The organism is Zoogloea sp. 1C4 (genome assembly GCF_009469605.1).
In the GTDB taxonomy this organism is placed as follows: Bacteria; Pseudomonadota; Gammaproteobacteria; order Burkholderiales; family Rhodocyclaceae; genus Zoogloea; species Zoogloea oryzae.
In genome coordinates this window covers 168,472-224,571 of sequence record NZ_SSXU01000006.1, presented here as the reverse complement: position 1 = coordinate 224,571, position 56,100 = coordinate 168,472, and the positions used below count along the sequence as shown (strand labels likewise).

Genomic DNA, 56,100 nt, shown 5'->3' with positions numbered 1-56,100 from the left:
CTCGATCAGGACAATTTTCTTGACGGCAGCCATCGGGGAGCGAGCGGGGATGCGACCTGTTAAAATACGCGATTTTACGCGTCCCACCCGGCCCGCGCCAAGGCGGCGCCATCCACGAGCCTATCGCCATGAGCATCATCGACAACCGCAAGGCCTTCCACGATTACTTCATCGAGGATAAATACGAAGCCGGCCTCGTGCTGGAAGGCTGGGAGGTGAAGGGTATCCGCGCCGGGCGCGCCAACATCAAGGAAAGCTACGTGGTGATCCGCGGGGCGGAAATCTTCATCGTGGGCATGCACATCACGCCCCTCGAATCCGCCTCCACCCACATCCACCCCGACCCGACCCGCACCCGCAAGCTGCTGCTCCACGCCGAGGAGATCGCCAAGCTGATCGGCAAGGTGGAGCGCGCCGGCTACGCGCTGGTGCCCCTCGACCTGCACTACACCAAGGGCCGCGTGAAGGTGAGCGTGGGCCTCGCCAAGGGCAAGAAGCAGTACGACAAGCGCGAATCCGAGAAGGAACGCGACTGGGAGCGGGAAAAGGCACGCCTGATCCGCGCCAAGGTCTGACCTGCGCCGCCCGGCCGGGCCGGCAGCCAGGCTAGGCAGCGAGTTCCGCCCGCGCCCACTCCACATCCAGCCGGGCCTGGGCATCCAGAGGCTGGCAGGCTGCGGCCTCGGCGAAGAGGGCGTGAGCCCGCCCCAGGCTGGCAGCCCCACCCGCAAGCATCTGCGCCCGGGCGTATTCCACCAAGGTGGTCGGCGACCGCGGATTGAGCGCGCGGGCCGCCTCGAAGTGTTCGATGGCGGTTTCCTTCTTCACGCCGTAGGTCAGCGCGGCCACCATCGCCCCCACCTTGTCGATGACTTCGGTGCAGTAGATGCCAAGCCCGGCGTGAGCATCGGCGTGACCGGGCTCAAGCTGCAGGGCCCGCTGCAGGGATTCCCGCGATTTGCCGCCCAGCCCCCGCGCCAGGCTGCGCACCAGCGGCACGTGCTGGCAGTAGCGGCCGATGGCAAGCCCATTCAGGAACCACGCGTTGGCCCAGTTGGGCGCCAGCTCCACCAGCACCGAACAGGCATCGACGGTATCCCGCAGGATGGCCGCGCGGCGCATTTCGTCTTCTTCAAGATGGGTGGCGTAGACGATCGCCGCCCTGGCGGCGACCACCGTGCCCACCGGGCCGGCCGCCTCACCGCGGTCGACGGCCTCGGCAAAGTCGCCCGCGTGATAGGCCCGCCAGGCTTCTTCGACGTCGCGCGCGGCGGCCGCCAGATCAGGCACCCGCGCGCCCAGCGCCGGGTTGGCACGAACCAGGCGCCCCAGGGCGGCAACGTCGGGATAGGGCTCGGCGTCGCCCGCATGAAGGCGCGCCCAGTTGGTGGCGAGGGCATCGCCGCCGTAGCGGTAGATGCGGTCGCCAAAAGGAAAACGCTTCCAGCCGCAGCGCGTGCCGGCCGAAGCAACCGCGTCCGGAACGAAGCTCGTCCGCCCGCGCACACGGCGCAGGGTCGTACTCCAGTCAAACGTCAGATGCATCTGCTGTCCTCTCCCGCCGGGTTCTTGTCGATTTTTTCTGCGAAGGGTATCACCCTCCGGAAAGACAAGCATTCCGCAATGCGGCAAAACCGCGTCAGCCCAGCGCCGCCCGATCCATGAAACCGGCGAGCTGGAAATCCAGCTCGGTGAGCCCACCGGCGTCGTGGGTGGTGAGCACGACCTCGACGCGGTTGTAGGTGTTGCGCCACTCGGGATGGTGGTCGATCTTCTCGGCCATCAGCGCAACCCGGGTCATCCAGCCGAAGGCGGCGTTGAAATCGGCAAACCGGTAGCTGCGGGTGATGGCCTCGCGGCCGGGCACCAACTGCCAGCCGTCGAGGGTGGCCAAGCGTACCGCCTGCTCTGCGGGGTCGAGTTTTTGAGGGCGCATGGAACCTCCGGTCATCATCAGCGCAGCGAGAAGTCGGTCCGGCTGACCTTGGCCTTCGGCTGCTTGCCGTCGTCGCCTTCACGGCCAGCCAGCACGAAGATGCGTTCGGCCGGCACCTGGCCCTTCGCCACCAGCCAGTTCTTCACGTTCTGGGCGCGCCGCTGGGCGAGCAGGCGGACGTCCTCGTCGGCCACGGTGGTGTTGGTGATGATCAGCTTCTCCATCTCGGCCACCGGCAGATCCTTGGTGAGCCCCACCATGTTGCGCGGCTTGGGAAACTTCTCGTCCTTGTAGACCCGCGTGAGCAGCGCCGGGTATTCCTCCGGCGACACCCGCACGCGGCCGTCCTCGCCCGCCGACTCACCCGACTTGGCCATGTCCTTCACCTTGAGCGCCTCGACCTTGCCCACCAGCATCGCCCGACGCAGGCCGTCCCGGTCGGCAATGGGATCGACCCGGCCGGCGATGTCGAGCTTGAGGCCCGGCTTCTCGTTCATCACCTTGGCGATCGACTGCAGCTTGGCGTCGGCGCCCTCCGGCAGGCGACCGAAGCCGGGATCGAAATCCAGCCAGGCGAGCTCCTCGGCGTTGCCGCCGAACATCGACCCGAGCAGCGCAAAGGGCGAGGTGACGGCCTTGGTGACGAGATTGACGATGACCTTGACGACGATCGCGCCGACGCTGAACTGGGGATCATCCAGCGAACCGCCGATGGGCAGATCCAGGTCGATCTCGCCGCGGCTGTTCTTGAGCAGCGACACCGCCAGCAGCACCGGCAGCTTGAGGGCGCTCGGGCTTTCCACCTTGTCGCCGAAGGTCAGCTGATCCAGGAAGACCTGATTGGTGGCGGTCAGCTTGCGGTCGACAATCTTGTAGTTGAGATTGGCCGACAGCTTGCCCTTCTCGATGCCGTAGCCCACGTACTTGGCGGCGTAGGTGGACACGCTGGAGAGCTCGAAATCCTTCACCGACGCGCGGATGTCCAGCGCCTTGTCCTGCCGGAAGGGGTTGAACCGGCCGATCACCTCGACCGGCGCCGAATCATCCACCCGGCCCCGCAGATCCAGCTCGGCGATCACGTCGGGGTTGGATGACAGATTCACCAGCTTCCCGCCCATTCCGGTGAGGTTGGCGTCGTAATTGGGCTTGATGAATCGGTCGCTGTAGGCGATGTTGCCGCCCTGCAGGGTAATGCGCTTGATCGAGATCGGGATCGGCGCCTCAGGAGGGGGTGCAGTCGTCGCCACCGCGACACCCGGGGCCGGCGCGGTGGGCGGCGCCTTGCCGTTGGCCTTTGCCGCGTCGTTGGCGGCCTTTTCCTCTTCGGCCCGCTGGGCGGTGATTTCCCGCAGGTTGAGGCCGCCCTGGGCGTTGAGGATCAGCCGGGTGTAGAAGTCGGTCAGGGCGATGTCGTCGATATTCACCGCCAGCGGCGACAGACGGACGTCCACCCCGCCAAAGTACAGCGAGCGCCACTTGAGGAAATCGGCGGCGTTGAGCTTGTCCACCGACGCGAAATCGCCGATGGTCAGGTTGCCCTTGAAGCCCCCCTTAACGGCACCGCCCGGCGGCAGCTCGAAAGCCAGCTTGCCCCGGGACGTCACGCTGCCGCGGGTGATGGCAATCTTCACCTTTTCAGTCACGTAGGGCTGGAGCATCGCCAGATCCACCGCCTTCAGGTCGAGATCCAGATTGCCCGCCAGCGGCGTCAGCCCCACCGTGCCGCCGACGCCCACCTTGCCGCGCTTGTTGATCGCCGCCTGCAGGTTGAGCTTCGCCTTGCTGCCCTTGGCCGTCGAAAGCCCGTCGATCTTCAGGGACATGGGCTCGGCGTTGAGCACGACGGACGGCGTGAGGGTGCGGTCTTCAACGCGCACGCCCCAGTCGTCCAGCGCAACACGCTTCACCTCCACCAGCCAGTCGGGCCCGGCCTTGGCGGCGGGCGCAGGCTTGGCGACAGGCTTCCGCGCGGCCGCCGGGGCTGCCGGGGCTGCGCCCGCGAGCTTCTGGGCGTTGAAATCACCGTTCTTGTCGCGCACCAGCGCCACCCGCGTGGCCTTGCTGCTCACCTCGCCCACCGTCACCTTGCGGGCGGCGAGATCCACGTCGGCATCGCGCACGTCGAGGGCGCCGAGCTTCAGCAGCGGTGCCTTCTCGCCCTTGAGCTGCACGCCCACGCCCTTCAGGACCAGGGATTCGGCCTTGAGCTTGACCTTCGGCTCGCCGCCGGCTTCCTGCACCACGTCATAGGCGATCTTGCCGTCGAACTTGCCGGACACCACATCCCCGCCCGGCAGCGCCGCGGCGATATACGGCTTGGGACTCACCAGATCGAAGCCGGCGAGTTCCAGCGTGCCCTCGGCCTTGAGCGGCGACAGGGCGACGCTGCCCTTGTTCTCGAGGGTTTCACCGGAAGGCGTCGCAAAGCCGAACTCCAGCGCCGCCGGCTCGCCGCCCGCCAACTGGAACTTGCGCAGCGACACGTGGATGTCCTGCAAGGTCTTGCTGAACGTGCCGGCGGGCAACGCATCCGAAAAATCCAGCCTGCCGCCGGTGAGCTTGAACTCGCCCAGGCTCAGCCCAAACGGCTTGGCCGGCTTGCTGTCGGCCGGCGTTGGCACCGGCTCAGCCGGCTTGGCGCTGGGTTTGGGAACGAGCGACAAAAGGCTGATGCGCCCTTCCCGATCGCGTCCGACCACGAACTCCGGCTTGTCGATGGCCACCGTACCCAGGGCCAGCTCGCCCGCCAGGGGCGCCAGTTTGTCGATGCCGATCTTCACCGACGGCAGCTTGATCGCCGGCCGGCCGTCGGCGTGCTGGACTTCCACCGCGTCAAGGCCAACGCCGCCCTTCACCGTCACGCTCGGCGCGGCGCCGGCGGGCTGGGCGAAGGAGAGCTGGAGATCCGACGACAGCCGGACCGACGGCAGCCGGAAGGGCTTGTCGATCGGCACGTAGGCCAGGTAGCGGGTCAGGTCGAAGCTGTCGAACTTGAGATCGACCACCGATTCGCGGGTGGCAGAGAACGGCCGCGCCTTGCCGTGCACCTCGAAGGGCGTGCCGTTGATCTTCATCGCCAGCAGCGGCTCGACGAAGGTTTCCACCTGGGACGGCAGATTGGAGACGAAGGGCACGCCCAGCTCGAGATCGGCAATCTCGTGCTTCTGGCGCACTGGCCGGTCGTCAATGTCGATGCGGCCCTTCTCGATGCGGATGTTGTGCACCGAGAACAGGCTCTTCGAGCCGTCGTCCGGCTTGTTGAGGATCTCGTCGATCACGTCGGACCAGTTGAGGCGCGTGCCTTCCAGCCGCACCACATTCACCGCGGGCTCGACGAGCTTCACCTCCTGCACCACGATGCCGCCCCGGAACAGCGATTCGGCTTCGACGTTGGCGTACAGCGACGTGAAGCTCACCGCCGTCGCCCCGCCATCGGGCTCCAGCATCTTGAAGCCGCGCACCTCGGCCGACAGGGCATAAGGGTTGATCGAGATGCCCTCAATCGTCACCTTGCGGTGCAGCTGCTCGGAGAGCTTCTCCTCGGCGATCGACTTGACCAGCGGGGGCGCCACCAGAAAGCCGGCCACGCCGACCACCGCCACGATCCCCGCGCCCCACAGCGCCCACTTGAGCGGCCGCCACGCGGCCCTGGGTTGCTGCTCCATATCGGCTTCCTTTTTGTTCTGCCCGTCGCCGCGCCCCAACCCGGTGCGCGCGTTCATTTATCGTCCAAGCCTAGCAGGCCGAAGCGAACCTGAGAATGGCATCGTGCGCCCAGTTTGCGCCAGGACAAGGGGCGGACTATCCTGCGGGCCCGTTCCAGCCCCATCGTCACCATGAACCGCCCTCACCAGCCCGTCCACTTTGACGTCATCGTGATCGGCGCCGGCGCCGCCGGCATGATGTGCGCCGCCGAAGCCGGCCAGCGCGGACGCCGCGTGCTCATCATCGACCACGCCACCAAGCTGGCCGAGAAGATCCGCATCTCGGGCGGCGGCCGCTGCAACTTCACCAATCTGGACGTGAGCGTCGCCAACTACCTGTCGCGCAATCCCCAGTTCTGCCGCTCGGCCCTGGCGCGCTTCACACCGGGGCATTTTCTCGAGCGCATCCAGCGCCACGGCATCGCCTGGCATGAGCGCGACCACGGCCAGCTGTTCTGCGACGACTCCGCCCAGGACATCATCGACATGCTGCGTGCCGGCTGCGAGGACGGCCACGTGGAATGGGCCATGCCCTGCGAGATCAGGCACATCGAGACAGGCCCCGACGAGACGGCGCGTTTCGCCCTCGACACCAGCCACGGGCGCTTCACCTGCGCCAGCCTGGTGGTCGCCACCGGCGGGCTGTCGATCCCAAAGATCGGCGCCTCGCCCTTCGGTTACAAGATCGCCGAACAGTTCGGGCTACCCATCGTGCCGCCCAAGCCGGCCCTGGTGCCCCTCACCCTGGGGCCGGACGAGCTGGCGATCTACAAGGAGCTCGCCGGCATGGCCTTCGACGCGGTGGCCGAGTGCGGCGAGGGGCGCTTCCGCGAGAACCTGCTGTTCACCCACCGCGGCCTCTCCGGCCCGGTGATCCTGCAGGTGTCGTCCTACTGGCAGAGCCGCGACTACGACGCCGCGCCGGGCGCCACCGAAGGCGGCAGCCGGATCGCCGTCAATCTGTTCCCGGCGGAAGACGTGCGCGCCTGGCTCACCGAGCGCGCCCGGGGCAAGACGCTCCTCGGCAACCTGCTCTCCGACCGCCTGCCCAAGCGCTTCGCCCACGCCTGGTGCGACCAGCGTGGCTGGAACAAGCCGATCAACCAGTTCAATGGCAAGGAGCTCGACGCCATCGCCGCCGCGCTCGAGGGCTGGACGATCACCCCCGGCGGCACCCTCGGCTACGCCAAGGCCGAAGTCACCGTGGGCGGCGTGGATACGCGGGTACTGTCGTCCAAGACGATGGAAGCACGCGCGGTGCCAGGGCTGTACTTCATCGGCGAGGTGATGGACGTCACCGGCCACCTGGGCGGCTACAACTTCCAGTGGGCCTGGGCGAGCGGCTACGCGGCGGGTCAGGCGGTGTGAGGCGCGGCGGATTGTTGCTAGATCAGCAACAATAAATGCCAAACTGTTGCTGATTTCGATCGGACGCCCCAGCCGCAGCCGCAAAAAACAAGGCCCGCACTTGGCGGGCCTTGTTCATCCTGCGCGGAGATCGCTTACTTGTTGGCAGCAGCGATGCCGTCGAGGATTTCCTGCTTGGCATCTTCAACGCTGCCCCAGCCGGTCACCTTGACCCACTTGCCCGGCTCGAGATCCTTGTAGTGCTCGAAGAAGTGCTGGGTCTGCTTCAGCAGCAGCTCAGGCAGGTCGTCGAGGGTCTTCACGTTGTCGTACAGCGGGGTCAGCTTGGAGACCGGAACGGCCACGACCTTGGCGTCAACGCCGCCTTCGTCTTCCATCTTCAGCACGCCGACCGGACGGGCGCGGATCACGACGCCCGGCTGCAGCGGGTAGGGCGCCACGACCAGCACGTCCACCGGGTCGCCGTCGCCGGCAACGGTGTGGGGGATGTAGCCGTAGTTGATCGGGTAACGCAGGGTGGTGCCCATGAAGCGATCGACGAAGACGGCGCCGCTGTCCTTGTCCACTTCAAACTTGATCGGATCGCCCTGAGCGGAGATCTCGATGATCACGTTGACGTCGTTCGGAACGTCCTTGCCGGACTTGACTTGATCGAAACCCATCTTTTTCAGCCTCCCTTGATATGTGAAAACAGCCCGCGATTATAAGTGACTCCGATGAAATCAGGTCGCATCGAAACCGGCATCTTCGATCGCCGATTTGAGCGCCGCTGGCGTGACCCTGGCCGGATCGAAATCCACCTTCGCCTCGCCCGCCTCCAGCGACACCGCCACCCCGGCCACGCCGTCCAGCGCCGACAGCGCGCCGGTCACGTTCTTCACGCAACCCTGGCAACTCATGCCACCCACCTTGATCGTCACGTTTTCCATCTGGTTTCCTTTCAGTTGCGCCCGGCGCGCCAGCGCCTGAGCAGAAGCGAATTGCTGACCACCGACACCGAACTCATCGCCATCGCCGCCCCGGCGATCACCGGATTGAGCAGCCCCAGCGCCGCCGCCGGGATGCCCAGCACGTTGTAGATGAAGGCAAAGAACAGATTCTGGCGGATCTTGCCCAGCGTGGCACGGGACAGCGAGATCGCGTCGGCCACGCTGTTAAGGTCGTTGCGCACCAGGGTCAGGTCGGCCGCCTCGATGGCCACATCCGAACCCGCGCCGATGGCGAACGACACATCCGCCGCGGCCAGCGCCGGCGCGTCGTTGATGCCGTCGCCGACCATGCCCACCAGCCCGTCACCGCGCAGCGCCTCGACCGCTGCCGCCTTGTCGCCCGGCAGCACCTGGGCACGGAAATCCGTGATGCCCGCCTCAGCCGCGATGCGCGCCGCCGCCGCCGGATGATCGCCGGTCAGCATCACCACCCGCACGCCCATCGCCTGGAGCCGCGCCACCGCCGCCTTCGAGGTGGCACGCAGCGGATCAGCGATGCCCAGCGCGCCCACGGCGCGGCCATCCACCGCCACGCAAACCGGCGTGAGCGCTGCGGTCAGGAGCGGATCGAGCACCTCGGCCGGCAGCGCCGCGCCACGTTCGGCGAGGAAATCCGGCGAACCGACCGCCACCTCGCGGCCATCCACGCGGCCGATGACGCCCTTGCCGCCCACCGCCTGCACCGCCTCGGCCGGCGTCCACGCCAGCCCGTCGCCCCGCGCCGCAGCCACCACCGCCTGAGCCAGCGGGTGATGGCTGGTTTCCTCCAGGCTCGCCGCCAGCGCCAGCATGTCGGCGCGACTGGCGCCCGGCGCCACGCGCACGTCCAGCACCGCCGGCCGGCCTTCGGTGAGGGTGCCGGTCTTGTCCACCACCAGCGTGCGAATCTTCTCGGCGAGCTCCAGCGCCTCGGCATTGCGCACCAGAATGCCCGCCCGGGCGCCCTGCCCTGTACCCACCATCACCGCCGTCGGCGTGGCAAGGCCCAGCGCGCAGGGGCACGCGATCACCAGCACCGCGACGCCATTGACCAGCGCCGGCGCCAGCTCGCCGCCGATCCACCACCAGGCGAGGAAGGTGGCGAAAGCAATCGCCACCACCGTCGGCACGAACACCGCCGCGATGCGGTCCGCCAGCCGCTGCACCGCCGGCTTGCCGCCCTGGGCCTGCTCCACCAGCCGCACGATCCCCGCCAGCAGCGTCTCGGCGCCCACGCCCACGGCGCGGCAGCGCATCACGCCGGCGCCATTCACGGTGGCGGCGAAAACCCTGTCGCCCGGCGCCTTGGCCACCGGCACGCTCTCGCCGGTGAGCATCGCCTCGTCGGCCGACGATTCGCCCGACAGCACCTCGCCATCCACCGGCACCGAATCCCCCGGACGCAGCACGAAGACCATCCCGGCCACCACCTGCGCCACCGGCAGTTCGACGATCTGCCCGTCCCGCTCGATGCGGGCGGTGGGCGGCTGCAGGCGTAAGAGCGCCTCGACCGCCGCCGAGGTGCGCGCCCGGGCGCGGGCCTCCAGCAGCTTGCCCAGCAGCACCAGGGTGATGATGCTGGCCGACGCCTCGAAGTAGACGTGCAGATCGTGGCGATCCAGCACCACCACCGCCACGCTGAAGAAGTAGGCGACGCTGGTGCCCAGCGCCACCAGCACGTCCATGTTGGCTCCGCCGCCCAGCAGCGACGACCACGCGCCCTTGTAAAAACGCTTGCCGATCCAGAACTGCACCGGCGTCGCCAGCAGCAGCTGCGCCCAGCGCGGCAGCCATTCGTCGTGATGCATCGAACCGCTGGCGCCCGCGCCGAGCATCCCGATCATCTGCACAAGGAAAGGCAGCGACAGGAGCGCGGAAATCCAGAACAGCCGCAGCTCGGCATGAAACTCGGCCGCCTTGCGGGCCCGGTCCGCCTCCCGGTCACGGCCGGCGATCGGCGTGGCGCTGAAGCCGGCCTTGGCGATGGCGCCGACGATGGCCGCCGGATCGGTGAGCCCCGGGGTGAAGCGCACCCGGGCCGTCTCGGCGGCGAAATTGACGCTACCCTCCACGCCCGGCAGGCGACCCACCACCTTCTCGATCCGCGCCGCACAGGCCGCGCAGCTCATGCCGCCAATGCCGAGCTCAAGCACCTGCGGGGCCACGTCGAACCCAGCCTTGCGGATCGCGCCGAGGATGTCGGCGGCCGGGGTGCCGTCGGGTGTGGCGGTGATGCGGGCTTTCTCGGTAGCGAAATTGACCTTCGCGTCGACGCCTGGCAGGCGGTTGAGCACCTTCTCGAGGCGCACCGCGCAGGCGGCGCAGCTCATGCCGGACACAGGCAGGTCGTAGCGCACGTCAGCCGGCTCGCTCATCCTGCGTACTCCAATGTTGGGTCAGAAATGGCACACCACGCCATTCCACAGCTTGCTGCCCAGCGACGGCGTGGTCACCAGACCATAGACGCCGAAGGCCAGCACCACCAGTCCAGACCCCGTGCGCACCGCCTGGTTCCGCACCACGTCGCGCAGGCGCTTCAGAACCAGCCCCGCCAGCAGCAGATTGGGCAGCGTACCGAGGCCAAAGGCCAGCATCAGCGCCGCGCCGCGCTCGGCCGAGCCGGTGACGAGGGCCGTCGCCAGCACGCTGTACACCAGCCCGCAGGGCAGAAAGCCCCACAGCGCCCCCAGCGGAAACGCCTGGGCCACCGAACGCGCTGGCAGAAAGCGCCGGGTGAGCGGCTGGATGCGGTTCCACAGGCGCTGGCCGAGCTTCTCGACCCCCGCCAGGGCGCGGGTGAAGCCGGTGAGGTAAAGCCCCAGCGCCACCAGCATCAGGTTGGCCGCCACGTACAGGGCGAGCTGGATCGGCAGGATGTCGTTGAACAGCATGCCCACCGTGCCGATGGCGCCCATCGCCGCGCCCGCCAGGGTGTAGCTGCCGATACGGCCAAGGTTATAGGCCAGATGCAGCGGCCATTCACGGCGCTTCTGGCCGGGCATCTGGATCGTCTGCACGGTGAGCGCGCTGACGATGCCGCCACACATGGCCACGCAGTGGGTGCCGCCGAGAAGGCCGATCAGGAAGACTGCGAAGTAACCGGTTTCCGGCATGGTTTCAACCCTGCAAATGAAAAGCGCCCCGCGAAGTCACGGGGCGCATAGTTTAGTCCTGACGATCCGGAGCAACCAGACGGCGGATCAGATCACCTTGGAGTAGCGGGTCCGCTCCCGGTCGGAGCGCAGGAACTTGTCGAACACCATCGCGATGGCCCGCACCAGCATGCGGCCGGCCGGCATCACGCTGATCCACTGGTCGTCGATCTTCAGGAGGCCGCCCTTCTCCATCTCGCGCAGGTCGGCGAGCTCGGCGGCGAAGTACTTCTTGAAGTCGATGAGGTGGGCGATCTCGATGGATTCGATGGACAGCTCGAAGTGGCACATCAGCGCCTGGATGATCGCCCGGCGCAGCAGGTCGTCCGGGGTCAGCTCGATGCCGCGCAGCACCGGCAGGCGGCCGGTGTCGAGGATGTCGTAGTACTCGTCGAGCGTCTTCACGTTCTGGGCGTACGTCGGCCCGACCTTGCCGATGGCGGAGACGCCGAAGGCCAGCAGGTCGCACTCGGCGTAGGTCGAGTAGCCCTGGAAGTTGCGGTGCAGGCGGCCCTGACGCTGGGCAGTGGTGAGCTCGTCGGTCGGCTTGGCGAAGTGGTCCATGCCGATGTACACGTAGCCGGCCTCGGTGAGGCGGCGGATGGCCAGTTGCAGGATCTGCAGCTTGGTCTCGCCCGACGGCAGCTGCGCATCGACGATGCGGCGCTGGGGCTTGAAGAGGCTCGGCAGGTGCGCGTAGTTGTAGATCGACAGGCGATCCGGCGACAGGGCCAGGATCTGCTCAAGCGTACGGTTGAAGCTGATCACGTTCTGCTTGGGCAGACCGTAGATCAGGTCGACGCTCACCGACTTGAAGCCGTGGGCGCGGGCCGCGTCGATCACCAGCTTGGTCTCTTCCTCGCTCTGGACGCGATTGACGGCCTTCTGCACATCCGGGTTGAAATCCTGGATGCCGACGCTCATGCGGTTGAAGCCCAGCTCGGCCAGCAGCGCGACGGTGGCTTCATCGACCTTGCGGGGGTCGACCTCGATGGAGTATTCGCCGTCCGGTACCAGCGTGAAGTGCTTCTTCACGATGCCCATCAGCTGGCGCAGCTCGTCGTGGGACAGGAAGGTGGGCGTGCCGCCGCCCAGGTGAAGCTGCAGGACTTCCCGCGGGCCCTGCAGGCAGGCGACCTGAAGATCGACCTCCTTCTCGAGGTACTCCAGGTACTTGGCCGAGCGCCCGTGATCCTTTGTGATGATTTTGTTGCAGGCGCAGTAGTAGCAGATCGTATTGCAGAACGGGATGTGGAAGTATAATGAGAGCGGTTTGCCAATCCCGCCGATCGACCTCTTGCCGAGCCAGTCGCACAGCGCGTCGGAGTTGAAGGCCTCGACGAAGCGGTCTGCGGTTGGATACGAAGTGTAACGAGGGCCATTCACATCAAACTTGCGAATGAGCTCGGGGTCGAAAATCAGATCTTTTTGAGTCGCGTTCATGGGCGTGCTTCTATTAATTCCGCGAAACGATCGCAGAATCATCCTGTAATCGTATTGATGTGGATCAAAGGGCTCCAAAGGTTGGTAAATCCTCTCAAGTCCAGGTGGTAAGCGTACAGATGAATTCTGCGATTCCAGCAACAATTATCGAGATCAAGACGGCCTGTTCCCAGTGTAATCTGCGCGAGCTGTGCCTGCCGTTCGGGCTCGACCCGCGGGAAATCAACCAGCTCGACGAGCTCGTCGGCAGCCGTCGCAAGATCAAGCGTCAGCAGCATCTCTACCGCTCCGGGGAATCCTTCGAGGCGATCTACGCGATCCGCGCCGGCTCGTTCAAGACCGATGTCATTCTGGAGGACGGCCGCGATCAGGTCACCGGTTTCCAGATGACCGGCGAAGTCCTGGGGCTGGACGGCATCAGTACCGAACACCACTCGTGCAACGCCATCGCGCTCGAAGACAGCGAGGTGTGCGTGATCCCCTTCAGCCGGCTCGAAGAGCTGTCGCGCCAGGTGGAGAGCCTGCAGCACCAGTTCCACAAGATCATGAGCCGCGAGATCGTGCGCGACCACGGCGTGATGATGCTGCTCGGCTCGATGCGCGCCGAGGAACGCCTCGCCGCCTTCCTGCTCAACCTGTCCCAACGCTTCACCGCGCGGGGTTTCTCGCCGTCCGAGTTCCATCTGCGCATGACCCGCGACGAGATCGGCTCCTACCTGGGCCTGAAGCTCGAAACCGTCTCCCGCGCCTTCTCCCGCTTCCAGGAAGAAGGCCTGGTGGCAGTCCAGCAGAAGCACATCCGCATCCTCGACACCCCGGGACTCAAGCGGTTGCTGAACCACCACACCATCTGATCAGACAAGCGCGAGCCAGCCCGCCGGGTTCTTGGTGAGCGCCACTGAAACAATGTACGAGAACACGACCGCCGCCGCGGCGAGCGCCGTCACGCGCACGCCGAGCGGCCGCGTCAGCCGCAGGGCCACGGCACCGAACCCGATGTAGGCCAGGAGGCCCAGCACCTTGGCGGTCAGCCAGCCATCCACGAAGGGGTACTGCCCGGCCATCCACGCCAAGGCGATGGCGCTGGCGAGCAGGCACGAGTCGATCACATGGGGCAGACGCCGGGTAAGCCGGGCCGCGAGCAGCGGCGAGCCGGTGATCGACCACCAGCCCCGCAAAAGAAAACCCGCGCCGCTCAGCACGACGCAGGTGATGTGGAAATGCTTCATGAGCAGGTACATGTCGCCTCGGATCGGGTTACGCCTTGACGACATTTTCGGGCATCTGCCCCGCCCCGTCCTTGCGGGGCCTCAACTTCAGCCGCGCAGGACGCCCACTTCAAGCGCCGCAAACCAGTTGATGAAGCGCTGCACGTCGGCACCCTGGTAGATCGAGCCGTGCTGGGGCACCAGCATGTCGATCTCCAGCCGCGAGACACGCTCGCACCAGTCGCGCTTGGCCCGGTCGGAGCCCATCCAGCGCTTGTGAAAGGCTTCCGCGTGGCGGATGTGGCGGGAGAAATCCTCCACGTACAGCCCGCCCTGGTCGGGCGGCAGCAGCGCCGCTCCGATGTCGCCGGAGAACAGGATCTTGGCCTTCGGGTCGTACAGGTTGAAGTTGCCCGACGAGTGCAGATAATGGGCCGGCACGGCCTGCAGTTCGAGGCTGCCGAGCTTGATGGTCATGCCCGGATCGGGAATCGGCACGAAGGTGGTGTCCTCGCCGCCAAAGTGCGGCAGGAAGGACTGCCACAACCAGCTGGTGTAGCACTTGAGATCGGGCTTGAACTCCAGCCACAGGGCCAGGGACGAGATGATGTCCGGGTCCTGGTGGGAGGCGAACAGGCCGGCCAGCTTGGTAGGGTCGCACTCGGCCGACAGGGCCGAGAAGACCGCCGGAAAGATCTCGATGCCGCCCGGGTCGCACAGCAGCGCCTCCTCGCCATCGACGATCACGTATTCGTTGGTGTCGATGATGTAGCCCGGCTTGGTCGCGTCGCGCGCGATCGCCAGCCAGCGGTGGTCGTCTTCCTGGAAGATACAGTGAGCCTGCTTCATGGGTTCCTAGTCCTTTACGAGCCGTTCCTTGCCGAGCACTTCGAGGGATCGCTTGATCTGCGCGATCACCTCCGCGAAATCCGTCGAGACCTGCATCAGCGCCGGGCTGAACCCGCCGCCGTAAGCCGCCTCGATCTTGGCCGAGCGGGCCAGCACGCCGCCCAGTTCGACCAGTTGCTGGGTCTCCTCGACCGCCGCGCGCAGGCGCAGGTCGAGGGCGCGCAGCTTGACCTGCTGGGCCGACAGGCGCGCCATCCCGCGCTTGCGGGCCTCGCGCACGCCGGGAACCTCGCCGGCGAGGCGGATCGCCTCGGCGAGGATCCGCGAGTTGCGCTGCTGCTGGACGACGCCGGTGACGCTGCCCACCGAGCCGGAGGTCATGTCGCGCAGCGAGGCCATGTGTCGGGTGAGATCCTGGGCGAAGCGGCGCAGCTCGTTGGAGAGCACGCCGAAGCCCAGCGCGGCGTTGCCCGCGCGCTTGGCCAGGAAGATGGCGTTGAGGGCCATCAGGTTGATCCGGAAGGCCGTCGCGACGATGGCCTTGATTTCTTCGTTGACCCGCACGATGCCGGCAAGCTCGCCGGAGCGGTGGTTGGTCAGTTTGAGGTTTCGTTCGGGCGCATTCATTCGGGGCTCTCGGTGACGGACCGCATGGGTGGGACGCATCGATCGGAGCGGTCGCCGCCCTCGATCCCATCGGGATGAGCCGGCCGGCTGCCGCGGGGAGATTAACGGCGTGATGCCGTCAAGCTTGAGCCTCCCCGCAGCACCCTCAGGAAGCCGCCGGGCGCTTCGGCGGGAGCAGGAAATCCCGCGGCCGGGTGCGCAGGCGATGCCACAGACGGCGGCGCAGCTCGCGCAGGTCGGACTTGGGCAGATCGTAGGCGCGCACGGCGGTCATCAGCGACAGGGCGAAGCTCACCCCGAGGTTGAGCACGAACATCACCCCGACGCCCGCCACCGCCAGCGTGAGCAGCCCGGTGCCGACCCACTTCATCTCAAGGGACGAGGTGGCGAGGCTGAGGATGCCGGAGTTGAGCGTCACGTGACGCACATCCAGCGGCAGGCCGAAGAACTTGCCGAGCACCGGCGTCATCCCCAGCATCAGCCCGAGGGAGATGTTGGTCGCCCAGCCCGACATGTTGCGCGACACGATGCCGGCGAGCCGCATCATGCGCAGCCGCCCGAAGCGGTTGCCCAGCCGGTGCTCGGCGATGGCCTGGGGCAGCCGGTGATACACCGCCCAGTTATCCACCCAGCCACCCACCAGCGCCGCGAGGTACAGGATCACCCCGGTGAGCGCCGCGTAGAACACCGTGCCGCTATCGACCGGGCTGAGGGAATGGAAGACGTAGCGGGCCTCCTCGGTGGTGAGGAAGGCGTGACCGGTGGCAAAGCGCCACGCCGCATCGAAGGCGTAGGCGCCGCAGGCCACCACCACCACGTTGGCGATGGTCGCCGCCAGCTGCGAATGGCAGATCGACGCCGCGTAATCGACGATCACGTCGAGCCGCTCGTTACCCTTGCGGTCACGGATGATGGCCGCGAAGGCGGCGGCGGTCATCGCCGGCTGCTTGGTGGCGAGGATCAGCCCGAGCGCCTGGAGGATCAGGAAACTCACCGCGTAGTTGATGCCGGAGCCCAGCCCTTCCAGGAACAGCGCCAGCCCGGCGCCGGCGACGGTCATCTTCATCGCCGCGGTGCCCACCGTCAGCAGCCCGCCGCCGGCAGCGGCTACCCAGATATGGCGGTAGTCCTCGTTGTTTTCAGCGATGTAATGCTCGCCGGTCTTGCCCGCGCGGTCGACGATGCGCCGCTGCAGGCGCTGGAGGTTGGCCCGCACCAGATGGCGCAGGCTGGCGCTCTCGTGGGCCGCGTAGGCCAGTTGCTGGAGCAGCAACAGGACAGGCCCGGGCGAGCCGGGGTCGGCGGCCATCACCCCGACGATGGTCTCCATCCGCGTGAGGCAGCGGTCGAGCACGTCCAGCCCATACACGATATCCACGCTGATGCCCTCGGATTCGAGGCGCGTGGAGATCAGGTGCATCTCGTCCCGGCAGGCGGCCAGATCGAGCTGCCAGGCCTCGACGAGCTGCATCGACACACGCCCCTGCTCCCAGGCGCAGAGCAGGTTCTCGCCGCTGTCGGCGAGCCGTCGGAAGGGCGAGCGGGCCACCGGCCGATGCTCGCCCCGGGCCCGCAGCTTGAGGGACAGGCCCTGCCCCTGCACCCGGGCCAGGAGCAGCCGGAAACCATCGGCCATCGCGCCCTTCAGCGCCGTGCTCATCCCCGGATCGTCAGCCGGGAACAGCAGATCCACGGCCCGCTGGAAGGTGGACGGCTGCAGGCCACGGATGAGGGTCAGATCCTTGTTGCGCCGGAAACTGCGGCTCATCAGGTGCGAAAGGTCGTGGTCGTCCCGGGGCGAGGGAATGAGCTTCGCAGTGAAGCGGTCGCCGAACTCCGACAGAAAGCCCCGGTCGCTGGGAATCCCCACCTCGCCGAACAGGTTGGCCCCATCGGTCTCGTCGAGGATGCAGCGGATCGCCCGGCGCACCGCGGCGGCCAGGTCGGGGTGGGCGGCGAGCACGTCCATCAGCACCGCGAAACGCTGGGTGGCCGAGCCATGCACGTCGGCCGAGTCGATGTACACATCGCTCCACAGGGCACCGCCGGCCAGCCAGGCGGTCAGTTCCCGCCAGGCGTCGAGCCGATCGGGCAGGTCGGCGGCGGCCACCAGCGCGGCAAGGCGCGCAGCAAGCCTGGGAAGATCACGCTGCCCCTGGCGCTGCTCGGGGAGGACGGAGTGGATTGACGCCAGCAGAGTATCGCGGGTGAAGGCCTCGGCAAGCGCCGCGTCGAGGGTAAAAGTGTTTGGCATAGGGCAAGTATGACCCGAGACGGCACTTTTTGGTTCGTCTTCCTGCAAGGCGCGGCGCTTCCACCCCGCAGCGCGCCCTGCCGGTTTACCATCGCCCCATGCTTCCGATCCTGTTCCAGGACGACCACGTGGTCGCCATCCACAAGCCGGCCGGGCTGCTCGTCCATCGCAGCGAGCTCGACCGCCACGAAACCCGCTTTGCCGTGCAATTGCTGCGCGACCAGCTCGGCCGCCACGTGCATCCAGCCCACCGTCTTGACCGGGGCACCTCGGGCGTGCTGGTGTTCGCCCTCGACCGGGACACCGCCCGCCAGCTCGGCGGCCAGTTCGAACGCCAGGAAGTCGCCAAGACCTACCTCGCCGTCGTGCGCGGCCATCCGCCCGAAGCCGGTCGCATCGACCACGCCCTCACCCGTCGCCGGGACGACGCCGAGTGGGTGGGCGACGAGGCCTCCGAAGCCGCCCAGCCCGCCGTCACCGATTTCCGCCGCCTCGCCACCTGCGAGCTGCCCTTCGCCGTGGACCGCTACCCCACCAGCCGCTACGCGCTGGTCGAGCTCACGCCGCACACCGGCCGCAAGCACCAGATCCGGCGCCACCTAAAACACCTGTCCCACCCCATCATCGGCGACGCCACCTTCGGCAAGGGCCGCCACAACCGCTTCTTCCAGCAGCAGTTTGGCTGCCACCGGATGCTCCTCGCCTGCGTGCGGATGCAGTTCGTCCATCCGCTCAGCGGTGAGCCGCTCGATGTGGTCGCCCCGCCAGACGGCGACTTCGCCGCGCTGCTAGACGCCCTCGGGTGGGCAAACGCCCTACCGCCTGGGCTTCGCCCATCGAGGCTAGCCGTCAGCAGCGCGCCTTGCTGAACGCCGGCGCCTCCACCCGCCGCGTCAACACCTTGCGACATCACGGTGCTTTCACCTGTAACCGAGGCCGGCTAAGATTGACGGTCTTTTGCCCGGCTCACCGATGAAGCTCCCCGACCGTTCCGACCTGTCACGCCTGTCCCTGGCGCGCGCTGCGCGTCTTGGCCCCCTGCTGGCGTGGGGCGTTGCCCTTGCCATTACGGCGTGGGTGGCGGTCGACCTCTTCTGGCGCTTCACCGCGCCGCGCCCGCCGGCGCTTCCCGTCGCCACCGAAGCCGATCCGCTGCGAGCCGCCCAGGCCATCGCCAGCCGGCACCTGCTCGGCAAGGGCGCAGCGCCCGGCGCCCCGGCCGCCGTGGTCGCCGCGCCTGGCCGCTACACCGTCCAGGCCGTCGTCACCGGCGCCGCCGGCCGCCCCGGCTGGGCCGTGATCGCCATCGACGGCGGCCCCCAGCTGGGTTTTGTCGAAGGCCAGGAAATCCGCCCCGGCGTCACCCTCGCCCGGGTCGCCGGCGACGGCGTCGAGCTCACAGTGGGCGGCGCCCGCCAACGGGTCGCCCTCGCCGAACGCGGCGCGCCCACGGCCGCCCCCGGCACCCCCGGCGATCCGTCCATGCCGCCTGCCCTCCCGCTCCCCAATCAGCCCCAGCCCGTCGTGACCCTGCCATCCGCGCGGATGCACACCGAGGTCAACGCCGTCGACGCCAGCCAGCAACCGTCCCAGGCCGGCTTCCCATCGAATCTCCAGGCCCAGCCCTTTCCGAGCCCGAACGACCAATGAAACCTGCCCGCCGCAGCCCGGGATCTGCCCGCCATCCTCTTGCCCGCACGCTCGCCTTCAGCTGCGCCCTGGCCTTTACCGCCGGCATCGCCCTGCCGCCCGCAGCCGCCCTCGCCGCCGAGACTGAAACCCGCGGCAGCAACACCGATCCCGTCTCGCTCAACTTCGTGAATGCGGACATCGGCGCGGTGATCCAGGCCATCTCCAAGATCTCCGGGCGCAACTTCATCGTCGATCCGCGGGTCAAGGGCACCCTCAACATCGTCACCGCCCGCCCGGTGCAGCGCCAGCTCACCTACTCGATCCTGCTGTCGGCGCTGCGCCTGCAGGGCTACACCGCGATCGAAGGCCAGGGCGTCACCAAGATCGTCCCCGAAGCCGACGCCAAGCTCCACGCCGTGCCGGTGGGCAAGGGCCAGGGCGCCGGTGGCGGCGACCGCCTGACCACCCAGGTGTTCAGCCTCAAGCACGAATCCGCGGCCCAGCTGGTGCCGATCATCCGGCCCCTGGTGTCGCCCAACAACACCGTCACCGCCTACCCGGGCAACAACTCGCTGGTGGTCACCGACTACGCCGAGAACATCGGCCGGATCGCCCAGATCATCGAATCCATCGACGTGCCACAAACCGGCCTGCGGGTGATGACGCTCCAGCACGCCTCGGCCCTTGATCTCGCCCAGACCATCAACCGCCTGATGAACGACACCGGCGCCGCAGGCGTGGCCGGCGCAGTCGGCGGCGTGGCGGGCGACGCCAGCCAGCGCGTCTCGGTGACGGGCGACCCGCGCACCAACAGCCTGCTGGTCCGCTCCGACAACCCGTCCAAGCTCAACGCCGTGCGCCAGCTGGTGGCCAACCTCGACCAGCCCGGAGCCAGCGGCAACATCCACGTGGTCTACCTGAAGAACGCCGAAGCCACCAAGGTCGCCCAGACCCTGCGCGCCGTGGTCACCGGCGAAGGCGGCGGCAGCGGCAGCTCGGGCGCTGGCCAGAGCACCTTCGGCGGCACCAACAGCAACACCAGCACCGGCTCGAACTTCGGCAGCAGCAACACCACCGGCAGCCAGAACAGCACCACCGGCTTCGGCAACACGCCGTCGTTCAGCAACAACAGCACCAACACCAGCGCCACCGGCAACGGCTTCATCCAGGCCGACCCGATGAGCAACGCGCTGATCATCACCGCCCCCGAAGCCATCTACAACAACCTGCGCAAGGTCATCGACCAGCTCGACCGGCGCCGCGCCCAGGTCTATGTCGAGGCGCTGATCACCGAAGTCAGCACCGAGAAGGCCGCCGAGATCGGCATCCAGTGGCAGGCCGGCAAGGTGGGCGGCACCACCGCCTTCGGCGGCACCAGCTTCAATACCAGCGGCAACAACATCCTCAACCTGGCGGCCACCCTCGCCAGCAGTAGCTCCACCACGCTGCCGGGCAACGGCCTCAACCTGCTGCTGGGCGGCGGCACGGTGTCGGTGGGCGGGCGCGAGATCGCCAACCTCAACATGCTGGCCCGCTTCCTCGAATCGGACACCAAGGCCAACATCCTGTCCACGCCCAACCTGGTCACCCTCGACAACGAAGAGGCCAAGATCGTCGTGGGCCGCAACGTACCCTTCGTCACCGGCACCTACACCACCACCTCCACCGGCGCCAGCAACCCCTTCACCACCGTCGAACGCAAGGACGTGGGCCTCACCCTGAAGGTCAAGCCGCAGATCTCCGAAGGCGGCACCGTGCGCCTGCAGATCTACCAGGAAGCCTCGGCGGTCATCGAATCCACCGCCACCAGCACCACCGGCCCGTCCACCACCAAGCGCTCCATCGAATCCACCGTGCTGGTGGACGACGGCGCGGTGATCGCCCTCGGCGGCCTGGTCGAGGACGCCTACTCCGGCGGCGTCGAGAAGGTGCCCGTGCTGGGCGACATCCCCTACCTGGGCCAGTTCTTCCGCTACGACTCGCGCAAGCGCGGCAAGACCAACCTGATCGTCTTCCTGCGCCCGGTGATCCTGCGCGACGCCGCCGCGATCCAGGGCATCTCGGCCGACCGCTACAACTACATCATCGGCCAGCAGCGCGACCTCGACGAACCGCGCAACCTGATGCGCCGCGAACCCAACCCGCCGCTGCTGCCCCCGCCGGGCAGCCCGCCACCGGCCGTGCCCTACAACCTCCCGCGCATCGATCCGGCCGCCGCTGCCACGCCTGCACCCGCCGGCAGCACCCCGGCGCCCGCCGCCGCCAGCTACAACCCATGAGCAGCCCGGCCCTGCCCTACGCCTTCGCCAAGGCCCACGGCATCCTCGTCGCTGCCCAGGGGGCCGATCGCGCCCAACTGCTGCTGCGCGAGGGCGCCGATCTTGCCGCCCTGGCCGAAGTGCGGCGCACCCTGGGCCTGCCGCTCGCCATCGAGAACGTCTCCCGCGCCACCTTCGAGGCGCGGCTGTCAGAGGCCTACTCCGGCGCCGATGGCAACGCCGCCGATGTCGTCGCCGACGTGGGCCAGGAGGTCGACCTCACCCAGCTCATGACCGAGCTGCCGGCCGTCGAGGATCTCCTCGAAACCCAGGACGACGCGCCGATCATCCGCATGATCAACGCGCTCCTCACCCAGGCCGTGCGCCAGTCCGCCAGCGACATCCACATCGAGCCCTACGAGCGAAACTCGGTCGTCCGCTTCCGCCGCGACGGCGTGCTGGTCGACGTGGCCCAGCCCCACCGCGCACTCCACGCGGCGATGGCCTCGCGGATCAAGATCATGGCCAGCCTCGACATCGCCGAGAAGCGCCTGCCCCAGGATGGCCGCATCACCCTGCGCCTCGCCGGCCGGCAGGTGGACGTGCGCGTCTCCACCCTGCCCACCACCCACGGCGAACGCATCGTGCTGCGCCTGCTCGACAAGGGCAGCGGGCAGCGTGGCCTCGACAGCCTGGGCATGGCCGCCGACACCGTCGCGCCGTTTGCGAAGCTCCTCGACCAGCCCCACGGCATCCTCCTCGTCACCGGCCCCACCGGCTCCGGCAAGAGCACCACGCTCTACGCCGCGCTGCAGGGCATGGACGCCCGGAGCCGCAACATCGTCACCGTCGAAGATCCGGTCGAATACGACCTCCCCGGCGTCGGCCAGATCCAGGTCAACAGCAAGATCGACCTCAGCTTCGCCCGGGCGCTGCGCGCAATCCTCCGGCAGGATCCGGACGTCATCATGATCGGCGAAATCCGCGATCTCGAGACCGCCCAGATCGCCGTCCAGGCCAGCCTCACCGGCCACCTGGTGCTTGCCACCCTGCACACCAACGACGCCGCCTCGGCCGTCACGCGCCTTGTCGACATGGGCGTCGAGCCCTTCCTGCTCGCCTCCACCCTGCGCGGTGTGCTGGCCCAGCGCCTCGTGCGCCGCCTGTGCCCGGCCTGCCGCAGCGCCACGCCCACCACCGCCGCCGACCGCAGCCTGCTCGGCCCCGGCAGCCCGAGCCAGCTGTGGCACGCCCCGGGCTGCCCCGAATGCGGCCACACCGGCTACGCCGGGCGCACCGGCATCTACGAGCTGATGGTCACCGACGACGCCCTCCAGCGCCTGATCCACACCGCAGCCGACGAAGCCGACCTGCGCGCCCACGCCCGCCACCAGGGCAGCCGCAGCCTGCGCGACGACGGCCTGCGCCTGCTGGGCGAGGGCGTCACCTCGGCCGAAGAGCTGCTGCGGGTCACCCGGGATTAAGCGATGACCGCCTTCCGCTATCGCGCCGTGGACAACGCCGGCCGGGAATCCGCCGGTGTGCTCGAAGCCGACACCGGCAAGGCCGCCCGCGGCCTGCTGCGCGAGCGCGGGCTGTTCCCGCTGGAAGTCGCCTCGGTGGCCCAGGGCGCCGGCGACGGCAAGGCCGTCCGCCGCAAGCTGAAGGAAGCCGACCTCACCCTGCTCACCCGCCAGTGGGCCACGCTGCTGGCGTCCGGCCTCACCGTCGAGCAGGCGCTCGCCGCCCTCATCGAGCAGGCCGAAACCGAAGCCACCCGCCAGCTGCTGGCCGGCGTGCGCTCCGAGATCCTCGCCGGCTACAGCCTGCGCGCCGCCCTCGATCGCTACCCCCAGGCCTTCACCACGCTCTACCGCGCTTCGGTGGCCGCCGGCGAGAAATCCGGCGAACTCGCCCGGGTCATGAACCAGCTCGCCGACTACCTCGACCGCAGCCACGCCCTACGCACCAAGACACTGCAAGCGCTGCTCTACCCGGCCATCGTCGCCAGCGTGGCGATGCTGGTCATCGTCGGGCTGATGACCTACGTGGTGCCCCAGGTGGTCTCCGTCTTCCAGCAGAGCAAGCAGGCGCTGCCACTCCTCACCCGGGTGCTCATCGTGGTGAGCAGCCTGCTGCGCGAATGGGGCTGGCTGATGATCCTCGCCGTCATCGGCGGGCTCTTCGCCGGCCGCGCGGCGCTGCGCGACACCACCGTCAAGCGCCGCTGGGATGCCTGGCTGCTGGGCCTGCCGGTGCTCGGCCGCCACCTGCGCACCCTCGATGCCACCCGCTTCGCCAGCACCCTGTCGATCCTCGCCGGCAGCGGCGTGCCGCTCCTCGCCGCACTCGACGCCGGCCGCCAGGTCATCAGCCGCCTGCCGCTGGCGGATGCCGTCGCCACCGCCGCCGAGCGCGTCCGCGAGGGCCAGCCCCTGTCCCGCGCCCTGGGCGCCAGCCGCCAGTTTCCGCCGCTGCTCATCCACATGATCGCCAACGGCGAGGCCACCGGTCGCGTCGATGAACTCCTCGACCGCGCTGCCCGCCTCCAGCAGGCCGAACTCGAAAACCGCACCGCCACGCTCACCGCCCTCCTCGAACCCATCCTGCTGCTCATGATGGGCGGCTTCGTATTGGTGATCGTGATGGCTGTGATGCAACCCATCATCGAAATCAATACCTTGATGAAATAAGGAACCACCATGCACAACGCCCCCCGCCGCGCCCGCGGCTTCACCCTGATCGAAGTAATGGTCGTCATCGTCATCCTCGGCGTGCTCGCCGCGCTGGTGGTGCCCAAGGTGATGAGCCGCCCCGACGAAGCCCGCGTCGTCGCCGCCAAGCAGGACATCTCGTCGATCATGCAGGCCCTCAAGCTCTACAAGCTCGACAACCGCCGCTACCCCAGCGCCGAGCAGGGCCTGCAGGCGCTGGTCACCAAGCCCGCCGCCGCGCCGGTGCCCGACAACTGGAAGTCCTACCTCGACAAGCTGCCGATGGACCCCTGGGGCAAGCCCTACCAGTACGTCATCCCCGGCCTCAAGGGCGAGGTGGACGTGATGAGCTTCGGCGCCGACGGCATCTCCGGCGGCGAAGGCTTCGACGCCGACGTCGGCTCCTGGAACCTCTGACCCCATCCCGATGGCGACGGGCCTCTGGCGCAGCATCACCCACCCGTCCCGCGGCCCCGCGCCCGGACGCACCGCCGCGCCCCGCCGCCACGCCGGCTTCACCCTCATCGAAGTCATGGTGGTGCTGGTCATCATGGGCCTGATGGCAACCGGCATCAGCGTCGGCCTCGACAGCCTGCGCGGGCGCGATACCGATCAGGCTCTCAAACGCCTGCGCCTGGTGCTCGAAGCCACTGCCGACCGGGCCGCCGTGCGCGGCCGGCCCGTCGCCATCGAATTCCTGCCGGACGGCTATCGCTTCTCCGCCCTCGACCCGGACGACAACTGGCGTCCGCTGATCGACCCGCCGGTGTTCACCGACCGACCACTGCCCGCCGGCGTGGCCTGGCTGGGCCTGCGCATCGACGGCCAGCCCGACGCCGCCACGCCGCGCCTGCAGTTCGGCACCCAGGCGCCCGAATACGAACTGCGCGTCGCCACCCCCGGCGGCGAAGCCCGCCTCACCGGCAAGGCCAACGGCACGGTGCAGCTCGCCATGCCCGGCGCCAACCGCTCATGACGCGCCCCGCCCGCGGCTTCACGCTGCTCGAAACCCTGGTCGCCCTGGCCATCCTCGCCATCGCGCTCACCGCGGCCTTCCGGGCGATGGGCGTCACTGCCCAGTCGTCGGGCGAGCTTCGCGAGCGCCTGATCGGCGACTGGGTGGCCGAAAACCGCCTCGCCGAACTCCGCGCCACCCGCGCCTGGCCCAACCCCGGCATCAACGAAGGCACCGCCGAGCAGGCCGGGCGCACCTACCGCTGGCGCGAAGACGTCAAGAACACCGCCAACCCCCTGTTCCGCCGGGTGGATCTGTCGGTCTTCGGCCCGGACTCCGGCGACCACGCCATCTCCCGCCTGTCCGGCTACGTGGCGAGGCCGCTGCAATGAGCCGGCGTTCCGCCCAGCGCGGCCTCACCCTGATCGAGCTGATGGTCGCCCTGTCGGTCTTCGCGGTGCTGGGCGTGCTGTCCTACCGCGCCCTGTCCGAAGTCGCCAACAGCCACACCCGCCTCGAAGCCAGCTTCGAACGCTGGCGCGCCATCAACCGCAGCATCCAGCGCATCGACGCCGATCTGCTGCAGGCCGTCTCCACCACCGGCCGCAACCCGGGGCAGCCAGGAGCCGACGGCGCGACACCCGGCGGCAACCCGATTCCGACCGTGCGGACCACCACCGCCGCGCCCATGCTCCTCACCCGCGCAGCCAGCGGCGGGCCGGAGTTCCAGTTCCTGCGCCTCGACGACACCCGCGGCGTGCGCCGGGTCGGCTACCGGCTGGTGGATGGCCGCCTCGAATGGCTGCGCTGGAGCGGCCGCGACGCCCTGGGCGCCCCCGACGTCGAACCCCTGCTCGACAAGGTACGCGGCGTGCGCTGGCGCTTCCTGCTCAATAACAACCGCCTCGACGCCTGGCCACCGGGCGACACCCGCGTCACCCTGCCCGACGCGGTAATCCTCGAACTCGACCTGGAAGGCACCGGCGTCCTCACCCGCGTGATCGCCCTGCGCTGATGCAGCCCAACCGCCTCCCCTCCCGCCCCGCCGCCGGCCCCCAGAAGGGTGCCGCGGTGATCCTCGCCCTCCTCACGGTGGCGCTGGTGGCCGGCCTTGCAGCGGCCTCGGTGGGCGATCTGGGCGTGGCGATGGATCAGGTCGCCGGCCGTCACGACCAGGCCCAGGCCCGCCAGCTCGCCCGCGGCGCGGTGGACTGGGCGCGCAACGTGCTCTCCGAAGACGCCCGCACCAGCCAAGTCGATCACCTGGGCGAAGCCTGGGCCGTCAAGGTGCCGCCCACGCCGGTCGAGGAAGGCGAGGTCAGCGGCGAGCTGCAGGAGCTCTCCGGCCGCCTCAACCTCAACAACCTCGCCAGCGACGGCGCCGACATCATCGAGGTGGAGCGCTTCCAGCGCCTGCTGTCGCTGGTCGGCGTGGCCGACGCCGACGCCCTCAACCTCACCGCCGCGCTGCTCGACTGGCTCGACGCCGACGACACCCCGCGCCTGCCCGGCGGCGCCGAATCCGGCTGGTACGGCGCCCAGACGCCCGCCCGCCGCGCCGCCAACGGCCCACTGGTGGCGGTGTCCGAACTGCTCCAGGTGCGCGGCTTCACCCCGCAGCTGGTGGCCCGCCTCACCCCCTTCGTGGTCGCCGTGCCGCCGGGCTCGACCGTCAACGTGAACACCGCGCCGGCCGAGGTGCTCGCCGCCGTGGTGCCCGATCTGTCCCTCGACGCCGCCCGGCTGCTCGTCGTCCAGCGCAGCCGCGCGTGGTTCAAGGATGTGAACGACTTCAAGGCCCGCCTGCCCTCGCCGGATCTCCAGCCCGACCTCACCCGACTTTCCGTCACCAGCCGCCACTTCCTGGCCACCGGTCGCGCCCGCTACGGCGTGGCCATGGTGCGCATGGAAGTGCTGCTCGAACGCAGCCAGAACTGGTCCACCATCGTCTGGCAAAAACTGCTGTGATACGCCCATGAGTACCCGCCTCCTCCTCGCCATCGACGAACAATGGCCCGCCCGCCCCGACTGCCCGTGGGTGCTCCTCGGGCCGGACGGCAAGCCGCTCTCCGAAGGCCACTCCGAACCCCGCCACTGGCCCGCCGCCGCCGAGTGCGAGATCGTCCTCACTGGCCCCCAGTGCCTGTGGCTGGAAGTGCCGCTCCCCCGCGGCGCCCGGCGCGACCTGCCGCGCCTGCTGGCCTACGCCCTCGAAGACCGCCTGCTGAAAGACCCGGACACCCAGCACCTCACCCTCAGCCACCGCCGCCCCGCCGACGACGGCGAGCGCGACCTGGCCGGCGTGCTGGTGGTCGCCCGGGAGCGCCTGCGCCAGCTCGTCGCCCAGTTCGCCGCCATCGGCCGCCCCGCCCGCCGGGTCTTCGCCGAAGTCCAGACCGCCCCCGCCGGCGAGGGCTGGCACCTCAGCCTGTCGCCCACCGGCGCCATCCTGCGTACCGGCACCGCCAGCGGCGTGGCCCTCGACGCCGACATCCTCGCCCCGCTGCTCGCCCAGCAGGCCGCCACCGCCCGGGCAGCCAACACCGCGCCGGGGCAGGTCGAACTGCACCTGGCGCCGGCCACGCAGGCGCCGGATCTCGCCCCGCTGCAGGCCGAAACCGGCCTCGCCATCGCCACCGGCGCGGCCTACCGCTGGTGGCAGGGCGTGGATCGCAAGGCCGCCAACCTGCTGCAGGGCGAGTTCGCCTTCCGCGACGCCAGCACCGGCTGGTTCGGCAAGCTCAAGCCGGCCGTCGCCCTGGGCTGCGGCGCCCTGGCCCTGTGGCTGACGGTCAATATCGGCGAAGTGCTGTGGCTGCGCCATCAGGTGGGTCAACTGGGCGACCGGATCGAGCGCGTCTATCGCAGCACCTTCCCCAACAGCCCCGTGGTCGCCCCGGCCGCCCAGATGCGCCAGCAGCTCAACCTCGAGCGCGCCCGCCACGGCCTGCTCCGCGACGACGACGCCCTGGCCCTGCTGGCCCAGGCTGCCGAAGCCCTCGGCACCGACGCCGCCGGCGGCATCGCCGCGGTGCGCTTCGAGGAAGGCCGCCTCGACCTGACCCTCACCGGCCCCGCCGCCGCCCGCGCCGAAGCCGTGGTCGGCCTCCTCGCCAGCCGCGGCCTCCTCGCCAACCTGCGCGCCGATGGCGCCACGCCCCACCTGCTGCTGCGCCGGGAGAACCTGCAATGAGCGCCCCCACGCCCCTCGCCCAGGCCGCCAGCGGCCCGATCACCCGCCTCGCCAACGCCTGGCAGGCCCGCAACCCGCGCGAGCGCACGCTGCTGATCGCCGCCGCCACCGTCATCGGCGTCGCGCTGGTCGTCAATCTGCTCGACTGGAGCCGCAGCGAGCGCACCCGCCTGGGTCGCAGCCTTCCCCGCGCCGAAGCCCAGCTGGAGCAGGTGCAGGAATCCGCCACCGAGATCGCCCGCCTTCGCGCCCAGCCCGTGCCCCAGCGCCCCGCCGGCCCGGCCCTGCTCGAGATGGTGCAGGCCTCCGCCAAGACCCGCGGCCTCGGCCTCGCCATCCAGACCATGGGCGACGGACTGCAGGTCAAGGGCCAGGCCGGCTTCGACGAGCTCGTCGCCTGGCTCGCCGCCCTCCAGCACGACCAGGGCCTGCGCGTGGCGCGGATGGAACTCCAGCAGCAAGGCCCCACCGCCAGCGTCGATCTGGTGCTGGTGGCCGGCAGCAACTGATTCCAGCCGAGCCATGCGCCGCAAGCTGCTGTTCTTCCTCGCCGTTGCCCTGGCGCTCCTCGTCGCCAAGGCCCCGGCACGGCTGGTGGATGGCCTCGTCGCCCACGCCACCGACGGCGGGCTGCGCCTGCAGCAGGCCGAAGGCAGCCTCTGGCACGGCCGCGGCGTGCTGGCCAGCCGCGACGCCAGCGGGCGCAGCCTCACCCCGTGGCTGCCGCTGGCGTGGGATTTCGACAGCGCAGCCCTCGGCCGCCTCGCGGTGGGCTGGACCTTCTCCAGCAGCGGCAGCCCGGTGGGCGCGGTCGAAGCCTCGGCCACCGGCGTCAAGATCAGCCAGCTGGCGCTCCACGCCCCCGCCGACACCGCCCTGTCGTCCATCCCCCACCCGGCCGCCCGGGCCGGCTGGCAGGGCGACCTGACCATCGAGGCCCCCACCTGGCAGTGCCCGCCCGACGGCCGCTGCAGCGGCGAAGCCCGCCTGCTGTGGCGCGGCGCCCGCAGCGCGCTGTTCCCCGGCCGCCAGTTTGGCGACTACGAGCTGCGCGTCACCGCCCGCGCCGGCGACCTGCGCTCTCAGCTCGCCACCCTGGCCGGCGCCATCCAGGCCAGCGGCCAGGGCGAAGCCCCCTACGGCAAGCTGCCGCGCTTCGACGGCCGCATCAGCGGCGACCCGGAATTCCTCTCCCGCCTGCCGGCCATCGCCGGCGGCGCCGCCCGCCCCACCGGTCAGCCGGGTCAGTTCGACATCCACTGGCCACCCCGGTGAAATCCGTCACATGGGTCTGTCATCCGCTTCCGCCAGAATTGAAAGTTCATTCCAACCGACTACAACCGCGATCCACGCCATGAATCCGATCCAAGCCGCCCGCGCCGCCGGCCAGCAAGTCTGGCTCGACAACCTGTCCCGCTCCCTCATCCAGTCCGGCGAGCTTGCCCGCCACATCGAAGCCGGCGTGGCCGGCGTCACCACCAACCCGGCGATCTTCCACAAGGCCATCGCCGAAGGGCAGGACTACCGCCCCGCGCTCGACGCCATGAGCGGCGAGAACCTCAGCGCCGAGCAGCGCTACGAGCGCCTGGTGATCGAAGACGTGCAGCGCGCCTGCGACGTGATCCGCCCGGTGTTTGACGAGAGCCGCGGCGACGCCGGCTACGTGAGCCTGGAAGTCTCCCCGGCGCTGGCCGACGACGAAGCCGGCACCGTGGCCGCCGCCCGCCGCCTGCGCGCCGCCGTGGCCCGCGACAACCTGCTGGTGAAGATCCCCGCCACCGCCGCTGGCGTGCGCGCCATCGAGACCCTCACCGGCGAAGGCGTCAGCATCAACGTCACGCTGATGTTCTCGCTGGCCCACGTGGACGCCGTTGCCGGCGCCTACCAGCGCGGCCTCGACAAGCTCGCCGTCGCCGGTGGCGACCTGAGCCGTGTGCGCTCGGTGGCCAGCGTGTTCCTGTCCCGCTGGGACAGCCTGATCGACAAGCAGCTCGACGACATCGGCACCCCCGAAGCCCTCGCCCTGCGCGGCAAGGCCGGCGTGGCCCTGGCCCGTCAGGCCTACCAGCACTACCTCGCGCGCTTCCACGGCGCCGGCTTTGCGGCCCTCGCCGCCAAGGGCGCCCGGCCCCAGAGCATGCTGTGGGCAAGCACCGGCACCAAGAACCCGGCCTACTCCGACCTGATGTACGTCGAGCCGCTGATCGGGCCCGAAACGGTGAATACCCTGCCCGACGCCACCCTCGCCGCCTTCGCCGACCACGGCAAGGTCACCCCGGGCAGCGTCACCGCCGACGTGGAGGCCGCTGCCGCCCACATCGCCGCGCTGGCCGCCTTGGGCCTCGACATGAACCAGCTCGGCGAACGCCTGCAGGCCGACGGCCTCAGCCAGTTCGCGGTGGCCTTCGGCAAGCTGCTCGAACTGACGGCCTGAACCTGCGCTGCAAGGGGCGGCCCCGGTCGCCCCCGCCATCCCCACCGGGCGCGTCCGCGCCCGCCCTCTTCTGCTTTTCCGCATCACCCGCCCCACACCCACCGCCCAGCGGCGGACGGGCACGGCCCGGCGCATGGGCTAGAATCACGCTTTCGCAAAAGCTGATACACAAGGATTCCCATGCCCACCTCCGGCACCCTCATCCTCCGCGAGGCTTACCAGCCCCTGGCCTATGGCGTCGAGACGGTTGATCTCGATTTCAACCTCGATCCCCAGGCCACCGTCGTCACCAGCCGCCTCAAGTGCGTGCGCAACCCGGACGCCGCGGCCGGCCCGGTGGTGCTGTTTGGCGAGGCGCTGGAGCTGGTGTCCATCGCCATCGACGGCGCCGCGCCGGCCGAAGGCCAGGTGCGCAAGACGGAATCCGGGCTCGAGGTGGATGTGGACGCCGACGAGGTGGTGCTCACCATCGTCACCCGCATCAATCCGTCTGCCAACCTCACGCTATCCGGGCTGTACCAGTCCCGCGGCGGCTTCTACACCCAGTGCGAGGCCGAGGGCTTCCGCCGCATCACCTATTTCCCGGACCGTCCCGACGTGATGGCCCGCTACACCGTTCGCCTGGAGGCCGACGCCGCCACCTGCCCGGTGCTGCTCTCCAACGGCAACCTGCTCGAAACCGGCACCCTGCCCAACGGCCGCCACTTTGCCCGCTGGGAAGACCCCTTCCTCAAGCCGTCCTACCTGTTCGCGCTGGTGGCCGCCGAGCTGTCGGCGCTGGAGCGCACCGTCACCACCATGAGCGGCCGCGACGTGCTGCTGCAGGTGTGGGTCGAGGCGCGCGATCTCGACCGCGTCGCCCACGCGATGGATTCCCTGATCCACTCCATGCGCTGGGACGAGGAAGTCTTCGGCCTGGAGCTCGATCTCGACCGCTTCATGATCGTCGCCGTGTCGGATTTCAACATGGGCGCCATGGAGAACAAGGGCCTCAACATCTTCAACACCAAGTACGTGCTGGCCAACCCGGACACCGGCACCGACCTGGACTTTGAAAACGTCGAGAGCGTCGTCGCCCACGAATACTTCCACAACTGGACAGGCAACCGCGTCACCTGCCGCGACTGGTTCCAGCTCACACTGAAGGAAGGCCTCACCGTCTTCCGCGACCAGCAATTCACCGCCGACATGATGGCGCGGGCCTCCGATTCGCCGGCCGCGGCGGCATCCGCCCGGGCCGTCACCCGCATCGCCAACGTGCGCGGCCTGCGCAGCGGGCAGTTCCCCGAAGATGCCGGCCCCATGGCCCACCCGATCCGCCCGGACAGCTACCAGGAGATCAACAACTTCTACACCGCCACGGTGTACCAGAAGGGCGCCGAGGTGATCCGGATGATCCTCACCCTGCTGGGCCGCGAAGGCTTCCGCAACGGGATGGACCTGTACTTCTCGTACCACGACGGCCAGGCCGTCACCTGCGACGACTTCGTGGGCTGCATGGCCGAGGCCAACGGCGCCGACCTCGACCTCTTCATGCGCTGGTACAGCCAGGCCGGCACGCCGCGCCTCAAGGCCGAAGGCGCCTGGGATGCCGCCAGCGGCACCTACACCCTCACCCTCAGCCAGTCCACGCCGCCCACCCCCGGTCAGCCCGAAAAGCTGCCGCTGCACATCCCGGTGGCCGTGGGCCTGATCGGGCCGGACGGCGCCGACCTGCCCCTACGCCTCGAAGGCGAAGCCAATGCGGGCGACACCACCCGCGTGCTCAACCTCAAGGAAGCCAGCCGTAGCTGGCGCTTCACCGGGCTCACCGCCGAGCCCGTGCCGTCGGTGCTGCGGGGCTACTCCGCGCCGGTGATCCTCGAGATCGACGAAGACGACGCGCGCCTCGCCTTCCGCATGGCCCACGATTCCGATCCCTTCAACCGCTGGGACGCCGCCCAGCGCTTCATGGAGCGCGTCGTGCTCGGCCTCGCCGCCGACGCCGCCGCCGGCCGCAAGCTGGAAGTGCCCCAGGCCTTCGGCCACGCCTTCCGGGCGCTGCTGGTCAATGAAAGCCTCGACCCGGCCTTCGTCGCCGAAACCCTGGCCCTGCCGTCCGAAGCCTATCTGCTGGAGCGCATGCAGCCGGCCGACCCGGCGCCGCTCCGCGCCGCGCTGATCCACCTGATGCGCGAAGTCGGCCAGGCCATGCAGGCCGATTTCCTCGGCCGCTATCTGGATCTCGAAGTGGACGGCGAATACCGCTACCACCCGGCCGACGCCGGCAAGCGCAGCCTGCGCAACCTGTGCCTGCGCTATCTCGCTGCCTGGGGCGGCCCGACCGCCATCGACCTGGCCGCCAAGCAGTTCGAGCACGCCGGCAACATGACCGAGCGCTACGGCGCCCTCGCCGCGCTGGTGCAGAGCGACGCCCCCCAGCGCACCGACGCCCTCGCCGCCTTCCACGACCGCTATCGCGACGACGCGCTGGTGCTCGACAAGTGGTTCATGCTCCAGGCCACCGCCTGGCGCTGGTCCGACACGGCGCCCGCCACCCTGGACGAGGTGCGCGCGCTGATGGGCAACCCCGCCTTCAGCCTCTCCAACCCCAACAAGGTGTATTCGCTGCTGGGCGGCTACTTCAAGAGCAACGCGGCCGAGTTCCACCGTCCCGACGGCGCCGGCTACGCTTTCTGGGCCGAACAGGTGGTGGCGCTGGATCGCAACAACCCGCAGGTCGCCTCGCGCATGGCCCGCGCGCTGGAAGGCTGGCGCAAGTTCACGCCGGAGATCCAGGCCCGCATCCGCGTGGCGCTGGAGCAGGTCGCCGCCACCGAAGGCCTGTCGCCGGACGTGGCCGAGATCGTCGGCAAGGCCCTGGGCTGATGCCCGCTCCGGGCAGCCGCCGGCATGGCCGGCGCTGCCCGGAATAGGTTTTCGTCATTCATCCGAGCTCGGCAGTGGCATCTGCCGCAGCCGGCTGTCCGAGCGGGCGGCACCCCGGCGAAGGCTCCGGTATCATGGGCGACCTTCAAAATTTTTGCAGCGCGGCAAATGGAACTCCTCACCACTTTCATCGACATCATCCTGCACCTCGACGTGCATCTGGCGGCGCTCACCGCCCAATACGGCACCTGGATCTACGTGATCCTGTTCCTCATCATCTTCTGCGAGACCGGGCTGGTGATCTTCCCCTTCCTGCCGGGGGATTCGCTGCTTTTCGTGGCCGGCGCGCTGGCCGCCACCGGCGGCATGGACATCTGGGTGCTATGCGGCGTGCTGCTGACCGCCGCGGTGCTGGGCGACAACACCAACTACTGGATCGGCCACACCATCGGGCCCAAGGTGTTCCGCTGGGAAAACTCCCGCTTCTTCAACCGCGCCGCCTTCGACAAGACCCACTCCTACTTCGAATCCCACGGCGGCAAGACCATCATCATCGCCCGCTTCCTGCCCCTGCTTCGCACCTTCGCCCCCTTCGTGGCCGGCGTGGCGCGCATGACCTACGCCCGCTTCGTCACGCTGGATTTCCTCGGCGGTTTCATCTGGATCTTCTCCCTGTGCTGGCTGGGCTATGGCTTCGGCAACATGCCGGTGGTGAAGAAGAACCTGTCGGTGGTGATCCTCGGCATCATCGCCATCTCGCTGCTGCCGGTGTTCATCGGCTGGCTCAAGGGCCGTCGCGCCCCCGCGGCGGGCTGAGGCTTCACCCATGAAAAACATCGTCATCCTGATCTCCGGCCGCGGCAGCAACATGGAAGCCATCGTCCGCGCGCAGATCCCCAGTGCGAAGATCGCCGCGGTGATCTCCAACCGCCCCGACGCCGCCGGCCTGGCCTTTGCCGCCAGCCACGGGATCACCGCCCAGGTGGTGGACCACAAGGCCTACCCCAGCCGCGAGGCCTTCGACGCCGCGCTGGCCGAGACCATCGACGCCCACCAGCCCGATCTGGTGGTGCTGGCCGGCTTCATGCGCGTGCTCACCGACGGCTTCGTGGGTCGCTACAACGGCCGCCTGCTCAACATCCACCCCAGCCTGCTGCCGTCCTTCCCGGGCCTCCACACCCACCAGCGCGCGCTGGAGGCTGGCGTGCGGGTGGCCGGCACCACGGTGCATTTCGTCACCCCAACCCTCGACTGCGGCCCCATCGTGATCCAGGCCGTGGTGCCCGTGCTGGATGGCGACGACGAAGCCGCGCTCGCCGCCCGGGTGCTGGTGCAGGAGCACCGCATCTACCCCCAGGCCGTGCGCTGGTTCGTCGAGGATCGGCTCAGCCTCACCGCCGACGGCAAGGTGCGGGTAGCTAACGAACCCGCCGGCCCCGCCGGCTGGACGGTGCCGCCCGTCGAGGGCTGACCGGCGCATCGTGGGCGACACGCGAAACCGCAGCCTGTGGATCGCCGTCGGCGTGTCGGCGGTGGTGCACCTGGCCGTGCTGCTGATCCCCGGCTGGCGCCTGCCCAGCGAGGAAGCCAACGTGCTGCCGCCCCTCGACGCCCGCCTCGCGCCCCTGCCCAAACCCAGCATCCGCCCGGTGGACGACGAGAAACGCGTCGTCCTAGGCGATGCGCCAGCCCCGCGTCCCAAGCCCAAACCCCGCAAGCCGACCCGCCCGGCCGAGCCCGCCCCGGCGACCGGCCCGGTGGCCAGCATCGCCCCCGATCCCACCTCGGGCAGCGGCACCGAAAACACCGAGGACGCCGTCGCCGGCACCGATGCCAAACCCGCCGACATCACCCCGCCCGACCCCGCCCCGGAAACCGAAACCGGCAAGGGCGGCCAGGGCAAGACCGGCAAACCCGCCGGCCCCAGCATCGCCGAGCTGTGGGCCTCGTCGGGCAAGGTGCAGTACAACGTGATCCGCGGCGAGCGCAACTTCATCATCGGCCGCACCACCCACGCCTGGACCCACGACGACGAGCACTACTCGATGGAGACGGTGATCGAAACCTCCGGCCTCGTCGGGCTGGTCAAGCCGTTCCGGATGGTCCAGCGCAGCGAAGGGCGGATCGGGCCGAAGGGCCTGCTGCCCGAAAAATTCACCGTCGAGCGCGACGGCCAGATGAAGGAACGCGCCGATTTCGACTGGTCGTCCGCCAAGGTCGTGCTGGTGGCCGGCGACCGTCAGCGGGAGTTCTCCATCGCCGAGGGCGACCAGGACGTGCTCTCGCTGATGCACCACCTGTCCTTCCAGCCCGACGGCCCGCTGCGCGCCGAGCTGCTGGTGGTCACCGGCAAGAGCGCCGTGCGCTCGGTGATCGAGAACCTCGGCATCGAGGAGCTGGACATCCCCGCCGGCAAGGTTTCGGCCTACCATCTCGGCAGCACGGGGCACCGGGGCGAGCTCAAGATCGACATCTGGCTCGCCCGCGATTACGCCAACCTGCCGGTGCGCCTCAAGATCACCGACAAGAACGGCGACGTGCTCGATCAGGTGGCCACCGGCGTCGATCTCGGCGCCCGGGCTGCCGCCAAGGAGTGACTTCGGTTTAGACTCCGCCCCCGGGCCGCCTTCGCGCCGCCCCCGCCGGGTGCAAGCCCGGCCTACAGAACACAGCAATCAGTATCGGATTTCCATGACCATTACCGCCGCCCAGATCCAGTCCGCCAGCCAGGCCCTCCGTTCCGTCCTGCGCTTTGACTACCCCGCCGACTCGGTGCTGTCCCGTTATTTCCGCGACCTGCGCGAACTCGGCGCCCGCGACCGGGCCTTCGTCGCCGAGGCGGTCTACGGCGTGCTGCGCCGCCTGCGCACCCTCGAGCGCCTGTGCGGCGAGGACGTCTCGACCCGCAAGCTGGTGCTCGCCTGGCTCGCCCGCGTCGAGGGCCTCACGCTCCGCCAGCTGGGCGACGGCCTGCACGGCCGCGACACCGACTTCTTCACCCAGGTGAAGGGCCGCGAGATCGGCGAGCTGAGCTTCGCCGAGAGCGCCGACCTGCCCGACTGGCTGGCCGAGCGCCTGCTGGCGAGCCGCAGCGAGGCCGAAGTGCTGGCCCTGGCCCAGAGCCTCAACCGCCCGGCGCCCCTCGACCTGCGCGCCAACAGCCTCAAGCTCGACCGCGACGCGCTGGTCGAGAAGCTCCGCGCCGACGGCATCGCCTGCGCCCCGGGCCGCTACTCGCCGCTGGCCGTGCGCCTCGAAGGCAAGCCGGCGCTGCAGAAGCACCCCCAGTTCCTCGACGGCAGCTTCGAGGTGCAGGACGAAGGCAGCCAGCTGCTGGGCTTCCTGCTCCAGCCCAAGCGCGGCGAGATGGTCGTGGACTTCTGCGCCGGAGCCGGCGGCAAAACCTTGCTGCTGGGCGCGATGATGCGCAACTCCGGCCGTCTGTACGCGTTTGACGTGTCCGACAAGCGGCTCTCGAAGCTCAAGCCGCGCATGGCCCGCTCCGGCCTGTCCAACATCCACCCGGTGGTGATCGCCAGCGAGAACGATCCGCGGGTCAAGCGCCTCGCCGGCAAGATCGACCGGGTGCTGGTGGATGCCCCGTGCAGCGGCCTCGGCACCCTGCGCCGCAACCCGGATCTCAAATGGCGCCAGAGCCCCGAAGCGCTGGCCGAGCTCACCGTCAAGCAGGCTGCGATCCTGGCCAGCGCCGCCCGCCTGGTAAAGCCGGGCGGCCGGCTGGTGTACGCCACCTGCAGCATCCTGCCTGAAGAGAACGAAGCCATCGTCGCCGCCTTCCTCGAAGCCAACCCGGGCTTCGTCGCGAAGAGCGCCGAAGAGGTGCTGGGCAAGCAGGGCATCGAGATCGCCTGTGGCGAACAGCTCCGCCTCACCCCGGCCGACCACGATACCGACGGCTTCTTTGCCGCGGTGCTGGAGCGCCAGGCCTGATGCGCCTCCGCCTGCTGGGCTGGCTGGCCCTCGGGCTGGCCGCCCAGGCCGTGGCGGCCCCCGAGCGCGAACCCACCCTCAACCTCCCCGCCCAGGGGCGGGTCGAGCTGGCCTTCTCCCCGTGGAACGACCCCGAGCAGGCCCTGCTCGAGGCGATCGACGGCGCGCGGGAACAAATCCTCGTGCAGGCCTATCTCTTCACCAGCAAGCCGCTGGCCCGCGGGCTGATCGCCGCCCATCGCCGCGGCGTGCGCGTCGAGGTGCTGCTGGATGCCGAATCCAACCGGCCGAACTCGCTCAGCGTGATGCCCGAGTTACTCAACGCGGGTATTCCCGTGGCGGTCGAAACACGTTACAACATCGCCCACAACAAGCTGATGATCATCGACCCGGCCTCGCGCCACGGGGCGGTGGCCACCGGCTCATACAACTTCACCCGCTCCGCGCGGGTGGCCAACGCCGAAAACATGCTGATCCTGCGCGACAACCCCGCGCTGGCCCAGGCCTACGCCCGCAACTGGCAGCGCCACCGGGCCGAAGCCCTGCGCCTGGACAGCCTGGACGATCTGCCGGCAAAAAGAGGGAAACAGGATGGAAGAGAATCAGATCGCTGAACTGCTGATCGACTTGTGGAAGGACGTGCAGCAGCCCGCCATCGTCTGGCAGGTGGGCGCGCTGGCCCTGTGCCTGGTGCTGGCCGGGCTCATCACCCGCCAGATCAAGGGCATCCTGCGCCGCCGGCGCGAAGCCAACCCCAGCCTGGCGGGCGCCGGCGAGGAAGGCCTGCGCCGGGTGATCTTCCCCCTCACCGCCCTGGCGCTGGTGGTGGTGGCACGCATCATCCTCGGCCACTGGCACCACGTGAATCTCTTCAAGCTGGCGGTGCCGCTGCTTGGCGCGATGGCAGCCATCCGGCTCACCGTCCATGCCCTCAAGCGCAGCTTTCCCAGGGCCGGCTGGCTGGCCAGTTTCGAGCGCTTCTTCGCCACCGCGGCATGGATCGTCGTGGCCCTGCAGATCATCGGCGTGCTGCCCACGGTGATCGATGGGCTGGAGCAGATCGGCTTTACCGTCGGCAAGGCCAAGATCAACCTGTGGATGCTGCTGCAGGGCGCGCTCACGGTGATGGTCACGATGCTGGTGGCGATGTGGGCCGCCGGCGTGCTCGAAAGCCGGCTGATGCGCACCGAGGGGCTGGACTCCAACCTGCAGCTGGTGTTCGCGCGGCTCTCCAAGGCGCTGCTGCTGGTGCTCGCCGTCACCGTCAGCCTGCCGCTGGTGGGCATCGACCTCACCGCCCTGTCGGTGTTCGGCGGCGCGCTGGGCGTGGGCCTCGGCCTCGGCCTGCAGAAGATCGCCGCCAACTACGTGGCTGGCTTCATCCTGCTGCTCGACCGCTCGATCCGCATGGGCAACCTGATCTCGGTGGGCACCGAGCGCGGCGTGGTGAGTCAGATCACCACCCGCTACACCGTGCTCAAAGGGATGACCGGCATCGAATCCATCGTGCCCAACGAGACCCTGGTCGGCTCGGTGGTGCAGAACGAAACCTTCACCGATCCCAAGGTGCGCATTTCGCTGCCGATCCAGGTGAGCTACGCCACTGACCTCGAGAAGGCCATGGAGATCCTCGTCGAAGCGGCCCACAATCAGCCGCGGGTGATGAAGGACCCGGCCCCCGGCGCCTTCGTCGAGGCCTTTGCCGACAGCGGCATCAACCTGCAGCTGGGCTTCTGGATCCGCGATCCGGCCGAAGGCACCCTTGGCATCCGCTCGGCGATCAACCTGGAAGTCTGGCGGCGCTTCAAGGCCGAAGGCATCGAGATTCCCTTCCCCCAGCGCGAAGTGCGCATCCTCGGCGACGTGGCGGTGTCGACTAAAGACAACCCGGTTTCCTGACGATATGGGGTAAACCGCTGATCTGTCTTGGTTTGCCCACGGGGCTCGACTAGAATCGGGCGGTTCAACCCAATATTTCAAGGAACGCACTGCCGATGTTCTCCGGACTGCTCGATCTGCCCTGGTGGGGCTACGTTGTCGTCACGCTGGCGATGACCCATGTCACCATCGCCTCGGTCACCATTTTCCTGCACCGTCACCAGGCGCACCGGGCACTCGACCTGCACCCGCTGCCGGCCCTGTTCTTCCGCTTCTGGCTGTGGCTCACCACCGGCATGGTCACCAAGGAGTGGGCGGCCATCCACCGCAAGCACCACGCCAAGTGCGAAACCGCCGAAGACCCCCACAGCCCGCAGATCCACGGCATCAACAAGGTGCTGTGGACCGGTGTCTTCCTCTACGTGAAGGAAGCCCGCAACAAGGAAACCATCCAGCGCTACGGCCACGGCACGCCGGATGACGCCTTCGAGCGCAAGCTGTTCTCGCGCTTTCCCAAGTCCGGCATCCTCGTGATGCTGGCGGCCGATCTGCTGCTCTTCGGCATCTGGCCGGGCGTGCTGATCTGGGGCGTGCAGATGGTGTGGATCCCGTTCTGGGCTGCCGGCGTCATCAACGGCCTCGGCCACTTCTGGGGCTACCGCAACTACAACTGCTCCGACGCCTCCACCAACCTGCTCCCCTGGGGCATCCTGATCGGCGGCGAAGAGCTCCACAACAACCACCACAGCTTTGCCACCTCGGCCAAGCTGTCGGCCCGCTGGTACGAGTTCGACATCGGCTGGATGTACATCCGCATCCTTGAGATGCTCGGCCTCGCCCACGTCAAGAAGACCATCCCGACGCCGCGCTTCGGCGCCGCCAAGGCCCGCGCCGACTTCGACACCCTCCAGGCCATCATCACCCACCGCTACGACGTGATGACCCGCTACGTGCAGAGCCTGAAGGCCATCGCCCAGGAAGAATTCACCGCCCTCAAGGCCCAGTCCGAGGGCAAGTTCACCGTTCGCGAACTGCGGCGCTGGCTCGCGGCCGAAGAAGGCCAGCTGTGCGCCGAGGAGCGCCAGCGCCTCGCCACCGTGCTGAAGGACAACAAACGCCTCGAAACCGTGGTGACGATGCGCGACGAGCTCACCGCCCTGTGGGCACGCTCCTCTGCCAGCAGCGAGCAGCTCCTGCAGCAACTGCAGGACTGGATCGCCCGCGCCGAGCAAAGCGGCATCCGCCAACTCGAGGATTTCTCGCTGCGCCTGCGCCGCTACGCCTGACGCATCAACCCTCCCCGCCCGGAGCGTCCGCTCCGGGCAAAGCTTTTCCCATGCTCATCCTCTTCAACAAGCCCTACGGGGTGCTGTGCCAGTTCACCGGCGAACCGGGCAAAGCCACCCTGGCGGATCACATCGACCTGCCCGGCGTGTATGCCGCCGGCCGGCTGGATGCCGACAGTGAGGGCTTGCTGGTGCTGACCGACGACGGCGCGCTCCAGCAGCGCATCGCCGATCCCCGCCACAAGCTGCCCAAGACCTACCTCGTGCAGGTGGAAGGCATCCCCGACGAGGCCGCCCTGGCGCGGCTGCGCGCCGGTGTCGATCTGGGCGATTTCGTCACAAAACCCTGCGAGGCGCGCCTCGTCGACGAGCCTGCCTGGCTGTGGCCACGCAACCCACCGATCCGCGAACGCAAAGCCATCCCGACAAGCTGGATCGAGATCGTCCTGCGCGAGGGCAAGAACCGGCAGGTCCGGCGGATGACCGCCAAGGTCGGTTTCCCCACCCTGCGCCTGATCCGCGTGCGCATCGGCGAGTGGACCCTTGACGGCCTCGAACCCGGCATCTGGCGAGCCACCACGCCGCCGCCGGTCCTGCAGACGCCCCGCCGCCCGCCCGCGCCGCCCTCCGGGCGACGACAGCCCACAACCGGACGTGCTAAGGTTGCCCGTCCCCGCAAACCTGTCTGAATGAACTTCCGATGACTGCGCTTTCACTTCGCTGCGCGGCCCTGCTGGCCGCCCTGGTCGCCCTTCCGGCTGCGGCCGAAACCCAGATGCCGGTGACCGAGCTCACCATCGGCATGTTCCGCATCGAGGCCGAGGTGGCCGCCAACGACGAGCACCGCCAGCGCGGCCTGATGCAGCGCAAGGCCATGCCCGCCAACCGCGGGATGCTCTTCGTGTTCACCGAACCCCAGCGCCACTGCATGTGGATGAAGAACACCCTGCTGCCCCTGTCGGTGGCCTTTCTCGACGACGAAGGGCGCATCGTGAACGTCGAAGACATGAAGCCCCAGACCGAGGACAACCACTGCGCAGCCAGGCCGGCGCGCTTCGCGCTCGAGATGAACCAGGGCTGGTTCCGCCAGAAGGGCCTGGGCGCCGGCGTGAAGATCAACGGCGTCACGCCCCTGGCCGGCTACGGCCGCTGAGGAATCGCCCGGCCCGCCAGAGCGGGCGCCGGGCAGCCTTCGCTGAACCGCTTGCTCAGCCGATCGGCGTGAGCTTGGCCACCGCCAGCATCAGCCACTTGGCGCCGGATTCGGCAAACTTCACCTGCACCCGCGCATCGCTGCCACTGCCTTCGGCGGCGACGATCACGCCTTCGCCAAAACGGATGTGGCTCACCGCCTGGCCGATCGACAGCCCGCCCAGATCGCGGGATTTCTGCGGCGGGGGCGGCGGCATCGACGGGGCGGCCGGCTTGCTGGCGCCCGGGTTGTAATAGCGCGGCGACGGCTCCGACACGAAGCTGCGGCGCGGGTTGGGCGGCGTCAGCCACTTGGTCAGTTCTTCCGGGATCTCCTCCAGGAAGCGCGAGCGCAGGTTGTAGCGCACCTGGCCGTGGAGCATCCGGCTCTGGGTGAAGCTCAGGTACAGGCGCTGGCGAGCGCGGGTCACCGCCACGTACATCAGCCGGCGCTCCTCCTCCAGCCCGTCGGATTCGAGGATGCTGTTCTCGTGGGGAAACAATCCCTCCTCGAGCCCCGACAGGAACACCACGTCGAACTCCAGCCCCTTGGCGGCGTGCACCGTCATCAGCTGCACGGCTTCGGTGCCCGCGTCGGCCTGGTGGTCGCCGGCTTCCAGGGAGGCGTGGGCGAGAAACTCCGCCAGCACCGTGCCGGTATCGGTGCCCATGTCGGCCGGGCGTTCGCCAGAGCCCACCTCGGCATTGAAGTTGGCCGCGGCGTTGATGAGTTCGTCCAGGTTCTCGAGGCGCTCCTGGCCTTCCTTCTCGTTCTTGTAGTGGGTGCGCAGCCCCGACATCTCGATGACGTGATCCACCATCTCGTGGAGCGGCAGCGCGGCGGTCTCCTGGCGCAGGCGCTCGATCAGCCCGACGAACTGCGCCAGCGACGTGCCCGGCTTTCCAGAAAGATGCGGCACCGTCTGGTAGAGCGGCGTGTTCCAGGTTCGCGCGGCATCCTGCAGGGCCTCCAGCGAGCGGGCGCCGATGCCGCGGGTGGGGAAGTTCACCACCCGGGTGAAGGCGGTGTCGTCGTCCGGGTTGGCGATCAGGCGCAGGTAAGCGAGCGCGTGCTTCACCTCCTGACGCTCGAAGAAGCGCAGCCCGCCATACACCCGGTAGGCCACACCGCTGGAGAACAGCTGGTGCTCAAGCACCCGCGACTGGGCGTTGGAGCGGTACAGCAGCGCGATGTCGGAGCGGCTGATGCCCTCGCGCACCAGCGACTGCACCTCCTCGACGATGAAGCGCGCCTCGTCGCTGTCGGTGAAGGCCTCATACACGCGGATCGGCTCGCCGGCCCCCCGGTCGGTCCACAGGCTCTTGCCGAGGCGCTTGCTGTTGTTGGAGATCAGCGCGTTGGCGGCATCCAGGATGTTGCCGTGGGAGCGGTAGTTCTGCTCCAGGCGGATCACCGCCGGCACCTTGAAGTCCCGCTCGAAGTCGCGCATGTTGCCGATCTCGGCGCCCCGGAAGCGATAGATCGACTGATCGTCGTCGCCCACGCAGAAGAGGTAGGCCCCGCCCTCCTCGCCGTTGCCCGCCAGCAGCTTGAGCCAGCGGTACTGCAGCACGTTGGTGTCCTGGAACTCATCCACCAGGATGTGGCGGAAGCGGGCCTGGTAATGCCTGCGGATCGGCTCGTTGCGCTCCAGCAGCTCGTAGCTGCGCAGCAGCAATTCAGGGAAATCCACAACTGCCTCGCGCTGGCATTGGGTCTCATACTCCATGTAAAGCTCGACCCGGCGGCGGGTGTAGTCGTCCCACGCCTCTACTGCAGCCGGCCTGATGCCGGCTTCTTTCTGGCCATTGATGAAGTGCTGGAGCTCCCGCGGCGGAAACTTCTCGTCGTCGATGTTGAGGGTTTTCAGCAGGCGCTTGATCGAAGCAAGCTGGTCGCCCGAATCCAGGATCTGGAACAGCTGCGGCAGGCCGGCCTCCCGGTGATGGGCGCGCAGGAAGCGGTTGCACAGGCCATGAAAGGTCCCGATCCACATCCCGCGGGTGTTGATCGGGAACATCGCCGACAGGCGGGTAAGCATCTCCTTCGCGGCCTTGTTGGTGAAGGTCACGGCCAGGATGCCCTGGGCGCTGCAGAAGCCGTTCTGGATCAGCCAGGCGATGCGCGTCGTCAGCACCCGGGTCTTGCCCGAGCCGGCGCCGGCCAGGATCAGCGCATGCTGGGGCGGCAAGGTGACGGCGGCCAGTTGTTCGGGGTTCAGGTTGTCGAGAAGCTGGGACATGGCAGGTAAAAGGGCTCGTGAGTTCGACTGCGAAGCCCGCCATTCTACCGCCCCGGCCCTTGCCGGACGCCTCCGCAAAACGGGCAACGGTGGTGTTGCAAAAACGCGAATCACCGTGACGCAATTCATTCATCGCCGACGAGCGGCACTTGCGGTGAGTGGGTGGCTTGCCTAGAATGAAGTTGTGCAGTGCAACAAAGAAATCGAATCCGCGGTCAAAAACCGCTGTTTCATAAGGGTTAAACCCTAACCGTAAAATACTGCAACGCAACAGAGAGCCAAGCGTCCGCGTCAGGTCACCACCATGACGTGGCCAATAGGAGTAACAGCAAATGAAAGCACCGAAAAATCTGCCGTGGCACGCCCGCAAGGCCGGCGTGTCCATCGAGCGCGCCGAAGCCCTGTGGCGCAAGGCCGTCCGTGAAGCCACCGCCGACACCGGCTGGGTTGGCACTTCCGAATTCTGGGGCGCGGCCGAGGCCCGCTTCCTCGACCTGCTCAAGCAGGAACAGAACACCCTCTGTACGCCGCACGTCGAAGCCTTCGTGCGCAGCCAGCACCGCATGGGCCTGCTGCCCCTGCTGGCCGCCGAAGAGATGATCGCCGCGATGTCTGCCAACTGGCAGCGCTTCTGCACCCAACTGCGCAAGGCAGCCTGACCGCTGCCTGCAAGGCCCCAAAAAGGGGCCAGCAAACCGAGTTTTTCTCCCTCCTCTCCCTCGTGGAGATTTGACGGCGTCTGTCGCAAGGCAGACGCCGCTTTTTTTCGTCCATCGCCCGGAGAGACGCAAAGGCCGCCCCCATCCCGGTCTGCGGCTCCCCTGTAGGTCGGACTTCAGTCCGACAGCACGGGTTGAGCGGGCCGGGGTTGTCGGACTGAAGTCCGACCTACAGTAAACACCCGCCCCTCCTGCAGCGGCGCTAAGCGGGAGAGGATGCTCCCTCTTTGCAGGGGCGACGGAAGTCGCCTCTACACCGCCCTGCCTCCGAACCAGGATTTCATGCTAGCCCGGAAGCACTCTTGTTTTGCCCGCCGGCTGTCGGCGCAAACCGGTCGCCGGCCCTCCCCCCCCTGATATAATCTGCAACTTTGCATCCCTCACCGGAGTTCAATGTGCTGATTTCCAACGCCTTTGCCCAAGCCGCCCCGGCCGCCGCGCAAGACCCGATGTCCACGTTCACCGGCCTGCTGCCGATGATCCTCATGTTCATCGTGCTGTGGTTCCTCATGATTCGCCCGCAGATGAAGCGCGCCAAGGAACACAAGGCCCTCCTCGAAGGTCTGCAGAAGAACGACGAAGTGCTCACCCAAGGCGGCATCGTCGGCAAGGTCACCCAGATCAGCGACGGCTACGTGCACGTCGAAGTGGCCCCCAACACCCAGATCGTCGTCCAGAAGCAATCCATCGGCGCCGTGCTCCCCAAGGGCACCCTCAAGTCGATCTGATCGCCATCCGGCCGGGGCTCTGCTCCGGCCGTTTCGCATCGCAGCACCGTCTCTGCAACACCCGTTTCCTCTCCTTTTCGCCAGACCATGAACCGCTACCCTCTCTGGAAAAATCTCCTCATCGGCATCGTCCTGCTGTGGGGACTGATCTACACCCTGCCGAATTTCTACGGAGAGGTGCCCGCCGTCCAGGTCTCCAGCGGCAAGGCCACCCTCAAGCTCGACGCCACCGCCACCATGGCCCGCGTCGAAGAGAGCCTCAAGGCCGCGGGCATCGCCCATGACGGCCTGTTCGCCGATCTCACCAGCGTGCGCGCGCGCTTCCGCGACACCGACACCCAGCTCAAGGCCAAGGACGCCATCGAGAAGACCTTCAACCCGGATGCCGCCGACCCTTCTTACGTGGTCGCGCTCAACCTGCTGTCGGCCAGCCCCCAGTGGCTCACCTCGATCCACGCGCTGCCCATGTACCTGGGTCTCGACCTGCGCGGCGGCGTGCACTTCCTGCTTCAGGTGGACATGAAGGGCGCCGTCACCAAGCGCCTCGACGCCACCGCTGGCGACCTGCGCACCCTGCTGCGCGACAAGAACGTCCGCCACGCCGGCATCGGCCGTGAAGGCGCCGCCGTCGTCATCAAGTTCCGCGACACCGAAACCCAGGCCCGCGCCCGGAGCGTGATCTCCGCCGCCAACAACGACCTGCAACTGGTCGAAGGCCAGGACGGCGCCGACTACAAGCTCACCGCCAGCCTCACCCCCCTGGCCCAGAAGACCATCCAGGAATTCGCCATCCGCCAGAACATCTCCACCCTGCACAACCGGATCAACGAACTCGGCGTGGCCGAGCCGGTGATCCAGCAGCAGGGCCTCGACCGCATCGTGGTCCAGCTGCCCGGCGTGCAGGACGTGGCCAAGGCCAAGGACATCCTGGGCCGCACCGCCACCCTCGAGATCCGCCTGGTGGACGACACCCCGGGCGGCCTCGAAGCCGCGCTGCAGGGCAACGTCCCGCCGGGCACCGAGCTCTACACCGAGCGTGGCGGCAACCCGCTGCTGGTCAAGAAGCAGGTCGTCCTCACCGGCGAGCGCCTCACCGACGCCCAGCCCGGCTTCGACGGCCAGACCCACGAAGCCGCCGTGCATCTCACCCTGGATTCCGCCGGTGCCCGCATCTTCAAGGACATCACCCGCGAGAACATCAACAAGCGGATGGCCATCCTGCTCATCGAAAAGGGCAAGGGCGAAGTCGTCACCGCCCCGGTGATCCGCGCCGAGATCGGTGGCGGCCGCGTGCAGATCTCCGGCCGCATGACCTCCGAAGAAGCCACCGACACCGCGCTGCTGCTGCGCGCCGGCTCGCTGGCCGCCCCGATGGAGATCATCGAGGAACGCACCATCGGCCCAAGCCTCGGCGCCGAGAACATCTCCAAGGGCTTCCACTCCACCCTGTGGGGCTTCGTGGCGATCGCCATCTTCATGTGCGCCTACTACATGCTGTTCGGCCTCGTGTCGGTGCTCGCGCTGGCGTCCAACCTGCTGCTGCTGGTGGCCCTGCTGTCGCTGCTCCAGGCCACGCTCACCCTGCCGGGCATCGCGGCCATCGCGCTCACCCTGGGCATGGCGATCGACGCCAACGTGCTGATCAACGAACGTATCCGCGAAGAGCTGCGCAACGGCTCCACGCCCCAGGCCGCCATCCACGCCGGTTACGACCGGGCGTTCGACACCATCCTCGACTCCAACGTCACCACCCTGATCGCCGGCATCGCCCTGCTCGTCTTCGGCTCCGGCCCGGTGCGCGGCTTCGCGGTGGTGCACTGCCTGGGCATCCTCACCTCCATGTTCAGCGCCATCCTCGTCTCGCGCGGGCTGGTCAACATGATCTACGGCAAGAAGCGCAAGCTCGAAAAGCTCGCCATCGGCCAGGTGTGGAAACCGGGTATCTGATGCCCCCGGGCGGGGCGTCGGGCTGACGCCCGACCTACAAATCCCCGCCCCCGCAGCACCCTGTAGGTCGGACTTCAGTCCGACGACGGCAACCCAAGCAACATCAACTCCAGCACGGAGCGCATCACCGCCATGGAATTCTTCAAGATCCGCAAAGACATCCCCTTCATGAAGCACGCGCTGGTGTTCAACGTCATCTCGTTGATCACCTTCCTGCTCGCGGTGTTCTTCCTGGCCACCAAGGGCCTGCATTTCAGCGTCGAGTTCACCGGCGGCACCCTGATGGAAGTCAGCTACGCCGAGCCCCCGGCCCTCGAAAAGCTCCGCGACGCCCTCGGCAAGGAAGGCTACCAGGACGCCCAGGTGCAGAACTTCGGCAGTTCCCGCGACGTGCTGATCCGCCTGCCCAACCGCTCCGGCGACGAGACCGCCAAGGTCAGCGAGAAGGTGATGGCCAGCCTCGCCGCCATCGACGGCCCCAAGGCCGAGCTGCGCCGCGTCGAATTCGTCGGCCCGCAGGTGGGCAAGGAACTCGCCTCCGACGGCGCCATGGCCCTGCTGCTGGTGATCGGCGGCATCGTGCTGTACCTGGCGATGCGCTTCGAATGGCGCTTTGCCGTCTCGGCCATCATCGCCAACCTTCACGACGTCATCATCATCCTGGGCTTCTTCGCGCTGTTCCAGTGGGAGTTCTCGCTGCCGGTGCTCGCCGCCACCCTCGCGGTGCTCGGCTACTCGGTGAACGAATCGGTGGTCGTGTTCGACCGGGTGCGCGAAACCTTCAAGAAGAAGCGCGGCCTCACCACCCCGCAGGTCCTCGACCATGCCATCACCAGCACCATCAGCCGCACCATCATCACCCACGGCAGCACCCAGATGATGGTCCTCTCGATGCTGCTGTTCGGCGGCGAGACCCTCTACTACTTCTCGCTGGCCCTCACCATCGGCATCTGCTTCGGCATCTACTCCTCCGTCCTCGTCGCCAGCCCGCTGGTCATGTGGCTCGGCGTGAGCCGCGAACAGTTCATGCAGGTGAAGAAGGAAAAGCAGGAAGCCGTGGTCTGATCCCCGGCACTGCACAGCATCAAGGGCTGCCCCAGGGCAGCCCTTTCTTTTTGGCGCGGGCGCAAGCACGCCCCCGGCCCCGTCTCCCGACGCCGGAGTGACGTGACAAAACCATTCCGTCACGTGACAAAACCGCCGGGAGGCGTGACTCAATCATCCAGAGGCGCGCCGCAATCGCCGGGAGACGCCACCTGGGCACGGAGAGAACCGACAAAGTGCCCGGCGTGAACCGCCCCACGCCCCCAGCAAACGTCGCGAAACCCGTGCCAGACAAGGGATTTGGGATGTCGCACGGCGGGTGCGCCAGTCCGGCGAGCGGATCAAGGGCACGGCAGGCGCCCCCGCTCCGGGCTGTGCCATCAACGCCTCGATCAGGCGATACCATCAAGCCCATTTAAGACTGGGGTGAGTGACGGGTTATCGGCCGGAGCTGACGTTCATGCCTATGCGCTAGAATGACGGCATTAGGCCAGGAGCTGACCGTCACGACGGTCTGCTTTCGAGACTCGCAAGTTTGGTAGTCTTGGCTCTTGATCGAACAGCAAGAAAGAGGCGACGTGCCAGCTATTGAGATGACGACGGCGGAGGTGCCCGGGGTGTACCGGCGCTTGGCTAGCGCAATTGGTGCGGGACATTGGCAAGGTGCGGTGGCCCGGCAGGAAGAGGCGATTCGGTCGAATCACTTTCTCGGTGACTACCTTCGTTCAGAGTACGCCATCGCATATCAGTTGGAGAGCTTGCGAAGACTGGTGGCAAGGTTTGGCACCGTGCCGCACGAGGCCTGCAACGATCCGAGCATTTTTCCGTCTTTGGCCTTCGCTGCACAGGTGCTCGGCGTCCTGGAGATGAGCACGGTCAAGCAGGCCAGAGCATTCGTCAAACGAGTCCGAACCGCCTTCAGCAGTTCCGAGAACATGCACGGTCTGAGTTTGGAGATGCAGGCAGCGACCCACTTCGTCCGTCGTGGGCAACGGGTGGCTTGGCACAGAGTGAACAACGGGGGCTCTTTTGATCTCCTGATCGAAGATCTCGGCCCCAGTGGGCTTGAGGTCGAGTGCAAGTCCATCTCGGAAAACAAGGGACGCCGTATCCATCGCCGCGCTGCGCTGGAGTTCTGGGGCGAGCTATGGAGAGACGTGGGTGGCATTGCACAGAGCCTGCGCTCGGGGCTTGCGGTTGTGTTGACCGTTCCTTATCGCTTACCAGCAGACACAGGGGAAAGATCCTCACTCGCGAGAGAAGTCGTTGCGCGTATCCTGGCTGGGAGCAGCGCAACCTTGGGTGGTGGCGCGGAAGTGCGCATAGCACCCTTCGATCCCGCCACGATTGAAGCGGCGAAGGATAAGGGCCACGAGGAGTTGAGGAAGGCCATCGACGCAGCGACAGGTACTCGCAATCGCGAAGCAGTCGTGTACGGGACTTCTACGGGCGGAATGCTGGCGTTCGTGATGCAAAGTGCAGTCGAGGACGACGTGCTGGATCAGGTGTTTGCCACCCTCGACGACTCCGCCGCACGACAGTTCACACGCAAGCGTGGCGCTTTGTTCTGGGTTGCATTGCAAGGCCTTGATGCAGATCAGTTGCTGTCGCTACACGAACAAGACAGTGCCCCAGACAAGCAACCAACGGGATTGAAACTCGGAGTTAGTAACTTCCTCAATCGTGCGCCGGGCCATATCGTCGGTGTTGTGTTCAGCAGTAGAAGCGGCCTTCTTCCCGCTATCCATGGCAGCACAGACTCGGGTGGAGTAACGAATTTCTTCTTGAAGGAGGAAAGCCCCCTCTGGCATTCAAGCTTCCGCGGCCCTCTGAGAGCGGCATGGATGACGGAATAGGCCGCCTCGGCAAGTTGGTACGCCGGGAAAGCTGGCCAGTGCGAAGCGGTTTCGTGGATGCCCCTGTCAGCAGGGCTCCACACCCTTGAAACGGGAGGTCGGAAGGGGCAGGAACGGTATACAGGCCCCAGCTGTTTCGCTGCACCCCGGGGCATAGGAGTTTCAACTGGCCCAGACAAGGCCGACCGGCAGCTTCGGGGCGACGAGTTCAAGGGCGAGGATGTCGCTGATGGGTCGGAAGCTGTCCGTCGAGGCCGTTGCTACCAGTGACAGCTCCGGCCGAAAACCAGCCACCTACCCAGCCCCCCGCCGAGCCTCCAACCACCCAAAAGCCCCCATCCCCATCACCGTCGCCAGCCACAGGGTGGCAAGGCGGATGCCGACGGCGGCGAGGGTGGCGGGGACCAGCAGGGCGCCGCCGAGGGTTAGCAGTGTCACCAGCGTGGCTTCGGTCGATCCGAGCCCACCGGGCAGCATCGACGCGGCGCCGGCGAGCATGGCCACCGGGAACAGCGCCAGCGCCTTGAAGCCCTCAAGATGAATGCCGAGGGCGGCGAGCAGATAGACGAAGGACCAGGACGTGACCAGCCACGCGCCCATGCCCGCGACGAGGGACAGCAGCATGTCTGGTAGCGTGGCCCACAGACGGATGTTGGCGAGCCCGGCGACGATCGAGCGGACGACCCGGGCGATGCGCAGCATGTCGGCGCGGCGGAATGCCACGACGACCCGTTGCCCCAGGCGCGGATTGGCGGCCATCAGGCCGACCGCGCCAAACACCAGCCCGACGAAGGTAGCCGCGACGCCGAAGACGTGAAACTCCGCCGCCGCCGGCAGCGCGATGAGGAGCACCGCGGCCAGGTCGAACAGGCGTTCATAGACGAAGGCGCTCACCACCCGCGACGCCGGCACGCCCGCCGTGACGAGGTAGCGCACCCGCAGCAGCTCGCCCACCTTGCCCGGCGTGGCGGTGAATGCAAAGCCGGCCACGTAGGCCAGCAGGCTCTGCCCCGCCGGCACCGCGTAACCGGCCCGGCGCAGCAGCCACTGCCAGCGCGCGAAGCGCAGGGCGATGGAGGCCAGCGTGGCGGACACCACCACCGGCAGCATGGGCGCCAGTTCGGGCAGGCGGCGGAGCACGCCGGTCTTGGAATCGGCCCACAGTAGCGCCACGAAATACAGCCCGGCGACGATGCTCCAGCCGCCGATGGCGCGCCTGATCTTCATGGGCGCTTACCGGAAGGAGAAGCGCTTGTGGCCGATGTAGCTGGTGAACACCGGAAAGATCACCCCGGCGGCGTGGGCGATCTCGGGCACGAAGCGGGTGACGCCCAGCCAGGGCAGCAGGTAGTAGGCGAGACCCATGCTGATGAGCCAGGTCTGCACCACCGCCACCCCATTGACCAGGCAGAACCACAGGGCCGAGTGATGGACGGACTGGGTGCTCTCCTTGAACACGAAGAGCTTGGCCAGCACGAAGGCGGTGACCATGCCCGTGAGGTAGGCCAGCACCACCGCCACCGAAAAATCCGTCCACTGGTTGTAGACGATGCGGCTGCCGAAGTTGACCGCAGCGGCAAAGCCGCCGGTCAGCAGGAAGACCAGAAACTGGCGCGACGCGAAGTGACGGATCACGCCGCCGCCTGCTTCGCCAGGTTACGGCCGAAGCCGATGCTCTCGGAGATGCCCCGGTCTTCGGGGTAGTAGTACGACGTATCCGCCACCCACAGGCCCTTCACTGGCAGCGCCACCGGCGGCAGGCTGTCGAGGAAGGACGGCTGGCAGATGGGCTGCGCGTAGCGGTAGCGGCTCGCGCGGATGTCGATGAAGTCGTCGTCCGCAAGGCCCGGGTTGATCTCCTGCAGGTAGCGCTTCACCTTGGCCAGGAAGACTTCGTCGGGCTCCTGGAACTTGGGATGCTCGCCCGGCACGTAGTACGGCACATACACGATGTGGTGATCCAGCGGGCGCAGGTTGGTGTATTCCACCAGCCCGGGGATGTCCATCGCGGGATCATTCACGTTGAGCCAGAAGTTGTCGGTGAGCGGCTTCTTGAGCTTGCAGATCACGCACACCACGGCGATGTTCTTCTGGGCCTTGAACTTGGCGAGCACGTCGGCCGGCAGGTCGGGCATCACGCCGGGCACGTAGGGCAGCGGGATGGTGCTCACCACCCGGTCGAAGGCCTCGAAGCCCTGGGCCGTCTCGACGCCCTTCACCGCCCCGCCTTCCATGCGCACGCGGGTGACGGCCTGCTTGAAGCGAAACTCGCCACCGCGGGCTTCGATGTCGGCCTTCATGGCCGACAGGAAGGTGTTGGAGCCGCCCTCGAGATAACCGAGCTTTTCCTTGAAGATATTGTAGCGGGAGCGGCCGATGCGGCGAATGCGGCTCCAGATCCACGCGGCGGACAGGTTGCCCACGTGGTCGTAGAACTTGTAGTCGAACAGCCGGCGCCACAGCACCTCGTAGGCTTCAGCGCCCACCCAGCGGCGGATCCACGCGGAAGCCTCAAGATGGTCCAGCGGCTTCCAGTCGTCGCGCTTGACCGACAGGAAGGCGTGCAGCGCGTAGCGGAACTTGGCCACGAGGCTGAGGCCCGGGAACTTGAGCAGCGCCACCGGGTTGCCCCAGGGCACCACCTTGTCCTGGTAGTAGTAGCCCATCTTGGTGGACACCCAGCGCATCTTGTCGGCGAGCTTCAGCTCGTCGAGCACCTGGAAGAACGCGGTGTCGGAGATGCAGTGGAAGTGGTAGTAGCGCTCGATGTCGAGGCCACCGAAATCGAAGGTGGCGGTCATGCCGCCCACCCGATCGTCGGCTTCAAAAATGATGGGCTGATGGCCGTCGCGGGCCAGCTGGTAGGCCACCGCCAGCCCCATCGGGCCGGCGCCGAGCACGGCGATGCGTTGTTTGGCCATAGCTCAGAACTCCAGCACGACCGAGCCGTACTCGGGGTCGTTGTAGGTTTCGTCGATGGCCTTCGCAAACGGCGTGGCCTTGACCTGGAAGATGCCCGGCCAGTCGATGACTTCGAACACATCCCGGGCCACCAGCGCGGCGAGCTGCTGGGTGGTGAAGGGCGGCTTCTTGTCGAACAGGGCCCAGGTGGCCAGCAGCCCATGGAACAGCCCGTAGGGGATCTTGACGATCCAGCAGCCGGCCTTGGTGGCCTTCTTGATCTCGCGGATGATGTCGATGTAATCGACCTCTTCGAGCCCGGAGATGTTGTACACGCCCTGGGTGCGGTGCTCGATGCTGCTGATGATGACGCGGCAGAAATCGCCCACGTACAGCGGTTGGCGCAGGTAGCGGCCGTGGCCGGGAATGGGGAACACCGGCACCTTCTGCATGAAGCGCGACAGCCAGCCCAGGTGCTTGCGGTCGAACCAGCCGAACATCAGCGTGGGGCGCAGCACCACCAGCGGGAAGCCGCTGGCCAGCGCGATCTCTTCCTGGGCCTTCTTGGTGTTGGTGTACCAGTCGTCCGCCACCGATTCGACCACCGACGAGCTGATCTGCACGTAGTACGGCACCTGATGGGCGCGCATGGCCTCGATGACGTTCTTGGTCGAGGTGATGTTGTTGCGCTCGAACTCGGTGTAGTCGGTGCCGCCGATCTGGGCCTGGAGCATCACCACAACTTCAGCGCCGGCGAGGTGCTTCTCCCAGTCGCCACGGTCGGCGAGGTCGACGAGTTCGGCGACGATGTCCGGGTGCATCTTGCGCAGGATGCCCAGGTTGGTGACGTGCTTGTCGAGCACCACCAGGTTGGTATAACCCTGGCGCTTCAGCTGCGCGACGAGGTTCTGGCCCACCAGGCCAGCGCCGCCGGGCAGGACGATCTTCATGTTCTTGTTCATGGGTGTCGGCTCGGATTTCTGCAGTTCGGAATTCGGGATGACGGGCCGGCGCGCGTCACATGCTCATCTTGCGGAAGATGCGATCCGGGATGTGGATGATGATGAGCATGATGTAGCGCCAGAACCAGCGGGTGTAGAGCACGCCCTTGCCGGCGTCCATGGCCTTGGCGATGTCGGCGGCCACCTGCTCGGGCGTCGCCACCAGGGGCGCCGGGAGCGGCAGGCCACGGGTCATCGGCGTATCCACGAAGCCCGGCTTGATGGTGGTGAGATTGACGCCGGCCTTGAACAGCCTCGCTCGCAGGCCACCACAAAACGCGGTGACGGCGCTCTTGGCGGAGCCATACAGATAGTTGGACGGCCGGCCGCGGTCGCCCGCCACCGACGAGATCACGCCGATGCTGCCTGAGCCCTGGGCTTCCATCGGGTTGGCCAGATGGGTGAGCAGGCTGATGACCGACAGGCCGTTGCTGGTGAATTCGCGGATCGCCAGCTCGGCGTCCTGCTCGCAGGCTTTCTGGTCCGGCAGGGTGCCGTGGGCGACGAGCACCACATCGACCCGGCCGAGCCAGGCGAAGGCTTCGCGCACGAGGCTGGCGTGGCTTTCGAGGAAGTTCAGGTCGAGCTCGCAGGTGTGCACTTCGGCGCCGCGGGCGGAAAGATCATCCGCCACCTGGCGGAGCTTGTCGGCGCTGCGGCCGACGAGGTAGAAGCGCGCCCCGCCCTCGCACCAGCGCCGGGCGCAGGCAGCGGCAATGGCGGACGTGGCGCCGACGATCAGGATGTTTTTCATGCTTGGGTGACTCGTTTCCAGAAACGGGAGCACAGGGCCGGATCGCGCAGGGCTTCGAGCTGTGTCCATTGGGGGTAGCAGGCGCGGAAGAACTCGCCGCCCATGTGGGCGTCCTTGGCCGGGTAGATGCGTCCGCCGGCGGCGCGCACGATGGCGTCGAGGTTGGCGAAGAGCTTCGCGGTGGCGTCGCCGTGCTCGGGGAAATCCAGGGCCAGCGTGGCGCCGGCCTCGGGGAAGGACAACAGACCCGGCGAGGCCACGTCGCCGAAGCGCTTGAGCACCGCCAGAAAGGAGCCGCTGTGGGCCGCGGCGATGGCGTCCAGCATGTCGCCGATGGCTGCGCCGCCGGCGGATTCCGGGATCACGCACTGGTACTGCTGAAAGCCCTTGGGGCCGTAGATGCGGTTCCAGTGGAGGATGCGGTCGAGGGGGTAGAAATACGGCTCGTAGCCCACCCGCCCCGGGTGCCGGCCGGGCTTGGCGGCGTTGTAGTAAAAGTGGTTGAAGACCCGCAGCGACACCGAGTTGATCGCCGAGATGGGCGGCACCAGCGGCACGCTCAGTTTGGGCTTGTCGTCGTAGGCGAGCCCGCCTTCCGGCGCGTGGTCGCCGACCATGTAGATGCCCCGCCCTGCCGACGCGCCACGGGCGGCGCAGTCGATCCAGGCCACGGCGTATTCGTGCTGGCCGTCGAGCTCCCGCGAGAGGGCGAAGAACTCGTCCAGCGAGTCGAAGCGGATGTTCACCACATCGACGAGGCTGCTCTTGATGGGCATGAGCTGCAGCTCGACCCAGTCGATGATGCCGGTGAGCCCGAGCCCGCCGATGGTGGCGGCGAAGAGGCCGTCGGCATCGCCGGGCGCGACCTCAAGCCGGCCGCGATCCGAGCGCACCAGCCCGAAGCGCCGTACGTGGCAGCCGAAGCTGCCGCGCACGTGGTGGTTCTTGCCGTGCACGTCGTTGGCGACGGCGCCGCCGAGGGTGGCGAACTTGGTGCCAGGCGTGACCGACAAAAACCAGCCGCGGGGAATCGCCAGC

General features: G+C 67.9%; 52 protein-coding genes (2 of these 52 cut by a window edge). 32 read left to right on the top strand and 20 right to left on the bottom strand.

Annotation, left to right across the window (positions count from 1 at the left end; all coding sequences use genetic code 11):
- Positions 1–33, bottom strand: partial view of a type II toxin-antitoxin system RatA family toxin gene (locus tag GH681_RS09885; RefSeq protein WP_153161306.1) — the 5' portion only. It extends 405 nt beyond the left edge of the window; 33 of the gene's 438 nt are visible here — the first part of the coding sequence; it begins with the start codon at positions 31–33; its stop codon lies beyond the left edge, outside the window.
- A 95-nt stretch (positions 34–128) separates the two neighbouring features.
- On the opposite strand from GH681_RS09885, the gene smpB reads away from it, so the two are divergent.
- Positions 129–575, top strand: a complete 447-nt coding sequence (gene smpB / locus GH681_RS09880; RefSeq protein ID WP_153161305.1) for an SsrA-binding protein SmpB — start codon at positions 129–131, stop codon at positions 573–575.
- 31 nt (positions 576–606) lie between these two features.
- Here smpB and GH681_RS09875 read toward each other — a convergent pair whose 3' ends face one another.
- From GH681_RS09875 to GH681_RS09865, 3 genes are all read right to left on the bottom strand, one after another.
- On the bottom strand, positions 607–1,545 hold the full coding sequence (locus GH681_RS09875; protein ID WP_228111855.1) for a hypothetical protein: 939 nt from the start codon (positions 1,543–1,545) through the stop codon (positions 607–609).
- A 94-nt stretch (positions 1,546–1,639) separates the two neighbouring features.
- Positions 1,640–1,936: a 4a-hydroxytetrahydrobiopterin dehydratase gene (locus GH681_RS09870; protein ID WP_194271196.1), complete on the bottom strand. Its 297-nt coding sequence runs from the start codon at positions 1,934–1,936 to the stop codon at positions 1,640–1,642.
- Between the two features lie 17 nt (positions 1,937–1,953).
- Positions 1,954–5,658, bottom strand: a complete 3,705-nt coding sequence (locus GH681_RS09865) for a DUF748 domain-containing protein (protein WP_153161303.1) — start codon at positions 5,656–5,658, stop codon at positions 1,954–1,956.
- 114 nt (positions 5,659–5,772) lie between these two features.
- Between GH681_RS09865 and GH681_RS09860 the strand changes: the two genes are divergently transcribed.
- Complete coding sequence (locus tag GH681_RS09860; RefSeq protein WP_153161302.1) at positions 5,773–7,008, top strand: NAD(P)/FAD-dependent oxidoreductase; 1,236 nt, start codon at positions 5,773–5,775, stop codon at positions 7,006–7,008.
- A 134-nt stretch (positions 7,009–7,142) separates the two neighbouring features.
- Here the strand turns inward: GH681_RS09860 and ppa are convergent, their stop codons facing one another.
- The 5 genes from ppa to hemN form a co-directional block, all read right to left on the bottom strand.
- Positions 7,143–7,670 carry an inorganic diphosphatase gene (gene ppa, locus GH681_RS09855; protein WP_153161301.1) on the bottom strand — a complete coding sequence of 176 codons (528 nt, stop codon included), beginning with the start codon at positions 7,668–7,670 and terminating at the stop codon, positions 7,143–7,145.
- Between the two features lie 60 nt (positions 7,671–7,730).
- Entirely contained in the window at positions 7,731–7,937 is a 207-nt protein-coding gene (locus tag GH681_RS09850; RefSeq protein WP_153161300.1) for a heavy-metal-associated domain-containing protein, read from the bottom strand.
- 11 nt (positions 7,938–7,948) lie between these two features.
- Positions 7,949–10,351 carry a heavy metal translocating P-type ATPase gene (locus GH681_RS09845; protein ID WP_153161299.1) on the bottom strand — a complete coding sequence of 801 codons (2,403 nt, stop codon included), beginning with the start codon at positions 10,349–10,351 and terminating at the stop codon, positions 7,949–7,951.
- Between the two features lie 21 nt (positions 10,352–10,372).
- Positions 10,373–11,089: a sulfite exporter TauE/SafE family protein gene (locus GH681_RS09840; RefSeq protein WP_153161298.1), complete on the bottom strand. Its 717-nt coding sequence runs from the start codon at positions 11,087–11,089 to the stop codon at positions 10,373–10,375.
- A gap of 87 nt (positions 11,090–11,176) precedes the next feature.
- Positions 11,177–12,571, bottom strand: coding sequence for an oxygen-independent coproporphyrinogen III oxidase (gene hemN, locus GH681_RS09835; RefSeq protein ID WP_153161297.1), 1,395 nt, complete (start codon positions 12,569–12,571; stop codon positions 11,177–11,179).
- Positions 12,572–12,690: 119 nt separating this feature from the next.
- Between hemN and fnr the strand changes: the two genes are divergently transcribed.
- Positions 12,691–13,425 carry a fumarate/nitrate reduction transcriptional regulator Fnr gene (gene fnr, locus GH681_RS09830; RefSeq protein WP_153161296.1) on the top strand — a complete coding sequence of 245 codons (735 nt, stop codon included), beginning with the start codon at positions 12,691–12,693 and terminating at the stop codon, positions 13,423–13,425.
- On the opposite strand, the gene GH681_RS09825 is transcribed toward fnr, so the two are convergent.
- The 4 genes from GH681_RS09825 to GH681_RS09810 form a co-directional block, all read right to left on the bottom strand.
- Complete coding sequence (locus GH681_RS09825) at positions 13,426–13,812, bottom strand: SirB2 family protein (protein ID WP_153161391.1); 387 nt, start codon at positions 13,810–13,812, stop codon at positions 13,426–13,428.
- A 75-nt stretch (positions 13,813–13,887) separates the two neighbouring features.
- Positions 13,888–14,628 (bottom strand): MBL fold metallo-hydrolase, encoded by a 741-nt coding sequence (locus tag GH681_RS09820; RefSeq protein WP_153161295.1) that lies wholly within the window; start codon positions 14,626–14,628, stop codon positions 13,888–13,890.
- A gap of 6 nt (positions 14,629–14,634) precedes the next feature.
- Positions 14,635–15,255: a chemotaxis protein gene (locus GH681_RS09815; protein ID WP_153161294.1), complete on the bottom strand. Its 621-nt coding sequence runs from the start codon at positions 15,253–15,255 to the stop codon at positions 14,635–14,637.
- Positions 15,256–15,400: 145 nt separating this feature from the next.
- The gene (locus GH681_RS09810; protein WP_153161293.1) at positions 15,401–17,509 is read right to left on the bottom strand and encodes a hypothetical protein; all 2,109 of its coding nucleotides are present in this window, start codon (positions 17,507–17,509) and stop codon (positions 15,401–15,403) included.
- Positions 17,510–17,607: 98 nt separating this feature from the next.
- On the opposite strand from GH681_RS09810, the gene GH681_RS09805 reads away from it, so the two are divergent.
- The 24 genes from GH681_RS09805 to GH681_RS09690 all read left to right on the top strand — a co-directional run bounded on the left by GH681_RS09805 (position 17,608) and on the right by GH681_RS09690 (position 41,831).
- Positions 17,608–18,378 (top strand): tRNA pseudouridine(65) synthase TruC, encoded by a 771-nt coding sequence (locus GH681_RS09805; RefSeq protein WP_153161292.1) that lies wholly within the window; start codon positions 17,608–17,610, stop codon positions 18,376–18,378.
- A gap of 103 nt (positions 18,379–18,481) precedes the next feature.
- Positions 18,482–19,159, top strand: coding sequence for a type II secretion system protein N (locus GH681_RS09800; RefSeq protein ID WP_153161291.1), 678 nt, complete (start codon positions 18,482–18,484; stop codon positions 19,157–19,159).
- Positions 19,156–21,420 carry a type II secretion system secretin GspD gene (gene gspD / locus GH681_RS09795; protein WP_153161290.1) on the top strand — a complete coding sequence of 755 codons (2,265 nt, stop codon included), beginning with the start codon at positions 19,156–19,158 and terminating at the stop codon, positions 21,418–21,420. The genes GH681_RS09800 and gspD overlap by 4 nt, the downstream gene beginning before the upstream one ends.
- Positions 21,417–22,883 (top strand): type II secretion system ATPase GspE, encoded by a 1,467-nt coding sequence (gene gspE / locus GH681_RS09790; RefSeq protein WP_153161289.1) that lies wholly within the window; start codon positions 21,417–21,419, stop codon positions 22,881–22,883. The genes gspD and gspE overlap by 4 nt, the downstream gene beginning before the upstream one ends.
- A gap of 3 nt (positions 22,884–22,886) precedes the next feature.
- Positions 22,887–24,092: a type II secretion system inner membrane protein GspF gene (gene gspF, locus GH681_RS09785; RefSeq protein WP_153161288.1), complete on the top strand. Its 1,206-nt coding sequence runs from the start codon at positions 22,887–22,889 to the stop codon at positions 24,090–24,092.
- 9 nt (positions 24,093–24,101) lie between these two features.
- Complete coding sequence (gspG, locus tag GH681_RS09780; RefSeq protein ID WP_153161287.1) at positions 24,102–24,530, top strand: type II secretion system major pseudopilin GspG; 429 nt, start codon at positions 24,102–24,104, stop codon at positions 24,528–24,530.
- A gap of 10 nt (positions 24,531–24,540) precedes the next feature.
- Complete coding sequence (locus tag GH681_RS09775; RefSeq protein ID WP_153161286.1) at positions 24,541–25,089, top strand: prepilin-type N-terminal cleavage/methylation domain-containing protein; 549 nt, start codon at positions 24,541–24,543, stop codon at positions 25,087–25,089.
- On the top strand, positions 25,086–25,460 hold the full coding sequence (gene gspI / locus GH681_RS09770; RefSeq protein ID WP_153161285.1) for a type II secretion system minor pseudopilin GspI: 375 nt from the start codon (positions 25,086–25,088) through the stop codon (positions 25,458–25,460). Before GH681_RS09775 ends, gspI begins: the two co-directional genes overlap by 4 nt.
- Positions 25,457–26,083, top strand: a complete 627-nt coding sequence (gene gspJ / locus GH681_RS09765; RefSeq protein WP_153161284.1) for a type II secretion system minor pseudopilin GspJ — start codon at positions 25,457–25,459, stop codon at positions 26,081–26,083. Before gspI ends, gspJ begins: the two co-directional genes overlap by 4 nt.
- On the top strand, positions 26,083–27,036 hold the full coding sequence (gene gspK / locus GH681_RS09760; protein WP_153161283.1) for a type II secretion system minor pseudopilin GspK: 954 nt from the start codon (positions 26,083–26,085) through the stop codon (positions 27,034–27,036). The genes gspJ and gspK overlap by 1 nt, the downstream gene beginning before the upstream one ends.
- 7 nt (positions 27,037–27,043) lie before the next feature.
- The gene (gene gspL, locus GH681_RS09755; RefSeq protein ID WP_153161282.1) at positions 27,044–28,261 is read left to right on the top strand and encodes a type II secretion system protein GspL; all 1,218 of its coding nucleotides are present in this window, start codon (positions 27,044–27,046) and stop codon (positions 28,259–28,261) included.
- A complete protein-coding gene (gene gspM / locus GH681_RS09750) occupies positions 28,258–28,770 on the top strand; it encodes a type II secretion system protein GspM (protein WP_153161281.1) in 513 nt (170 codons plus the stop codon). The genes gspL and gspM overlap by 4 nt, the downstream gene beginning before the upstream one ends.
- Before the next feature lie 13 nt (positions 28,771–28,783).
- Positions 28,784–29,536: a type II secretion system protein N gene (gene gspN / locus GH681_RS09745; RefSeq protein ID WP_153161280.1), complete on the top strand. Its 753-nt coding sequence runs from the start codon at positions 28,784–28,786 to the stop codon at positions 29,534–29,536.
- Positions 29,537–29,615: 79 nt separating this feature from the next.
- A complete protein-coding gene (gene tal, locus GH681_RS09740) occupies positions 29,616–30,695 on the top strand; it encodes a transaldolase (protein ID WP_153161279.1) in 1,080 nt (359 codons plus the stop codon).
- Positions 30,696–30,875: 180 nt separating this feature from the next.
- Positions 30,876–33,563 (top strand): aminopeptidase N, encoded by a 2,688-nt coding sequence (gene pepN / locus GH681_RS09735; RefSeq protein ID WP_153161278.1) that lies wholly within the window; start codon positions 30,876–30,878, stop codon positions 33,561–33,563.
- Between the two features lie 168 nt (positions 33,564–33,731).
- Complete coding sequence (locus tag GH681_RS09730; RefSeq protein ID WP_153161277.1) at positions 33,732–34,379, top strand: DedA family protein; 648 nt, start codon at positions 33,732–33,734, stop codon at positions 34,377–34,379.
- A 10-nt stretch (positions 34,380–34,389) separates the two neighbouring features.
- Positions 34,390–35,034 (top strand): phosphoribosylglycinamide formyltransferase, encoded by a 645-nt coding sequence (gene purN, locus GH681_RS09725; protein ID WP_153161276.1) that lies wholly within the window; start codon positions 34,390–34,392, stop codon positions 35,032–35,034.
- A gap of 10 nt (positions 35,035–35,044) precedes the next feature.
- Positions 35,045–36,160, top strand: coding sequence for a DUF3108 domain-containing protein (locus GH681_RS09720; RefSeq protein WP_153161275.1), 1,116 nt, complete (start codon positions 35,045–35,047; stop codon positions 36,158–36,160).
- Positions 36,161–36,254: 94 nt separating this feature from the next.
- Complete coding sequence (locus tag GH681_RS09715; RefSeq protein WP_153161274.1) at positions 36,255–37,514, top strand: RsmB/NOP family class I SAM-dependent RNA methyltransferase; 1,260 nt, start codon at positions 36,255–36,257, stop codon at positions 37,512–37,514.
- Positions 37,514–38,128 carry a phospholipase D family protein gene (locus tag GH681_RS09710; RefSeq protein ID WP_153161273.1) on the top strand — a complete coding sequence of 205 codons (615 nt, stop codon included), beginning with the start codon at positions 37,514–37,516 and terminating at the stop codon, positions 38,126–38,128. The genes GH681_RS09715 and GH681_RS09710 overlap by 1 nt, the downstream gene beginning before the upstream one ends.
- Entirely contained in the window at positions 38,106–39,413 is a 1,308-nt protein-coding gene (locus GH681_RS09705) for a mechanosensitive ion channel family protein (protein WP_153161272.1), read from the top strand. The genes GH681_RS09710 and GH681_RS09705 overlap by 23 nt, the downstream gene beginning before the upstream one ends.
- A gap of 95 nt (positions 39,414–39,508) precedes the next feature.
- Positions 39,509–40,678, top strand: a complete 1,170-nt coding sequence (locus GH681_RS09700) for a fatty acid desaturase (RefSeq protein WP_153161271.1) — start codon at positions 39,509–39,511, stop codon at positions 40,676–40,678.
- Between the two features lie 50 nt (positions 40,679–40,728).
- The gene (locus tag GH681_RS09695) at positions 40,729–41,367 is read left to right on the top strand and encodes an rRNA large subunit pseudouridine synthase E (protein ID WP_194271195.1); all 639 of its coding nucleotides are present in this window, start codon (positions 40,729–40,731) and stop codon (positions 41,365–41,367) included.
- 11 nt (positions 41,368–41,378) lie between these two features.
- The gene (locus GH681_RS09690) at positions 41,379–41,831 is read left to right on the top strand and encodes a DUF192 domain-containing protein (protein WP_153161270.1); all 453 of its coding nucleotides are present in this window, start codon (positions 41,379–41,381) and stop codon (positions 41,829–41,831) included.
- A gap of 55 nt (positions 41,832–41,886) precedes the next feature.
- Here GH681_RS09690 and GH681_RS09685 read toward each other — a convergent pair whose 3' ends face one another.
- Positions 41,887–44,112 carry a UvrD-helicase domain-containing protein gene (locus tag GH681_RS09685; protein WP_153161269.1) on the bottom strand — a complete coding sequence of 742 codons (2,226 nt, stop codon included), beginning with the start codon at positions 44,110–44,112 and terminating at the stop codon, positions 41,887–41,889.
- Positions 44,113–44,444: 332 nt separating this feature from the next.
- Here GH681_RS09685 and GH681_RS09680 point away from each other — a divergent pair, with 332 nt between their 5' ends.
- The 5 genes from GH681_RS09680 (at position 44,445) to GH681_RS09660 (ending at position 50,406) form a co-directional block, all read left to right on the top strand.
- Entirely contained in the window at positions 44,445–44,771 is a 327-nt protein-coding gene (locus tag GH681_RS09680) for a hypothetical protein (RefSeq protein ID WP_153161268.1), read from the top strand.
- Between the two features lie 455 nt (positions 44,772–45,226).
- The gene (gene yajC / locus GH681_RS09675; protein ID WP_153161267.1) at positions 45,227–45,559 is read left to right on the top strand and encodes a preprotein translocase subunit YajC; all 333 of its coding nucleotides are present in this window, start codon (positions 45,227–45,229) and stop codon (positions 45,557–45,559) included.
- 87 nt (positions 45,560–45,646) lie between these two features.
- Entirely contained in the window at positions 45,647–47,506 is a 1,860-nt protein-coding gene (gene secD / locus GH681_RS09670) for a protein translocase subunit SecD (protein WP_153161266.1), read from the top strand.
- Positions 47,507–47,638: 132 nt separating this feature from the next.
- The gene (gene secF, locus GH681_RS09665; protein ID WP_153161265.1) at positions 47,639–48,571 is read left to right on the top strand and encodes a protein translocase subunit SecF; all 933 of its coding nucleotides are present in this window, start codon (positions 47,639–47,641) and stop codon (positions 48,569–48,571) included.
- A gap of 530 nt (positions 48,572–49,101) precedes the next feature.
- A complete protein-coding gene (locus GH681_RS09660) occupies positions 49,102–50,406 on the top strand; it encodes a hypothetical protein (RefSeq protein ID WP_228111854.1) in 1,305 nt (434 codons plus the stop codon).
- Between the two features lie 294 nt (positions 50,407–50,700).
- On the opposite strand, the gene GH681_RS09655 is transcribed toward GH681_RS09660, so the two are convergent.
- The 6 genes in view from GH681_RS09655 to GH681_RS09630 are tightly spaced (at most 55 nt apart) and all read right to left on the bottom strand, a layout consistent with a single transcriptional unit that may run on beyond the window.
- Positions 50,701–51,633 carry a lysylphosphatidylglycerol synthase transmembrane domain-containing protein gene (locus tag GH681_RS09655; RefSeq protein ID WP_153161264.1) on the bottom strand — a complete coding sequence of 311 codons (933 nt, stop codon included), beginning with the start codon at positions 51,631–51,633 and terminating at the stop codon, positions 50,701–50,703.
- A gap of 6 nt (positions 51,634–51,639) precedes the next feature.
- Positions 51,640–52,041, bottom strand: coding sequence for a GtrA family protein (locus GH681_RS09650; RefSeq protein ID WP_153161263.1), 402 nt, complete (start codon positions 52,039–52,041; stop codon positions 51,640–51,642).
- Positions 52,038–53,327 (bottom strand): NAD(P)/FAD-dependent oxidoreductase, encoded by a 1,290-nt coding sequence (locus tag GH681_RS09645; protein ID WP_153161262.1) that lies wholly within the window; start codon positions 53,325–53,327, stop codon positions 52,038–52,040. The genes GH681_RS09650 and GH681_RS09645 overlap by 4 nt, the downstream gene beginning before the upstream one ends.
- 3 nt (positions 53,328–53,330) lie before the next feature.
- Complete coding sequence (locus tag GH681_RS09640) at positions 53,331–54,269, bottom strand: NAD(P)-dependent oxidoreductase (protein ID WP_153161261.1); 939 nt, start codon at positions 54,267–54,269, stop codon at positions 53,331–53,333.
- Between the two features lie 55 nt (positions 54,270–54,324).
- Positions 54,325–55,062 carry an SDR family oxidoreductase gene (locus GH681_RS09635; protein WP_153161260.1) on the bottom strand — a complete coding sequence of 246 codons (738 nt, stop codon included), beginning with the start codon at positions 55,060–55,062 and terminating at the stop codon, positions 54,325–54,327.
- Positions 55,059–56,100: the 3' portion of an FAD-binding oxidoreductase gene (locus GH681_RS09630; RefSeq protein ID WP_194271194.1), read on the bottom strand. Its footprint extends 281 nt past the window's final position; the window shows 1,042 of its 1,323 coding nt (coding positions 282–1,323); its start codon lies off the right edge, out of view; its stop codon occupies positions 55,059–55,061. The genes GH681_RS09635 and GH681_RS09630 overlap by 4 nt, the downstream gene beginning before the upstream one ends.

Excerpts from the sequence above, each read along its gene's own strand:
- smpB (WP_153161305.1), top strand. The coding sequence starts at position 129 with ATGAGCATCATCGACAACCGCAAGGCCTTCCACGATTACTTCATCGAG.
- GH681_RS09875 (WP_228111855.1), bottom strand. The coding sequence starts at position 1,545 with ATGCATCTGACGTTTGACTGGAGTACGACCCTGCGCCGTGTGCGCGGG.
- GH681_RS09870 (WP_194271196.1), bottom strand. The coding sequence starts at position 1,936 with ATGCGCCCTCAAAAACTCGACCCCGCAGAGCAGGCGGTACGCTTGGCC.
- GH681_RS09865 (WP_153161303.1), bottom strand. The coding sequence starts at position 5,658 with ATGAACGCGCGCACCGGGTTGGGGCGCGGCGACGGGCAGAACAAAAAG.
- GH681_RS09860 (WP_153161302.1), top strand. The coding sequence starts at position 5,773 with ATGAACCGCCCTCACCAGCCCGTCCACTTTGACGTCATCGTGATCGGC.
- ppa (WP_153161301.1), bottom strand. The coding sequence starts at position 7,670 with ATGGGTTTCGATCAAGTCAAGTCCGGCAAGGACGTTCCGAACGACGTC.
- GH681_RS09850 (WP_153161300.1), bottom strand. The coding sequence starts at position 7,937 with ATGGAAAACGTGACGATCAAGGTGGGTGGCATGAGTTGCCAGGGTTGC.
- GH681_RS09845 (WP_153161299.1), bottom strand. The coding sequence starts at position 10,351 with ATGAGCGAGCCGGCTGACGTGCGCTACGACCTGCCTGTGTCCGGCATG.
- GH681_RS09840 (WP_153161298.1), bottom strand. The coding sequence starts at position 11,089 with ATGCCGGAAACCGGTTACTTCGCAGTCTTCCTGATCGGCCTTCTCGGC.
- hemN (WP_153161297.1), bottom strand. The coding sequence starts at position 12,571 with ATGAACGCGACTCAAAAAGATCTGATTTTCGACCCCGAGCTCATTCGC.
- fnr (WP_153161296.1), top strand. The coding sequence starts at position 12,691 with ATGAATTCTGCGATTCCAGCAACAATTATCGAGATCAAGACGGCCTGT.
- GH681_RS09825 (WP_153161391.1), bottom strand. The coding sequence starts at position 13,812 with ATGTACCTGCTCATGAAGCATTTCCACATCACCTGCGTCGTGCTGAGC.
- GH681_RS09820 (WP_153161295.1), bottom strand. The coding sequence starts at position 14,628 with ATGAAGCAGGCTCACTGTATCTTCCAGGAAGACGACCACCGCTGGCTG.
- GH681_RS09815 (WP_153161294.1), bottom strand. The coding sequence starts at position 15,255 with ATGAATGCGCCCGAACGAAACCTCAAACTGACCAACCACCGCTCCGGC.
- GH681_RS09810 (WP_153161293.1), bottom strand. The coding sequence starts at position 17,509 with ATGCCAAACACTTTTACCCTCGACGCGGCGCTTGCCGAGGCCTTCACC.
- GH681_RS09805 (WP_153161292.1), top strand. The coding sequence starts at position 17,608 with ATGCTTCCGATCCTGTTCCAGGACGACCACGTGGTCGCCATCCACAAG.
- GH681_RS09800 (WP_153161291.1), top strand. The coding sequence starts at position 18,482 with ATGAAGCTCCCCGACCGTTCCGACCTGTCACGCCTGTCCCTGGCGCGC.
- gspD (WP_153161290.1), top strand. The coding sequence starts at position 19,156 with ATGAAACCTGCCCGCCGCAGCCCGGGATCTGCCCGCCATCCTCTTGCC.
- gspE (WP_153161289.1), top strand. The coding sequence starts at position 21,417 with ATGAGCAGCCCGGCCCTGCCCTACGCCTTCGCCAAGGCCCACGGCATC.
- gspF (WP_153161288.1), top strand. The coding sequence starts at position 22,887 with ATGACCGCCTTCCGCTATCGCGCCGTGGACAACGCCGGCCGGGAATCC.
- gspG (WP_153161287.1), top strand. The coding sequence starts at position 24,102 with ATGCACAACGCCCCCCGCCGCGCCCGCGGCTTCACCCTGATCGAAGTA.
- GH681_RS09775 (WP_153161286.1), top strand. The coding sequence starts at position 24,541 with ATGGCGACGGGCCTCTGGCGCAGCATCACCCACCCGTCCCGCGGCCCC.
- gspI (WP_153161285.1), top strand. The coding sequence starts at position 25,086 with ATGACGCGCCCCGCCCGCGGCTTCACGCTGCTCGAAACCCTGGTCGCC.
- gspJ (WP_153161284.1), top strand. The coding sequence starts at position 25,457 with ATGAGCCGGCGTTCCGCCCAGCGCGGCCTCACCCTGATCGAGCTGATG.
- gspK (WP_153161283.1), top strand. The coding sequence starts at position 26,083 with ATGCAGCCCAACCGCCTCCCCTCCCGCCCCGCCGCCGGCCCCCAGAAG.
- gspL (WP_153161282.1), top strand. The coding sequence starts at position 27,044 with ATGAGTACCCGCCTCCTCCTCGCCATCGACGAACAATGGCCCGCCCGC.
- gspM (WP_153161281.1), top strand. The coding sequence starts at position 28,258 with ATGAGCGCCCCCACGCCCCTCGCCCAGGCCGCCAGCGGCCCGATCACC.
- gspN (WP_153161280.1), top strand. The coding sequence starts at position 28,784 with ATGCGCCGCAAGCTGCTGTTCTTCCTCGCCGTTGCCCTGGCGCTCCTC.
- tal (WP_153161279.1), top strand. The coding sequence starts at position 29,616 with ATGAATCCGATCCAAGCCGCCCGCGCCGCCGGCCAGCAAGTCTGGCTC.
- pepN (WP_153161278.1), top strand. The coding sequence starts at position 30,876 with ATGCCCACCTCCGGCACCCTCATCCTCCGCGAGGCTTACCAGCCCCTG.
- GH681_RS09730 (WP_153161277.1), top strand. The coding sequence starts at position 33,732 with ATGGAACTCCTCACCACTTTCATCGACATCATCCTGCACCTCGACGTG.
- purN (WP_153161276.1), top strand. The coding sequence starts at position 34,390 with ATGAAAAACATCGTCATCCTGATCTCCGGCCGCGGCAGCAACATGGAA.
- GH681_RS09715 (WP_153161274.1), top strand. The coding sequence starts at position 36,255 with ATGACCATTACCGCCGCCCAGATCCAGTCCGCCAGCCAGGCCCTCCGT.
- GH681_RS09710 (WP_153161273.1), top strand. The coding sequence starts at position 37,514 with ATGCGCCTCCGCCTGCTGGGCTGGCTGGCCCTCGGGCTGGCCGCCCAG.
- GH681_RS09705 (WP_153161272.1), top strand. The coding sequence starts at position 38,106 with ATGGAAGAGAATCAGATCGCTGAACTGCTGATCGACTTGTGGAAGGAC.
- GH681_RS09700 (WP_153161271.1), top strand. The coding sequence starts at position 39,509 with ATGTTCTCCGGACTGCTCGATCTGCCCTGGTGGGGCTACGTTGTCGTC.
- GH681_RS09695 (WP_194271195.1), top strand. The coding sequence starts at position 40,729 with ATGCTCATCCTCTTCAACAAGCCCTACGGGGTGCTGTGCCAGTTCACC.
- GH681_RS09690 (WP_153161270.1), top strand. The coding sequence starts at position 41,379 with ATGACTGCGCTTTCACTTCGCTGCGCGGCCCTGCTGGCCGCCCTGGTC.
- GH681_RS09685 (WP_153161269.1), bottom strand. The coding sequence starts at position 44,112 with ATGTCCCAGCTTCTCGACAACCTGAACCCCGAACAACTGGCCGCCGTC.
- GH681_RS09680 (WP_153161268.1), top strand. The coding sequence starts at position 44,445 with ATGAAAGCACCGAAAAATCTGCCGTGGCACGCCCGCAAGGCCGGCGTG.
- secD (WP_153161266.1), top strand. The coding sequence starts at position 45,647 with ATGAACCGCTACCCTCTCTGGAAAAATCTCCTCATCGGCATCGTCCTG.
- secF (WP_153161265.1), top strand. The coding sequence starts at position 47,639 with ATGGAATTCTTCAAGATCCGCAAAGACATCCCCTTCATGAAGCACGCG.
- GH681_RS09655 (WP_153161264.1), bottom strand. The coding sequence starts at position 51,633 with ATGAAGATCAGGCGCGCCATCGGCGGCTGGAGCATCGTCGCCGGGCTG.
- GH681_RS09645 (WP_153161262.1), bottom strand. The coding sequence starts at position 53,327 with ATGGCCAAACAACGCATCGCCGTGCTCGGCGCCGGCCCGATGGGGCTG.
- GH681_RS09640 (WP_153161261.1), bottom strand. The coding sequence starts at position 54,269 with ATGAACAAGAACATGAAGATCGTCCTGCCCGGCGGCGCTGGCCTGGTG.
- GH681_RS09635 (WP_153161260.1), bottom strand. The coding sequence starts at position 55,062 with ATGAAAAACATCCTGATCGTCGGCGCCACGTCCGCCATTGCCGCTGCC.